This is a genomic window from Paenibacillus sp. N3.4 (genome assembly GCF_008017805.1).
In the GTDB taxonomy this organism is placed as follows: domain Bacteria; phylum Bacillota; class Bacilli; order Paenibacillales; family NBRC-103111; genus Paenibacillus_E.
The window spans coordinates 1-57,671 of record NZ_VRTT01000040.1; the positions used below are offsets into that span (position 1 = coordinate 1).

The following is a 57,671-nucleotide window of genomic DNA, read 5'->3' on the forward strand; positions in this document are numbered from 1 at the left end:
TTTAATGCTGCAGCTTAGACAAAATAAGTGATGAATGTAGCTGACGTGGAATTTGCCATTCTGGAGTCTTCAGGAAGTTAAGTGTTGTAGAGAAAAAAATGAAAGAAGCAGCGGCCGTCGACGATCCGCCCATAGGTGCGATTCGCTATGAAGGACTTCCGCTGCGCTTATTATGGATGGCAAAGTGCAGGATGATAATTTAGAAAAAATAGGAAAAACCAGATTTTGGCTAAAAAATCAGCTTCAAGCAAAAGGTGTGCGTGACTTTAAAGAAGTGTTTTACTGTTCCATTGATCATCGCGGCAGAATGTTCTTGGATCGGAAGAGGTAAATCTTAAGGAAGGATTCTTTTGCCTTTATCCAAAAGTCTAGTCATATCCTTTACACGGATAAGGCGGAAAAGCGTAATAATGAGTAAATAAATGAAGAATCCAATTAGGCAGGAAGTTACAAAACGGAGCCAGTCTATTGACGTCCAGGGTGTATACATCACCAGGTAGCTGCAAAGTCCGGAAAGCACCATAGCAGCTCCGATTTTACCAAAATCGCTGCCCTCCATGCGGAATTTCAACAGACGTACCACACTATTCCAATGCAGCAGCGTTACCAGAACTATGTTCACATTAATCGCAAAAACGGCGCCATGAATACCCATTTCCGGCTTGCTGGCCAGCCAATAGATGAGAATTAACTTGACCGAAGAGCCAATCAATGTGTTGACTAATGCCGCACCTGGCTTATTCAACGCTTGCAGGGTAGATTGCAGCGGCGCCTGAAAATAAATGAATATGGCTATGGGAGCCATCATTTTCAACATAATGGCTACGTCAGGTTGATTGTACATATATGTGCAAATCGGTTCTGCCAGAACGAACATAAGAACTGTAAACGGTGCCCCGGTAACTAAGGCTAGCTTTAACGATTGGTGTAGGCGCATATGAATCGTTTTGGTATCTTTTCTTGTGGCAGCTTCACTTAAAGATGGGATAAGAGAAACCGATAAGGACATGGTCAGTGCGCTAGGGAGAAGAATGATCGGAATGATCATTCCTTGCAAAGCTCCGTATTGTGCTGTCGCCAATGAAGTGGAAATGCCTGCAATAGCCAAGCTTTGTGCAATCAGAATGGACTCGAAAAGATAAGAACTTGCTCCAATCAATTTGCTTCCGGTAATGGGAACCGATATTTTCAAAATTTGGCGTAAATGAGATAATCGACCGATGACTTGATTCGAATTCATAGGTGCGATGGGTAAAGACTGAGAGGATTTCTTGTCATATCTAAAATGAATGGCCAGCACAACAAGTCCTGCAATTTCTCCAGCAAGCACACCTATCATAGCTCCGGCAGCGGCATATTCGATACCGTAGGGGATCATGACATAGGAACATACAAGAACCATCACTATGCGAATAAGTGTCTCCATGATTTGCGAAGTTGCGGTTGGAATCATGTTCTGCCTGCCTTGGAAATACCCGCGATACACGGCAGATACGCCGATGACTGGAATCATAGGGCTCATGCAAAGAAATGTATAATAAACACGCGAATCGGTTAACAGATGAGACGTAATCCAGGAAGCTCCCGCCAAACAAATAAACGTAAAAATGACGCTGAGACCAATGGTTAAAAAGAGCGATATTCGGAGAATGCTGCGAATTCGCAATTCATTGCGCTCAGCTTCGGCTTCCGCAATGAGCTTGGCGATGGCTATGGGAATGCCGCCCGTAATAATTGTTAATATGACTGACAGGAAGGGCCAACCCATGTGATAGATCCCAATGCCTTCTGCACCAATGACACGCGGCAAAGTAATTCTGGGTATGAAACCGAGAATACGGTTTAAGATACCTGCAGCTAGCAGGATCATCGTACCTCTAATAAATGACTGCTTGGTCAATGCCATTCCCTCTTCCGCTACTTGTCATATCCTATGAATATGCGGGGGTTGGCCAAGCTCATGCTAACAATTTGTGGACAGGGTATATTTAGGCAGGAAAATGGGGGAGGGATAGCGAATAATGAGTGAAAATACAAATTAGCCTTAGGAGGAATCTCCCTATGAACGGAGAAGACAACGATCCAGTGCATCATAATCCTGAGGACAGGGATGTCAAACAAGGCGAGCAAACAGAGACGGTATTCATAGAAATGGATGATGATGATGATGAAGTTGTTCTTTCTGATTTAGAGCTTAATGAGGTTATTGAAAGTTTATGTTTGAGCAAAGTCGAAGAATTCATTATGCTGGGCTACGAACATGTGAGTGGCAAAGATATATGGGATTGCGTTAGTGATAAGTATCGAAAATCAGGCGTCCCTTCTCTACATCAAATCGTCAATGATATCTTGTCGCTCAAAACGACGAAGTTTATGAACTGGATGACGCTTAGTGTCTACAAGGGAGCCCAATTCTAAGAAGTGGGCTTATTTTTTTACCACATCAGAAAGTATAAGTTTTCGGCTCCCGAAAACCGCTTTCTGATTGGCGATAAAACCAACCTCTAAACGCGGTCGCTCATCATTGAATGGCCTCGATAGAGGTTTTCTCATTTTTTATGTAAGGAAGTTAAATTGACTCGTTTTTCAGACCTGAGTATAATAGGCATATTGAGTATGGAAGGGAGACAAGCCAGAGATGCTGGATTGGAAAAGAATCTCGTTCTTTTTTCTAACGGTTGTTGTTGTACTCGGAGCAATTGCGGCAACAAGCCCTAGTCTTGTAGAACGAATTAAGCTTGGATTGGATTTAAAAGGCGGGTTTGAAATTTTGTACACCGCAGAGCCATTGAGTTCTGGGCAACCTTTGACAAATGAAACGCTTACACAGGCAGCGCAAAGTCTTGCAAAGCGCGCTGACACTCTTGGTGTGGCTGAACCTGAGGTTAATCCGGAAGGAACAGACCGTATTCGTGTTCGTTTAGCAGGGGTAGAAAATGAAGAAGAAGTTAGAACGTTGATGTCTAAGCCTTCCGTGCTTACCTTCCGAGGTCCGGATGGAACGATTTATATGAACGGAACCGATTTTGTTGAGAACGCGGCGAAGTTAAGCTACGATCAAAATACGAAACAACCGATTGTTGAAATCAAGATGAAAAGCAGAGAGAAATTCAAAGAAGTAACGACCAAATTGGTTGGCAGCACATTGTCTATTTATCTGGATGATCAATTGCAATCAACAGCCTCTGTGAATTTTCCCATTGACAGTGATTCGGCAATCATTACACAAACAAGTGTAACGGAAGCGACGAAAGTAGCTAAAATGATTAATTTAGGCGCTATGCCTTTGAAATTAACAGAGAAATATATTCAACGTGTTGATGCTACGTTGGGTAAAGCATCCTTGCATCAAACAGCTAGAGCGGGACTGATTGCTTCCATCCTAATTTTCATTTTTATGGTTGCTTATTACCGCGCTCCGGGTCTTGTGGCTGCATTTACTCTTATTACATACGTATGGCTGCTGTTAGCTATATTTGATTTTATGAACGCTACCCTCACGTTGCCTGGTATTGCGGCTCTCGTTTTGGGAGCGGGTATGGCGGTCGACGCCAATATTATAACCTATGAACGGATTCGTGAAGAGATTCGGGCGGGCAAGAGCATTCTTTCTTCCTTGAAAGCAGGCTCCAAACATTCGTTCCGTACCATCATGGATGCTAACGTAACGAATTTAATTGCTGGTATTGTACTCTACTATGTCGGAAACGGAGCCATTCGCGGATTTGCCGTCATTACGATGTTGAGTATTATTATCAGTATCTTAACGAACGTCGTATTCTCAAGATGGCTGCTGCATCTTATCATACGAGGCAACTTGCTGAAAAAGCCAAGTTATTTTGGTGTGAAGGAGGCAGACATTCGTGGGCTTTAAGAAACAGTTTGATTTTGTAAAAAACCGCAACAAGTTTTTCATTATTTCGATTGCCATCTTGCTTGTGGGCTTAACCGTTATGCTGGTTTCTGGCATGAATTTTGGCGTCGATTTTAAAGCGGGAACGAATATTGATCTCGTTGTCGGTAAGCAGCTGAATAGTGTCAAAGTGGAAGAAATACTTCACAAGCTTACCGCGGATGGGGACGTGAAGTCCCGCTATGCTGACCCAACAATCGGTGGCAACAACAGTGATCGTGTCTCTATTCGTTTCGATGACGTACTGAACGATGATACGGTTAATAAAATCCAAAAGGCTTTTGCCACAGCTTACAGCGCAGAAGTTTCCAAGGAGATTAATACCGTAGACCCTCAGTTAGCCAAAGAATTGCTGCTTAAAGCCGTATATGCGATCGCAATTTCTAGTGTACTAATATGCGTGTATGTCAGCATCCGGTTTGAATGGCGTTTCGCTATTGCAGCGATTATCGCTATTCTACACGATGCATTTATGGTTATCGCAGTGTTTGCTATTTTCAGATTAGAAGTAAACCTGCCATTCCTAGCAGCTGTACTGACGACGATCGGTTACTCCATTAACGATAAAATTGTTATTTTTGACCGTATTCGTGAAAACTTGAGATTCGCTAAGCTAAAAACGGATGTAGATGTCGCGGCGCTCGTTAATGACAGTATTTGGCAGACGATGGCGCGAAATATTAATACGGTTTTGGTGGTCTTATTGGCCGCAGGGTGTTTGTACATTTTCGGAAGTGAATCCATTAAGCTTTTCGCTCTTGCGAAATTAATTGGGTTGACAAGCGGTGCTTACTCTTCCGTCTTTATTGCTTGTTCCCTGTGGTTCTTATTGAAAAGAAAATCTGTATCCAGTGCTAAAAAGAAAGCAGCAGCGTAATAAGCATACGAACTGGCCGCGTGAATGTTGCGCGGCCTTTGTATCCGTTCAGGAGGGAATGGCAACGTGGATGACGAGCGTTTTGAAAAAACTGAACTCGCTGTCTGGGCCGACACTGCAGTTACTATGATCCTTGCGATTATTACAGGGGCTATTGGCTTAATGGCACAGAGTAAAGCACTGCTCGCCGATTCGGCTCATTCAATTTCTGTTGCTGTGAGTTCTGTTGTTGGTTTAATCAAACGTAAGACTAATAGGATATCGACAGATAGAGTGTACACAGAGGTCCTAAACAGAAGTCGTCGATATCGACGATAATCCTATCCCTAATTCTTTCGGTTATTGGCGCAGAGATAGGGTTGTCGGCAATCAAATCGATAGCGCACGGGGCAAATGAGCCTCCACAAATGTATGCCTTTGCTACAGTAGGTATCTCACTGATTATTAAAGAATTGATGCATCAATATGCGAGCAAGCAAGGGAAGAAAGTGGAGTCTTCAACCTACATGTCCCGGGCGCGCAATCGATCCTATGCGTACTCTTCGCTATTAGCTTTAGTAGGTATTGCTGGATCTCTAACGGGTAAATATGTAAATATGCCTGCTCTTTATTACCTTGATCCATGCGCAAGCTTAGTGATTTCTCTCCTTGTTTTGAGGATGAGCTATAGGGCTGCCATGGAGATTATTCCGAAACCTGTCATACAAATGGAGCAGGAGGATTCAACTGAATTGATTGCTGCTGTGCAAAACGTTAATGGCGTAATAACGGTAGATAGCTTGAAGGCGTTCGAACAAGGGCATTACGTTAGTGTGGATATCGAAGTAAGCGTCAATCCCAGTGTCTCGGTTTGGGAAGGGCATGAAATTGCGAAAAGAGTGAAGCGGCAATTAATGAAACGATTTCATCATGTTTCGGAAGTGACCGTTCTTGTCCATCCTTATGATGTAGGGTATCCCTATAAAAATACCGAGCTTGAACACGGGGATTACCCGTCTGTTATTCATTAATTGCTTGCTTACGAAGAACGTTATTCAGAGTTAAACGCTAAGGAGGACACACCAAGTGCTAGCACCCAAGGCAAGATGGAGCATAGGCAATGCGGATGAAGAGCTTATAGAGACATTCGTTCGCGATTTACAATTGAACCCGCTCGTCGCCAGAATGCTTGTTCTCCGAAATATACGCACTTTACAAGAAGCTGAACAGTTTATGCACGGCAGTCTTCATGATTACCATGATCCATTTCTGCTGGATGGTATGCATGCTGCTGTAGAGCGAATTCGGAAAGCCATAACTCAGGCTGAGCTTATTCGTATTTACGGGGATTACGACGCTGATGGTGTGAGCAGCACTTCACTAATGATCCATTTGCTGAAAGGGATGGGTGCTCGGTTCGATAGCTATATCCCGCATCGCATTCGGGAAGGATATGGACTGAATCGCTCAGCTATTGAATTAGCTCAAGATCAAGGAGTATCCTTGTTCATTACGGTGGATACGGGAATTAGCGCCGCATCAGAGGTTGCTTATATACAAGAGTTAGGCATGGATGTTATCGTAACTGATCATCATGAACCTCCTGCTGTCTTACCGCAAGCGTTGGCCGTGATCAATCCAAAGAAACCGGGCTGTGCTTATCCCTACAAGCATCTGGCAGGTGTCGGCGTGGCGTTTAAGCTTGCGCACGCTTTGCTTGGTCGAATACCCGAGGAGTTGCTGGAATTCGCCGCTTTGGGCACAGTCGCTGATTTGATGCCGCTAACCGGAGAGAATCGACTCATTGTAAAAATGGGACTGTCGCGTATGCAAGCTTCTACGTATGCAGGCTTTCGTTCACTAATCCAAGTATCCGGCATAGAGCGTAAAGAAGTGACAGCCTCGCACATCGGTTTCTCCCTTGCGCCTAGGATTAATGCAAGCGGACGTCTGGAAGCAGCAGATACAGCCGTTAGGCTGCTCACAACGACGGATGAGCAAGAAGCGGAGCAAATCGCCTTTGATCTGGATTTGCTCAATAAAGAACGTCAACGAATCGTGGAAGAGATGGTCAGTGAAGCTTTCGAATTGGCCGAACAGCAGCGTGCTCAGGGCTTTGATAAAGTGATTGTTGTTGCGAAGGAAGAATGGAACGTGGGTGTTGTTGGGATCGTGGCATCCAAGATTGTTGATAAATTTTATCGGCCAACGCTTGTGTTAAGCATTGATCCACTTACTGGGATAGCCAAGGGCTCAGCACGATCCATAGCAGGCTTTGATTTGCATCACGCATTAACAGCTTGCGAGGAGTGGCTTGATCATTATGGTGGCCATCAAGCAGCTGCGGGAATGTCTCTAAATAGCATCCATCTAGATGTTTTCAGGAAGAAGCTGAATGAACTTGCAGAAGAATCGCTTACGGAAGAGGATTTCATTCCGCTTCTGCATGCTGATGCCGTGTGCAGTTTGCCTGATGTACCTATTGGAAGCATTGAGCAGCTCGAGAAACTGGCGCCATTCGGCATGGGAAATCCTGCTCCAAGGTTCATGTTCAGTGATCTCTCTCTTGATGAGATTCGCACGATGGGGAAAGAAAAGCAGCATCTGAAGTTAGCGCTTTCGCAAGTTTCGGATGAGGTGAGCTGCTCGGTTGAGGCTGTTGGCTTTGGGAAGGGCAGCCTTGCAGGATTAATCACACCTAGCGCTAAGCTCGATGTGTTGGGTGAGCTGTCCATAAACGAATGGAATGGTGTTCGCAAGCCACAAATTCTCATGCAGGATCTACGAATTATTCATATGCAGCTATTCGATTGGCGCGGAGTGGGTCAGCTGGATAAAAAAATAGCTGAGCTTAAACATTTGGCTTCTTCAGCAAGCGGCCAAGCTGCATGTACGCCAGCTATCGTATTATTCGACGAAGCGGATGTTTCATTATTTGCTTCTACGGCTTTTCAAATTGGTGAATCAGTCCCCTATTGGATACTAAAAGATTCGGATGAATTGCTTCCCGGTAACGAGCTGGCAAGCAGGCTTGATTTTGCAAGCGTGCAGGACATCATTTTTTACACGATACCGCGCAGTTTAGCCAGTTTGCAAAGCCTCCTTCAACAGGCAAAAGGAATGATGCGATGTTACGCTGTTTTTGCAGAGCTAAGGCCCAACACAGGAAGTACCCTGCCATCTCGAGAAATGTTTAAGACGATCTACGCAACTTTGCAAAAAGAAGGTTCAATCCCAGTGCAGGATACTCGCCTACTAACAGGCATTAGCAAGCGTTCTGGGCTTTCTACTCCGATGATTCAATTTATTTTATCTGTGTTTGAAGAACTGAATTTTACAGAAAGACAAGGGGCCTTCGTTAAATTGCAAGCCTCACCAGCTAAGAAAGATCTCACAGCATCCCGTTTGTATCAACATAGATTGCATCGCCAAGAAGTTGAATCGATTGTTATGTACTCCTCTGCCAAAGAGTTGGAACGATGGATTGCAGAGAAAACTCAAAAAGTAAACCACATAATGGAGGAAATCATATGAATTTCAAAGATTACATTCGCGTCATCCCGGACTATCCACAGCCAGGTATCCGTTTCAAAGACATTACGACATTGCTTCAAAATGGGCCTGTATATAGAGAAGCTATTGATCAGCTGAGACAACTGATTAAAGAGAAGGAAATCGATGTGATTGCAGGGCCGGAAGCGCGCGGATTTGTTATTGGCGCTCCGCTTGCTTACGCACTTGGCGTGGGCTTTATTCCAATTCGCAAAAGCGGCAAACTGCCAGGTGATACCATTGAAGCCGATTACGCCCTTGAATACGGCAAGGATAAATTAGCTATGCATACGGATGCCATCAAACCGGGACAAAAGGTTCTTATTGCCGATGATCTTCTGGCAACAGGTGGAACGATTCAAACTTCCATAGACCTGATCAAACAGCTTGGCGGAGAAATAGTTGGAGCTGCTTTCTTAATTGAGCTAACCTATTTGGACGGTAGATCAAAGTTTGATGGGCTTGATGTTGTTTCCTTAGTTCAATATTAAAAAGAGACAAAAGCACCTAATTATTGCCTAGGCAATAATTAGGTGCTTTCCTCACATTGAGGGAATTAAAGAAAATAAGGCGAGAAAATGATGTATTTTGTCGAAAGTACGAAAGCGAACAGTTGACGTGGAGCCTGACTTGCAGGCATAATGAATAAAAATCGATTAAAGGGAATGGGTAGATGCATGGGTATAGAGCAACTGCTGGAAAAGGCCGCCACCTATCTGAAAGAGAATGATTTGCAGAGGATTAGGGAGGCCTATGAATTCGCGGATGAAGCCCATCATGGCCAAGTGCGCAAATCGGGAGAGCCCTATATTCTGCATCCATTAGCTGTAGCGGATATTTTGGTCAACATGCAGATGGATGTTACTTCCATTATAGCGGCATTACTGCATGATGTTGTTGAAGATACAACAGTTTCATTAGAAACTGTTCTTGATAAATTCGGTAAAACATGTGCGATGCTCGTCGATGGCTTGACGAAATTGGAGCGTATCAAGTTTAAGTCCAAAGAAGAGCAGCAGAATGAGAATTACCGTAAAATGTTCGTCGCGATGGCGCAGGATATTCGTGTCATTCTCATTAAACTGGCGGATCGACTGCATAATATGCGGACGCTGAAATATCAATCCGAAGAAAGCCAGCGACGTATTGCTGAGGAAACCTTAGAAATTTTCTGTCCGATTGCGCATCGGCTTGGTATCTCTACGATAAAGTGGGAGATGGAGGATATTGCACTCCGCTATTTAAATCCACAACAGTATTACCGAATCGTTAATCTCATGCAGAAAAAACGGACAGAGCGTGAGCAATACATCGAAGATGTGATCCACAGCATCAAAGAGAAGTTGGATGAAATGGGGATTCCAGGGGATATATCCGGAAGACCGAAGCATCTTTACAGCATTTACAAAAAAATGAGCTCTCGAGGCAAACAGTTTAATGAGATCTATGATCTCATGGCGCTTCGTGTTATTGTTGACGGCATCAAGGACTGCTATGCCTCTTTAGGCATCATTCACACCCTATGGAAGCCGATGCCGGGGCGGTTCAAGGATTATATTGCTATGCCGAAGCCCAATATGTATCAGTCTTTGCATACGACTGTAATTGGTCCTAAAGGCGAGCCTTTGGAAGTACAAATTCGTACATGGGAAATGCATAAAACGTCTGAATTCGGTATAGCAGCGCATTGGGCCTATAAAGAAGGCGGATCTGTGGGTCCATCTGGTACATTTGAGGATAAAATGAGTTGGTTCCGCGAGATTTTGGAACTGCAGCATGAAACAAGCGATGCTTCTGAATTCATGGAATCTATGAAGATGGATTTCTTTTCAGATCTCGTTTTCGTCTTTACGCCCAAAGGAGAGGTCATCGAGCTTCCTGCCGGTTCTGTACCGCTTGATTTTGCTTATCGGATTCATACTGAAGTGGGTAATCGCACGATTGGCGCCAAGGTGAATTCTCGCATTGTGCCGCTGGACCATAAACTCAAAACCGGTGATATCATTGAGATTTTAACCTCTAAGCATTCTTATGGACCTAGTCAGGACTGGATTAAAATCGCCCAATCCTCACATGCTCGCAGTAAAATTAAGCAGTGGTTCAAAAAAGAGAAACGCGAAGAGAATGTGGAAAAAGGGAAAGACATGATTGAGCGTGAGCTCAAGCGTTTGGCCATTGATCCGCCAACGCTGATGAGTGACGATAAAATGCTGGAAGCAGCAAGAAAATTTAATTTTAATGATATTGAAGATATGCTGTCTGCCGTCGGTTTTGGTGGCATTACTGCTGCACAAATATGTACCAAATTAACGGAGAAGCTGCGTAAAGAAGCTGAAGAGGCGCAAGCCTTGCAGCTTACCAGCGAGGTTAAAGAAGTTAAATCGCAGCAGGCTGAGAAAAAGGGCCGCCCAACCAATGGAGTTCGTGTCAAAGGTGTGGACAACTTGCTCGTACGTTTTGCTCGCTGCTGTAATCCGGTGCCTGGTGATGCTATTATTGGCTATATTACACGTGGTCGCGGCGTATCGGTTCATCGGTCGGATTGCACGAATATTCCTGTCGGCACGGGCGAAGAGGAACGTGTCATTGAGGTGGATTGGGCAGAAGCGGTTGAGTCTAATTTCAATGTTGAAATTGAAATTACAGGTCATGACCGTCGCGGCTTCCTGAATGAGGTTCTACAGGCTGTTTCAGAAAGCAAAACTATGATTTCTGCGGTATCCGGCCGTTCGGACAAAAATAAAATGGCTACCATTCATATGACGATATTAATAAAAAATATTGATCATTTACAATCGGTAGTTGAGAAAATTAAGCGTGTCAAAGACGTGTACTCCGTGCAACGTATCATGCAAAGCTAGGAGATTTTGTGAGCGATGAGAGTAGTCATTCAACGGTGTAAACGAGCCGAAGTAACCGTAAACGATGTTTCAATTGGCCGTATTGAGCAGGGGCTGATGCTGTTAGTGGGGATTACGCATGAGGATACGGAGCAGGATGCCAAGTATGTGGCTAATAAAATAGCAGGGCTGCGTATTTTCGAGGATGAAACAGGAAAGATGAACCTTTCTGTCTTAGAGACAGGCGGACAAATTTTATCCGTTTCACAGTTTACTCTTTATGGAGATTGTCGAAATGGGAAGCGTCCGAATTTCATGTCCGCGGCAAGACCCGAACATGCACAGCCGCTTTATGACTTATTTAATGAGCTTTTGCGCTCATTAGGCTTACAAGTGGAAACAGGCGCTTTTGGTGAAATGATGGATGTATCCTTCACTAACTGGGGACCTGTGACATTGATTATTGATAGTAAATAAGTAGTTTTCGTTGCTCATTAAGGATATTAGACTTTCCGTCTGGCTATACTACAAGTGTATAAACTTGCAGTTAGGAGCATCCAGATGCGGCAATCGATTAAACACAAAGCCATGACGGCTCCGGAGCAGCAGTTGCTCCATGCTTCTTACGTTGAGCGGATGAGTCAAGCGCCTGCACTTGCTGATGTTGAAATAAGCGCTGAATTTACATCTGAGCAAGAAAAAGGTAAGAACACCCCAAAGAAATCATATCGATAAACGTAAAGCTGCACGTACTGGTTTACCAGTTCTGTGTGGCTTTATTTGTGTTCGTACATACGCACAATTTCTCTCCATCTTGAAAGTGTGGTAAACTAACAGTTGGTCATTTTACTTGAAAATAAAGATTAAAAATAGGGGATAAGGTGGGTGTTTTTGTAAGAATGGGAAATTCCAGAAGAGACAGTTCTTCTTCCAAAGGATGGCTTTGGTTGATGGCAGCCTTAATTTTACTTGCTGTGCTTGGCGCGGCAGCATCACTGTATTATCAGTATAAGCATCTTTCACATGGTGGACATAGCTCGGCAAAGCAAGAGCTTGAAGAAGTGAAATCGGTTAAGAAAGCCAAAGAAGCTTATGACGTCATTGTCGTCGGTACAGATCCCGAAGGCGTTGCTGCAGCTGTATCAGCAGCTCGCAACGGCTTGTCTACTTTGCTTGTTGATGGCCGGAATCGTGAGATTCTTGGCGGACTTATGACATTGGGATGGATTAACTCGCTGGATATGAATTATTCTTCCAGTAAAAACATATTTGGTAAAGACGATGTGTTCAATAAAGGATTTTTCTCAGAATGGTATGCCAAAATCGAAGGGGATTCTTTCGATGTCAATACAGCCGCGAATGCTTTTTACGATCTTGTTAAAAATGAGAAAAACATTGATATTTTGCTGAAAACTAAAAAAGTAGATCCGCTTATTTCAAAGGATCAAAATGCGGTGCAAGGAGCTACACTCACCCTTGAGAATGGGACTACGCAAGTAGTTAAAGCACATTCAGTTATCGATGCCACACAAGATGGCGATTTTGCGGCCGCTGCCGGCGTACCGTTCACGATCGGACATGAGGACATTGGAGACCCCAAATCCAAGATGGCTGTTACACTTGCATTCCGCCTAAAGAACGTCACCCCTGAAGTGTGGAATCTGATGGCAAAGAGATTAAATAGCAGTAACGATGGAAGTTCTGGTGTGACGGATGTAAGTGTGTACGGGTATAAAGAAATGAGCAGCTATCCTCCTCTTAACAAAGAAAGAGCGAAGATGAGAGGGCTCAATATGGGAAGACAGAATGACAATACGGTACTGATCAATGCCTTGCAAATTTTTGGTGTGGATACCTTTGATCCTAAATCTGTGCAAGAAGCTTTCGATATTGGTAAAAAAGAGTTGCCTAACGTGGTTGCTTATATGCAAAAAACGTTTCCTGAGTTCGCGAGTCTAGAGCTGGATGCTACAGCACCTGAGCTCTATGTTAGGGAAACCCGCCATATGCAAGGAGAATACCGACTTAATATCGTGGACGTCTGTACGAACAATGATCAATGGGATCGTATTGGTTTCGGCTCCTATCCGGTGGATATTCAACGGATCACGCCAACGGATTCAGGGAACGTTGTATGTAAACCGAAGCAATATGCGATTCCTTTCCGCAGTATAGTTCCACAGAAAGTCGATGGGCTTCTTGTCGTAGGTCGAGCGGCTAGCTATGATACGCTTCCTCATGGAAGCGCACGCGTAATGCCTACGGGAATGGCCGAAGGAGAGGCAGCTGGTGCCGCAGCAAAGCTTGCCCAGCAAGAGAATTTGACGTTCCGTCAGATGTCTGCGTCCAAGGACGTGATTGCGAAGCTTCAGACACAGCTGAATAAGCAAGGCATGGAGATCTCGCCTATGACCTTGAAAGCTCAACCGTTCATGGAACACAAAGAATTTGAAGGTTTGAAATCCGCTCTCATGCTTGGCTTGGCATCTGGCGCCTATGACAATAATTTTCATCTGGATGATCCATCGAATCCGAAACGAATGACCAATCTGGTGAATGGCGCGAAAAAAATGAAGCCGGATGCCTTCAAAGGTGATCCTACGGCTGCTATCGCAAAAATGGACAATTCCGATAAAGCAGCGTTAACGCTTGAACAAGCAGCTTACACCATAACGCAAGCCTTAGGATTGAAAACAGCGGCAGCCGAAGCCCCAGCTGAACTTACTAAAGCTAATCTGCTAACAGACGCTTCGTTAAAATTAATTGCAGACAAGATGAAATTAACGAATGCCGACACCTATATGATGATTAAAGATTTGAAGGTCGGATTAACAGGAAATCCTTAAAATAACGAATAAGAGCCATACTACCGTCTGAACACAGTAGTATGGCTCTTAACTTTGATGGGGGTGACTACGCTTACATTTAATCGATGTTGGCGTCATCCTCTTCGGCTTCAGCGGATTCTTCGGCAGATTCTTCCGCTTCATCTTCGGCTGCCTCTTCCTCGGCATCATCCGCTTCCTCAGCTTCTACTTCAGCTTCTGCATCCCCATCATCAGCTGCTTCTTCTTCCGCTTCCTCAGCATCATCTGATTGTTCAATGGCCTCTTCTTCGGCTGATTCTTCAGATACTTCTTCTGCAACTTCCTCTTCGGATTCTTCAGAGAAGAGCACCAGTAGGTCTTGTCGTTCCTCTTGAAACTCATTTTGTGTTGTCATTGTATCCAGCCTCCTGATTGTATAGTCAAGGCCATTTGCCTTGTTGTACATGTATATGTGAAAGTAGGCTGAATATACGAGGACAATGTCTTGAAAATGATTGTAAATTTTGAGGACAAGCTGTAATCAAATTGTAATTTAATTTTCATCTCCCTTTAATCATCCTTGGTTATACTTATTAACGACCCCCTTTAAAATATATATTTATTTGAGGCCTGCTGACATTGTGCTGCAGGCTATTTTCTTTGTTCGCAACGAAAAAGCCGCTCAGCCATATTAGGCGGAGCGGCTTTCAGCATGCTTTTACAAAAGAGCGTCGATCGAGTAGTCACCGGCACCGATAAGTGCCACACCAAGGGCAATTGCAAGTAAAATCAAGTTATACTCAATCCCATTGGAAGTAACCCAAAAGCCATTCTTCCCGTGAACTTTAATCATAGCAACTAACATCGTCAATACGATAAGCGCGGCACCTACTGAAGTCCAGAGACCAGCGGCGAAAAGCAAGCCGCCAACAATTTCAGCTAAACCTGCAAGCACCGCCATGAGTACACCAGGTTTAATGCCAATGGATTCGAAAAAGCCCCCGGTACCTTTTGGGCCATATCCACCAAACCAACCAAATACTTTCTGTGTGCCATGTGCAGCCATGGTGACCCCGATGACTAAGCGAATAATAAGTAAACCTAATGCCATTACTAACAACTCCTCTTTTAATATATTTTGTTTAACAACTTACTTTATGTTAGTATATTATTACGAAGTACTTACTTTTGTCAAGCGACTATGCTAAAATTGTTTTAAGGAGATGATTTATATGGAAGACTATCAACTGTGCCCAAAATTCGAGCATGCATTTGAACTTCTGGGTAAGCGATGGACGGGACTGATTGTTCATGTCTTGCTGACCGGACCGAAGCGTTTTAAAGATATATCTATACTCATCCCGAGTATGAGTGATCGTATGCTTTCGGAGAGATTCAAGGAGCTTGAGGCTGCAGAGATCATCATCCGTCATGTATACCCTGAGACGCCGGTTCGGATTGAGTATGAACTAACCCCAAAGGGAAAAGGGCTCAAACCAGTGATGGACGAGTTGCAAAAATGGGCCGATCAACACTAGGTTTGCTGACTTGACTTTGTGACAACCAATGATTACAATTAATTATAATGTAATTGGATATTTTTTATGATTCGTTGAAGGGAAAAAGTAAGTCGCCCCCACATACGCAGAGAAGGAAGTCTAGGCTGCAAACTTCCTAATGATGAGCGAACGAAAGACCTCCCCGAGAACAGGCTGGGAAATGCATATCGATGATTGTCGAAATGCGGAGTAGCAGTTTTGCGTATTACGGGCGTTAACCGTTTAAGCAGAACGATATTTTCGTTAACCTTTAGGTCGATGATAATTGGATTCTGGAATGTGGGTGGTACCACGGGTGAATTTGGTTATTCAAATCTCTCGTCCCTGACGAAAGTCGGGGGTGGGGGATTTTTTTGTTGTGAATGAGTGAATTCCATGTTGGGGAACAGATCAAAGGAGGTTGCACCCATGAGCATTCAAAAGCCAAAAGGTACACAGGATCTCTTGCCCGGTGAGGTGGAGAAGTGGCAGTACCTAGAGAGCAAAGCGAGAGACTTGTGCCAACGATTTAATTACAAAGAAATTCGTTCTCCGATTTTCGAGCACACCGAACTGTTTTCCAGAGGCGTCGGTGAAACAACAGATATCGTAGAAAAGGAAATGTACACCTTTCTTGATAAAGGGGATCGCAGCATCTCCCTGCGTCCGGAAGGCACAGCCGGTGTTGTTAGGGCTTATGTGGAAAACAAGCTTTACGGCATACCTGATCTTACGAAGCTGTACTATGTAGGATCTATGTTCCGCTATGAACAACCGCAGGCTGGGCGTTACCGTCAGTTCCACCAGTTTGGTATTGAAGCATTTGGATCCGTGGATCCAAGCATCGATGCGGAAGTGGTTGCACTAGGCTATACATTCTACAAAGAAATTGGGCTGCGAGATGTCACGGTAGAGATTAATTCCGTTGGGACACCAGCTGTGAGAACCGTATACCGCGAGAAGCTTCAGGCGTTTTTTGCCCCTGTGAAAGATAAGCTTTGCAAAGATTGCCAATCCCGTTATGACCGCAATCCGATGCGCATACTCGATTGCAAAATCGACCAAAAGTATGGAGAAGGCGCACCAGATATCCTGCAATATTTGGATGAAGAGTGCACGACTCACTTCTCACTTGTTCAAGAACACTTAACAGGTATGGGCATTCCTTTCAAAGTCAATCCGCGTCTGGTTCGTGGTCTGGATTACTATACGCATACAGCTTTCGAGTACAAAGCGGCAGGTATTGGCGCGATTGATACGATTGGTGGCGGCGGGCGCTATAATGGCCTCGTTGAGCAGATAGGCGGTCATGGCACCGATCAACCTGGGGTTGGACTTGGTTTAGGCCTTGAGCGTATATTGCTTGTGCTGCAAGCGCAAGGGGTAGAAATTCCGAAGCCGGAGCCGCTCGATGTATATCTGATTGGTTTAGGCGAGGCTGCTGAAAAAGAAATAACGAAGCTCCTGTATCAGCTTAGAACGCAGGGGATTAAGGCCGAAAAGGATTACCAAGGCCGCAAGATGAAGGCACAGATGAAATCAGCCGACCGCTTTCAAGCGACCTATGTCGCCATCCTTGGGGATGATGAATTAGAGCGAGGCGACATTACGCTGAAGAAAATGGATACCGGTACTCAATTAACGGTAGGTTTAGTGGATCTTGCATCAAACGCAGCAAAGACACTATTCGAATAGAACTTTGAATTTTACAACCAAAAGGAGAGACTTTGAGCTCAACTCAAAGCTCCCTATACAAAGGAGAGACTTTGAGTTCCACTCAAAGATCCCTATATTAGGAGGAAAAATAATTATGATGCTCAAAACACATCACTGTGGGCAGCTTACCAAAGCCCATGTAGGACAGACTGTAATTTTAAACGGGTGGGTACAAAGAAGACGTGACTTAGGTGGCGTTCTATTCATCGATTTACGTGATCGCAGCGGGCTTGTACAAACGGTTTTTAACCCGGATTTCTCAGGCGATGCTTTGGCTATCGCTGATCGTGCGCGCAACGAATACGTATTGGCTATTAAAGGGATCGTAGTTGAGCGTGATGCGGAAACTGTGAACAAAAATATTTCCACAGGTGAAATTGAAATCCAGGTTACTGAAATCGAAATTATGAACGCAGCCAAAACACCTCCGTTCTTCATCGAAGACGGCGTGGATGTGGATGAATCCGTTCGTTTGAAATATCGTTATTTGGACCTGCGTCGTCCTGAAATGCAAAAAACATTGATGCTTCGCTCCAAAGCGTCTAAAGTGTTCCGCAATTTCTTGGACGATCAAGGCTTTATTGAAGTAGAAACGCCGATCTTGACGAAAAGCACACCGGAAGGCGCTCGCGATTACTTAGTGCCAAGCCGTGTCCACGCGGGAGAGTTTTTCGCATTGCCGCAATCGCCGCAAATCTTTAAACAATTGCTGATGGTTGGTGGCTTAGAGCGTTATTACCAAATTGCCCGCTGCTTCCGTGATGAAGATCTTCGTGCTGACCGTCAACCGGAATTTACGCAAGTCGACATTGAGACTTCCTTCTTGTCCCAAGATCAATTGCTGGATATTTTGGAAGAGCTCGTGGTCAAATTAATGCAAGAAACAGCACAAGTGGAAATTCCTCGTCCATTCCAACGGATCACTTACGCGGATGCGATGAACAAATACGGTTCAGATAAACCGGATCTGCGTTTTGGACTTGAACTGGAAGATGTTTCTGATATCGTTCAAACCTCTGGCGTACAAGTATTCGCTAATGTGGTTAAAGGCGGCGGTCAAGTGAAGGCTCTTAACGCGAAAGGCTGTGGAACATGGAGTCGTAAAGAAATCGACGACCTCCTACCTTTTGCGGCGCGTTACGGAGCCAAAGGCTTGGCTTGGATTCAAGTCAAAGACGGCGAATTCAAAGGACCTATCGTGAAGTTTTTCAACGAAGCTGAAATCGCAGCATTAACAGAGCGTCTGGGTGTCGAAGAAGGGGATTTGCTGCTCTTCTCTGCGGATAAGAAGAAAGTCGTTGCCGATGTATTGGGTAACCTTCGTTTGAAAATCGGTCGTCAGCTTGGACTTATTGATGACTCCAAATTCAAATACGCGTGGGTTGTAGATTTCCCGCTTCTCGGATATGACGAAGAAGAGAAACGCTACGTAGCCGAACATCACCCATTCACACGTCCGAACGAAGATGATGTTCATTTCTTCGATACAGATCCGGGCCAAATTCGTGCGCAAGCTTACGATTTGGTATTGAACGGCTATGAAGTTGGCGGCGGTTCGATGCGTATTTACCAACGTGAAGTACAAGAGAAAATGTTCGGCGCTCTAGGCTTCTCCAAAGAAGAAGCTAACGAGAAGTTTGGCTTCTTGCTTGAAGCTTTTGAATATGGTACACCTCCGCATGGTGGTTTCGCTTTTGGTTTCGACCGTTTGGTGATGCTGATTACAGGCCGTACCAACCTGAGAGAAACGATTGCATTCCCGAAAACAGCGAGCGCAACAGATTTGTTGACGGATGCACCTGGAACGGTAGATGACAAGCAGCTGGAACAGCTGTCGATTCGCTTAGCGCTGAAGCAGCCTGCTGCTAAAGCCTAAGATACATTGAAAGAGGAAGTGTTTCTATGCTTCATCAATTTTCACGAACAGAATTAGCGATCGGACCTGAAGGTCTAGAAATTATGAAGAACAGCACGGTGGTTGTTTTAGGCATCGGCGGTGTTGGTGCTATTGCAGCCGAAGCTTTGGCTCGTACAGGGGTTGGTCGTCTGATTCTCATCGATAAAGATGTTGTAGACATTACAAACATTAATCGTCAGATTCATGCCCTTACAACAACTGTGGGGCAGCCCAAAGCAGATCTCATGCGTGATCGGATTAAGCTTATTAATCCGGAGTGCGATGTGATCGCCCTGCGAATGTTCTACACGGAAGAAACGTATGAAGAGATTTTTGCTTATCCGATTGATTATGTATTGGATGCAAGCGATACGATTTCTTACAAAATTCATCTGATCAAGCAATGCTTAGAGCGGAAAATACCTATCATCTCCAGCATGGGGGCCGCGAACAAAATGGACCCTTCCTTGTTCCAAGTCGCTGACATTTCGAAAACGAGCATGGACCCCATCGCACGTGTCGTTCGTCAGAAGCTTCGCAAAGAGGGAATCAAAAAAGGCGTGAAAGTTGTTTTTTCGACTGAAGCTCCGATGAAACCACGTGAAGATGTCACGCAGCAAATTGTGCCAGCGAACGCGCCGGAAATTCGCAAGGCGAAGCAACCGCCAGCAAGCAATGCCTTCGTTCCGCCTGTTGCCGGTTTGATCATGGTAAGCGTAGCTGTAAAGGATTTGTTGGAAAGTGGTTTAGCGCAGAAATAACAAGAAGGATGCCCCTGACTAAGCGGGCATCCTTTTTATATGAGGTCTGTCACAGCATGACATGTTTTTGCAGGCAGGTTATAATAAGACATATGCCATTCTATTTGAAGTAAAGGATACGAATTTATGGACTTATTTACATATGCTTCATCACAAGAGCCTACGGGTAAGCTGCTAGCCGACCGGATGAGGCCTACAACACTCGATGAATATATTGGTCAGGAACAGATTGTAGGGAAAGGGAAGCTTTTACGACGGGCGATAGAAGCGGATCAAGTAACGTCCATTCTGCTTTATGGACCACCTGGCACAGGAAAAACGACGTTAGCCAATATCATAGCGAACAGAACGCAAGGCGAATTCATGAAGCTGAACGCTGTTGATGCTTCTGTTAAAGATGTGCGCGAGATTATCGAGCAGGCGAAGACCAATAAAGCCTTATATGGTCGTAAAACGACCTTATTTCTGGACGAGGTGCACCGCTTTAACACCTCGCGGCAGGATGCGCTGCTGCCTGCAGTGGAGCAGGGCATCCTCATCTTCATCGGGGCGACGACAGAGAATCCGTTTCACCATGTGAACGGGGCTCTGCTGTCGCGCTCGACGCTGTTTCAGCTCGAGCCGCTCACGGCGGAGCATGCGCTCATTGCCATGCGAAGAGCGATCGCCGACCCCGTGAAGGGGCTCGGCTTCATGCGCTCGTCGTTGACGAGGAGGCGCTCGAGCATATCGCGCGGATGGCAAATGGCGACATCCGCAGGTCCTTGAATGCGCTGGAGCTGGCAGCGCTCACGACCTCTCCTGAACCCGATGGATCGGTTCAGATTACACGGGAGGTGGCGGAGGAGTCGATCAGGCGCCCCATAGTCAAAGCGGACGAGTCGACGCAGTACGACGTGCTGTCCGCCTTCCACAAGAGCGTGCGCGGCTCCAGTGACGCTGCGCTGTTCTGGTTCCTCTATGCCATCGAGAAGCTCGGCATGGACCCTATGACGTTCCTGAGACGTCTTATCGTCGCCTGCAGCGAGGATATAGGTCTCGCTAACCCACAGGCGATGCTGCAGTCTGTAACGGCCATGGATGCCTATCACAAAATTGGCTGGCCGGAATCCAAATATGTCATTTCTCAGGCAATATTATTCGCCGTGGAAAGTCCCAAGTCGAATTCAATCCCCACAGCGATTGCGCGTGCTATGCAGCTAATGGAACAAGTGAAATCGGCGGATGTTCCACTACACCTCAGAGATACTCACTATCAAGGTGCAGAGAAGCTGGGACACAAAGGGTATATGTATCCACATAATTATCCCGGTCATTTTGTGAAACAGCAGTATTTGCCGGACGAGATCAAGAATGAGTCTATTTTCATAGCTAGTGAACAGGGAACCGAAGAGAAGATGAAACAAAATCAGCATAAAAGAAGAGGGACGCCTACAGGCTTATAGAAGTAGTAAGTTCCCTCTTTTTTCTTGCTCCATTAATATCGTAAATACTTGTTGGGTAACAGGATGATAACGTATGGATACAATTAACGGGAATTCATGGCCGTCTTTTCTAACCCAGAAGCGAAATTGCTGCTGGACAACTCCAGGAGCAACATCAGATCGGCCTAGATACTTATAATCCAGCAGCGTATATACCTTGCCTGCTTCCTTAAAAGCGAGACGGCTCCATTTGGCATATTCAGGATCAATCTCCACGACATTCATGTTCTCACCATGCGCAGCTTCACTAGCTTTACTGATTGTTTCGAGATTTACAGACCAACACACACAAACAACGATAATGATGGCAGAGGGCTTATACATTCACTCACACCTTTCGTCATTATCGTTTGCGTAGAGGGTGGTTGGCATACTTAACAAATAAACGGTAAATTTCAACAATAGGAATCCGTAGATACGAATGAAGTGGACAAAAAAAGGAGTCCCGTAAGACTTTCAGGACTTCCTTTCGCTTGCGAGATAAGAATTTATGTGTTTGGTTTGGGTTAAGCGGAAGCTTAAACAGCAACTTAACCCATTTTTTTGTTGGAAATGTGGAGTCAAACCTACTTAAGATGATGATTTGCAATGAACATAAATCTTGGCTAGTTACTCTTTTCATGGATAATCTCGGGTGTCGAGAAAGTCTCGGCATCCTGCGATTATCCTGTTTATGATGCGAGGAGATGGCTAGCTTATGAGCGCATCTCCGAACGAGCTTTTGGCGTTGGATACAGCTTTCAACATATTTAGAGCCTTTTTTTTGACCCGGACGGCTACGAACTCAGCAAGCCTTATTTGATAAAATGACAAAGATTTATCGTTTTAAAGAACTCCAGACGCGTTATTGCAAGTAAAAGTGCATCACTCAGCTCATTATTGACTTCATAACGTCGTTTCAGTTCGTTAGAAGAATGGACAGGCTCATTTCTCGTCGCTAACAACTCTATGATTCGTTAGCGTAGAAACAACACAAGTAGGAGTTGCTTCATTGTTCGAATGGCTCCTGTTGTGGATCCTTAACCAAGCGACAGTTTCATATTATTCGTTAATGCGCAGGGGATGGATTGTTATGCAGAAAATGAGCGCGATCTGTGTCTTATCTAACGGTGTGAGGCGATATTAGCGGGAATAGGCACATCTAATTTGCTCATTTTCCCCTCAGCACAAAATAGAAGAGAACCTAGCCTTAGGCTAGGTTCTCTTGAAGGTTTAAAGCTTAAAAATCTTAGTCAGGTAAGCACCGGCTGCCTCGCTGTACCGCTCTTTCAATAAATCTCGAAATAACTGTTTCGCCTCTGGCGTTGGCGCTAGCTGAGCTTGTACCCGGTGTAACTCCATCCAATGCGAAGCGGTCATATAACAGGTACTGTTCCAACCGCTTTTGAGTCCGTTTGCGTTCAAGCGTTCGCTGATGCCTGCAATGACAATGTCAGCTTTGCTTTGTAGTTCAACCAAGGAACGATCGAATTCACTTTTGGAGTCCTTGGCTTTCATGCCGGTTACGGCCCTGAGTTCTTTAGCATCAATGCCCTCATTACCTGCTACAGCCTGATAAATTTCCACGGCGGATTTAGCAAGTTGACCTTCCTCATACCGTTCTTCGACCGTGTAGGGATCTTCCAGCAGGTTCTTCACCAGTGGAAAGACTTCGGCTGAAATCAATAAAGGTTTTTTGTCAAAAAAACGTCCATAAGCGGCAACCCCTTCACCCGGCAGACGATCCCGCCACAACCATGGATCCGTTTCTAACCCTGTATGCCATTGGTTGTGCTCTGTGATGGATTCAAGCGAAGGATGATCCGGTATGAAAGAAGAAAGTGGGAAAATACCAACTTCTTTGACGATGTTTACCACGTCTTCATACATCCGGGCTCTTAATACAATCCCATTTTCTTTAACCATTTAAAGGTTCACTCCTGTCATTATGATCATCCTTACACTCTTTTACCTATTTATGCACTTTATCGATAACGCCTCCGCCGAGACAAACCTCATTGGCATAAAATACAACTGATTGTCCAGGTGTCACAGCTTTTTGCAGCTTGTCGAAAACGACCTCACAGGTTCCATCCTCCGCAAAAGTAAGGACGACACCTTGGTCAGGCTGCCGATAGCGGAATTTCGCCGTACAAGCAAAGGGACCTTCAGGTTTATGGTTTGAAATCCAGTTGACATCTGTTGCCGTTAAGCCTTTAGAATACAAATCAGGGTGCTGTTCGCCTTGAACAACTAGCAACTGATTGCTTTCCAAGTCTTTATCCACAACGAACCAAGGCTCGCCGGTACCCGATCCGCCGATGCCCAGACCCTGTCTCTGCCCCAGCGTGTAGTACATTAGACCATCGTGCCGGCCTTTCACTTCGCCGCTGCGGATGTCTACCATATTGCCTGGCTTTGCGGGTAAGTATTGGCTAAGAAACTCTTTGAAATCTCGTTCACCGATAAAACAGATACCTGTGCTATCTTTTTTCTTCGCTGTAGCAAGACCAGCAGCCTCAGCAATTTCCCGGACCTTTGGTTTCGGAAGATGCCCGATCGGAAACATGGCTTTGGACAATTGTTGTTGATTAAGTACGTTAAGGAAATAGGTTTGGTCTTTATTAGAATCGTTGCCTCGCAGCAGGACGTATTCACCGTCTTGCTCTTTGACTTGAGCATAGTGACCTGTAGCAATGTAGTCGCCGCCCAAGTCGAGTACCTTTTGCAAGAGCTCTCCGAATTTAATCTCACGATTGCACATGACATCGGGGTTTGGTGTCCGGCCCTTTGTGTACTCGTCTAAGAAATAAGCAAATACTTTGTCGTAATATTGCTTTTCGAAATTTACTGTATAGAAAGGGATGTCGAGCTGGTCACAAACTCTTCTGACATCCTCTGCATCGTCTTCTGCTGTGCAATGACCGAACTCATCGGTATCGTCCCAATTTTCATGAAATACCAATAACCTCGTAGCCCTGTTCTTTAAGCAACAGCGCAGCCACCGAGGAATCGACCCCGCCGGACATTCCCAGAATGACCCGTGTTTTTTTATTCATAGCTGTGAACCTCTTTTCTATCTGCAAGACTTTTATAAAACTCTACCTATTATACATCTCAAATCGCCAAAATTAAAATATTTCATGAGAATGTCATTGTTTTCCCCCACAGAATAAGGGTTTTATGATAACATATATACGATACATGGGTGTTTAGGAATGTTTTCACGAAAATTGGAAACGCTGTTTATCAAGATGGAACCACCATGGAGTCTGAAACGATACAAAAAATAGATAAGTATGCAACTAAGAAGCTCCGTCGATCAGAGTCCTTTATGGCATATAATGTTGAATGAGGTGTTATTTTGAAAATTTCTACAAAAGGCCGCTATGGTTTAACGATCATGATGGAACTGGCCAACCGATTTGGTGAAGGGCCAACTTCACTTAAAAGCATTGCAGAAAAGCATCAACTATCCGAGCATTATTTGGAGCAATTGGTAGCACCGTTGCGTAATGCAGGTTTAGTCAAAAGTATTCGCGGGGCTTACGGTGGTTATATTCTCTCAAAATCAGCCGAGCTCGTAACAGCAGGCGAAGTGATTCGTGTATTGGAAGGGCCTATCAGCCCTGTCGATTTCACGGAGGAAGATGATCCAGCTAAACGCGATTTGTGGGTCCGCATTCGTGACAGCATCGCTGAAGTGTTAGATTCTACAACTCTAGCGAACCTGATCTCTTTTGAGGATGTAGGCAAAAACGACAACTACATGTTTTACATTTAGGGTGTTATGATGAATGCCATTTATTTAGATCACGCGGCGACGACGCCTGTGCATCCCGACGTATTGGAAGCTATGCTTCCTTTTTATACAGCTAATTTTGGAAATCCATCGAGTACACATAGTTTCGGAAGAGGGGCACGAACAGCGCTTAACCGATTCCGTGACTTTATGGCGAAGTCGTTAGGCTGCTTGCCAGCGGAGCTTATTTTTACCAGCGGTGGGACCGAGAGCAACAATATGGCGATCTTTGGGGTACTGAATGCTAACAAAGACGGTAAAAAACATATCATAACCACACAAATTGAACATCATGCAGTTTTGCATCCTTGTGAGCGATTGGAGAGCCTCGGTTACGAGGTGACCTATCTGCCAGTAGATCCGACCGGTCTTATTCAAATTGAAGATGTAGAAGCAGCAATCCGTCCGGATACCGTTCTAATTTCTATCATGTATGTGAACAACGAAGTGGGGACCATTCAGCCGATTGAGCAAGTAGGCAAACTAGCGCGAAGTCGGAAAATCCCTTTTCATGTAGATGCTGTGCAGGCACTAGGTAAATTACCGCTTAACCTAGCGGAACTTCCCGTTGATTTAATGAGCTTGTCCGCTCATAAGATTTATGGGCCCAAAGGTGTCGGAGCCTTATATGTTTCCAAAAACACAAGGTTACTCCCTCATAGCTATGGGGGCTCCCAAGAAAGAAAACGCCGCGCAGGAACCGAGAACATAGCAGGAATCGCCGGGTTTGCCAAAGCTTTAGAAACCAGTCTTTCGGCAATGGAAAGCTTAGTGCAAGACGTCATGGAATATCGTGGGCTTATGGTAAGCATCTTGGAACAGCAATTGGGCTGTGATTCTTTTGTAATTAATGGTCACATGGAACAGTCGATCCCACACATTCTGAACATCAGTTTCCCAGGTACATCCACAGAAACACTGCTTATGAACCTCGATATCGAAGATATGGCTGCCGCTAGCGGTTCTGCTTGTACATCAGGTTCGCTTGAAGTCTCACATGTATTGAAAGCAATGAAGCTCCCAGAAAATGTTACGGCCTCCGCCGTTCGATTTAGCTTTGGAATGGGGAATTCTATAGAGCAAATCGAAACAGCTGCCCAGAAACTTGCAACCATTGTCAAAAGGCTGCGTAGTAACTAGTACCGGGTAGTTCTAGGAGGAATCAAACTTGCGCAAAGCGCATGATCTAATCGGACTTCCCGTACTTACGGTAGATTCCGGTAAGCAAATAGGTCAAGTTAAAGATTTAATGATCGACCCTGAGTGGAACATATGCGGCATCGTACTCGAGGTCAAACATTGGTTCTCTACCCTGCGATACATTTCGTGGGAAGAAATCTTGGCAGCCGGAGAAGATGCTGTTACCATACCGAACAACAATGTCATTCACGAGTTCGAACATGTCGAACATTGCCATGCTCTGCTCGAAGGAAGCCGCAAGCTTAAAGGACTTCCCGTCATTACGGTGGGAGGGCACAAATTAGGCATGGTAGACGATGTTTATTTAGACCAAAATTGGGGTAAACAAATAGTAGGTTATGAATTGTCCGAAGGGTTTGTTTCTGATTTAAAAGAAGGGCATAGATGGCTTCCCATGCCGGACTCGGCAATTAAAGGGGAGGACGCGATCATCGTGCCTGTACATTGCGCTCAGGAAGTAGAAGAACTCTTTGTATCCAAAGAAGAATAGGGTGAGCATGATGCGTTGTCCAAACTGTAATTCCAAAGATATTGGAAAAATCGGTTCCCACCAATTTTATTGCTGGGGTTGCTTTATTGAACTAAGTGTAAACGGAGATAAAATGTCCGTGTATCAAGTGGAAGAAGACGGTACGTTAAGTTCGCTTGATGATTTGTTTTTTGAGGAAGAAATTGCTCACATTCATGAACATGCCAATTAAGGAATTGTAGATGTTTAACGTCATTTGGAGTGCTGCTTGCAGCACTCCAAATGACGTTTTTTATTTTGCCGAAGTAAAAGTTTCGAAGGTTATTCCATTAGCTCGCGGGTTAATTTAGGGAGGTTGTACATATACTGTATTAGCGAAAGCTTATACCTGGTTCCCGAGGTGAAACAAATGGAGCGTTTTTGGAAAAATAAATGGTTCATTGGTCTAATCTACACATTGCTTGCTCTTCTGTGTTTGTACATGCTGATACAGATTAAGCCGATTATTTTAAGTGTATTTACTTTTCTCAAGGCCATTCTGATGCCTTTCTTTATTGCTGTCATTATTTCGTATTTGTTGAACCCGGTTGTGACCATCCTTAATCAGCGTAAAGTGCCGAGAACGATTGCTGTATTGCTCATTTATAGTGTATTCATCTCAAGTCTTACCGTGGTCATTATGAATGTAACACCGATGTTTATGGAGCAGTTTGCTGAATTGAACGAGCATATGCCCCAGATGGCTATGCGTGCTCAATCGCTTGTAGACGGTTTTAATCAAAATCAGCTACTGCCGGATAGTGTGCGTTCCGGGTTCAATCATTCATTAGTGAAGTTGGAAAACAACATTTCGATGGCGATTTCGAATTATATGAATCAAATCGGCAATACGATTAATTTGTTGTTTATTGCCTTTATCGTACCGTTTGTTGCCTTTTATATATTGAAGGATTTTCAAATTATTGAAAAGACTGCGTTAGCTGTCGTTCCCAAGGAACACCGAAAGAAGACAATTAAGCTGCTTATTGATATTGATACGGCACTTGGCAATTATATTAGAGGTCAATTGCTTGTTTGTGTGATTATCGGTATTCTCGCCTATATCGGGTATTGGGCTATAGGTATGCCTTATGCGCTTTTGCTTGCCAGCGTCGTGGCGGTATTTAATATTATCCCCTATCTAGGCCCTTTCTTTGGCGCAGCTCCTGCAATTATTATGGCCTCAACGATTTCATTGAAAATGGTGCTGCTTGTGGCAATGATCAATCTCACCGTGCAAATTCTTGAGGGAAATGTGATTTCTCCCCAGGTGGTGGGGAGAACCTTGCATATGCACCCGCTGTTTATTATTTTTGCGCTGCTTGTAGGTGGCGAAATAGCAGGTATTGCGGGGCTGATCCTGGCTGTTCCCTTCTTTGCGGTCATGAAGGTTATTATTCAACATATCTTTCTTCATTATGTTCATCGGCCAACGACCTAAGTATGATGTTCCATTTAGACACACATAGACGCACAAAACCCTCTGTGCCATGACTTGCGGGATCATGGTACAAAGGGGTTTTGCACGAGGGTTGAGGATATAACAGGAGTGGCAATACGTAAACCATCGAATGGGCTACGGAAATAGTTTGTTGAGTAAATATGTCTTCCATTCGATAATGAAAATCATTATCAATAAACTTAGTATACTTTCATTGAGAACCATTGTCAACTAGGTTTTATTGATTTCTTGAAATTTTTATTCTTATCGTCTCCTTGATCATCGTCTTCTTCTTTTTGCTCTTTTTGTTCTTGGAATTCGATTCTCGTTTGCCCTGTAACATAGTCGAATGGATTGTATCGGCTATCGGGGATCTCTTTTTTTATGAGTGTTTTCGTCATAATGTAGATGACTAACACAAAAACGGGTGCAATGAAGCCGAGTAGGGTAAGTGTTGATAAATCCATTGAATCAACCTCCTGAGAAAATGGTCAACATATTTTTATATTCATACGATTTCCTTCAAAGAATGGTTTCATGAATATTGACACCGCACATGCATAAAGTTATAATTTGCCTTATCTAGATTTAATGCGAAAACGTTGATGAAACTTTAGTAAGCCATAGTCCATCGTCAGAGATAAGGTTCCGGTGAAAAGCACTCGATTGCGTTCAACGGCTGAAAGAACCTTTCGGTGCTAGGATGGCCCAACGCTCGTTTCGGAGTGTGGACGAACTCCACCGGTTGGACCCGTTAGCAATCCGCACAAGGAGATTGGGCTTGTTTGCTCTTACCAATGGTAGGATAAGGCGAACGCAATAACCAGGGTGGTACCGCGATGATTCGTCCCTGTAGGCTACAGGGGCGTTTTTTGTTTTTTTTGAAATAATTGATAATAATGGGGGCTTGAGACAGATGAAAGCAAGTGAAATTCGTTCCAAGTGGTTGCAGTTTTTTGCGAGTAAGGGACACAAGGTTGAGCCAAGCTCGTCCCTTGTTCCACACAACGATCCGTCTCTGCTATGGATTAATGCCGGGATAGCGCCATTGAAACCGTATTTGGATGGACGCGAAATTCCTGAAAATCCACGAATCACGAATGCTCAAAAATGTATTCGTACCAATGATATTGAGAATGTAGGCAAAACACGCCGTCATCACACTTTTTTCGAAATGCTCGGCAATTTCTCCATAGGCGATTATTTCAAGAAAGAAGTCATTCCTTGGGCATGGGAGTTCTTGACGGATCAACAATGGATCGGCTTTGATCCGAATCGGATATCGGTAACAGTGCATGAGGATGACGAGGAAGCTTTCGAAATTTGGCATAACCAAATTGGGATTCCGGAAGAGCGCATTTACAAGCTGAAAGAGGATAATTTCTGGGATATTGGTGAAGGCCCATGTGGTCCTTGTACGGAAATTTTCTATGATCGCGGCGATAAATATGGAGATTTATCAGATCCGGAATGCTGGCCGGGCGGGGAAAATGAGCGTTTCCTCGAAGTATGGAACCTCGTGTTTACGCAGTTTAATCATAACAAGGACGGCAGCTACACGCCGCTTCCTAACAAAAATATTGATACAGGCGCAGGGCTGGAGCGTTTTGCCTCTATCCTTCAAGATGTGGATTCTAACTTCGACACGGATTTATTTAAACCGATCATTGATAAAACCTGCGAGCTTACCGGTGTCAGCTATCATGTAAACGAAGAACACGATATTGCGCTTAAAGTTATTGCTGACCATATACGTACGGTGGCTTTCTCGGTTGGCGATGGCGTGCTTCCTTCTAATGAAGGACGTGGATACGTTATTCGTCGCTTGCTTCGCCGCGCTGTTCGTTACGGAAAGGTACTCGGTTTGGATAAACCGTTTCTTCATAAGCTTGTGCCTACTGTTGGAGAAATTATGGGCGTTTACTACACCGAAGTTGTGGATAAACGTGAGTTTATTGAGAAAGTGATCCGTACGGAAGAAGAACGTTTCCATGAAACATTAAGCGACGGTTTGATTATTCTTGCCGAGATGGTAGAAAAGACTCGCCAAGCAGGCAGTCAGCAAATCAGCGGCCCCGATGCATTCAAGCTCTATGATACGTATGGCTTCCCATTTGATTTGACCGAGGACTTCGCTTCTGAGAAGGGCTTGACCGTTGATCGGGCAGGATTCGATGCCTCTATGCAGGAGCAGCGCGATCGTGCCAGAGCCGCCAGCCACAAGGAAGGCGGAATGAAAGTGCAAGGCGGACCGCTGTCCGAATTAACGATTAAAAGCGAATTTGTTGGATATAATGAGTTGGTAGTTACTGCTAAAATTGAAGCCATCGTACATGAAAATGACTTTGTAGATTTTGTCGGTGTCGGTGAAACCTGTCAGGTCATATTGGATCGCACGCCTTTCTATGCAGAAAGTGGTGGTCAAGTAAGTGATTATGGTACGATGCGCAATGATCAGGTTGCTTTAAAGGTAGAAGATGTGAGCAAAGCGCCTCATGGGCAGCACGTTCATAAGGTAATCGTGGAATCAGGCGTGCTCCGCAAAGGGGATACGGTAGAAGCGATTGTCGCTTCATCTCAGCGCGGAGATACAATAAAGAATCATACCGCCACACATCTACTGCATAAGGCGTTAAAAGAGGTGCTTGGCACGCATGTTAACCAAGCGGGCTCACTCGTTGAACCAGATCGTTTGCGATTTGACTTCTCGCATTTCGGCAGCATCACGCCTGAAGAACTGCAGGATGTGGAACTGCGCGTGAATCGTCAAATTTGGAAGAATACGAACGTAGATATTTCCTTGAAAGCTATTGCTGATGCAAAAGCGATGGGTGCTATGGCTTTGTTTGGCGAGAAGTATGGGGATATCGTACGTGTCGTGCAAGTAGGCGACTACAGTTTGGAACTGTGCGGTGGCTGCCATGTGCAAAACACAGGCCAAATCGGATTATTCAAAATTGTTAGCGAATCGGGTATCGGTTCCGGTGTACGAAGGATTGAAGCCGTATCAGGACGCAGCGCATATGAGTTCCTAGACCAGCAATTGCAATTGCTGAAAGAATCGGCTAGCTTGCTGAAATCGAATGTTCAAGATGTTCCTAAGCGTGTGGAAGCGACACTTTTGCAAGTGAAAGAACTTTCTCGTGAGAACGAGTCGCTGCGCAGCAAGCTTGGACGTATTGAAGCGGGATCACTGACGGATCAAGTGAAACAAATTGCCGGTGTTTCCTTACTTGCGGCTCAAGTGAATGCAGCAGATATAGACTCCCTTCGTAACATCGTGGATGAAATGAAGGTGAAGTTAGGATCTGCGGTGATTGTACTTGGTGCTGTGGCCGATGATAAAGTTAATCTTGTTGCGGCAGTTACACCCGATCTTGTTTCCAAAGGTTTCCATGCGGGTAAAATTATTAAAGAGGTTGCTGTAGGCGTGGGAGGAAGCGGTGGCGGACGTCCGGATATGGCGCAGGCAGGAGGCAAGGATGCAGCTAAGCTTCAAGCTGCACTAGCCGGAGTAGAAGGACTTCTTTCTCAATTCGTATAATTATTTTTCAGAGGGACAGGAATTTTTAATCCCATAGAGAATATATCCAGTATACACAGAACATTTTTATTACTTAACAAGGTATCACAAGGAAAGCGGGGTGCTCCTGATGAGTTCCATGGATAAAACGATGAAGTTCAATGTGAAGGCAGAAGAAATCGAGACATCTCCCAAAGACGTGTTATTAGCGGTATATGATGCTCTTCAGGAAAAAGGATATAATCCGATCAATCAGATTGTCGGGTACTTGCTTTCCGGAGATCCTGCTTACATTCCACGTCATAACAACGCACGCAGCCTTATTCGCAAGCGGGAACGCGACGAATTGATTGAGGAGCTTGTACGCGCTTATCTAGGCCAACACAAATAGACGGAAAAGAGAACTGGCATGAGATGGTTAGGCTTGGATTACGGGGATAAGACAATTGGTGTAGCGATGAGTGACGAGCTTGGATGGACGGCTCAAGGGCTGGAAGTCATTCACCGTCGTAAGCCAGGAGAAGACATCGAGAGGCTGGATGCTATTGTTAAACAGTACGGTGTGACTGATATTATTGTGGGTTTACCCAAAAATATGAACAATACCATAGGTCCTCGCGGCGAAATTGCAGTCGCATTTTCAGAAGAAATAGCACAAAAACTCAATGTACCTGTACATTTGTGGGATGAGCGTTTAACGACCGTTGCTGCGACACGCACGCTGCTTGAAGCGGATGTGAGTCGCAAAAAACGTAAGCAAGTCATTGATAAAATGGCTGCTCAGCTTATTCTGCAAGGATACATGGATGCTAATATGAAGAGGTGAATGAACATGTCCAAAGAAGAATTGCGTGAAGAAGAACCAGAAATCATTTACATCCCGGATGACGAAGGCAACGAAGAAGAGTTCGAGGTTATCATGAAATTCGAAGTGGACGGTTCAGATAACAAGTACATGATGGTTGTGCCAACGGAGAGCGATGACGAGGAAACCGATGAGGTGTATGCGTTTCGCTACGAAGAAGATGATGACGGCGAAGATTTGAAGCTGTTCACGATCGAAGATGAAGAAGAATGGAATATCGTTGAAGAAACCTTTAATACGTTGATGGCAGAATTTGACGAGGAAGAAGAAGCATGAGTACAACACCTTCAGACATATTGCGTAAAGCTTATGGTGATGATATTATCTTGTTTGATGAGCAAAATGAATCAACCGTGTATCATCTTCTTAAGGAATTCGTTTATGGCAATCATACGTATGCCGTTCTGCAGTCCGATGAGCTAAAGAAGGAAGACGATGTTGCTGTTTTTCGAGTGATATTAGGCGCTGACGAGCAGTATGAACTAGAAACCATCGAAGATGACGAGGAATGGGAAACCGTTTCTGAGCTCTATGACGAGATGGTATTTCCCGAACAGGATGACTTGTAAGAAGTAGACAACCGAGCGGAGATCATCCGCTCGGTTTTGCATGCCAAGGCATAAATTTTCACTAACGATGCGCGATTTGCTAAAATCAAGACGTTTAGGAGGATTTTAGAGTGGAAGAAAGATTGGAGCAAGAAAGTGAAGGGAATAAGCCTAAACGCAGCAAGCTTAAAGTCACACTTCTTATCTTAGGCATATTGCTGCTTCTAATTATCGGCACTGCAGGCGGAGTTGGACTCTATGTAGCCAATGCGCTCCAACCTGTTTCAGCCACTGATCAAGAAGTCAGAGTTTCCATCCCTCAGGGGGCAAGTTCTTTGCAAATCGCCAAGGAGCTGGAGACGAAGGGACTCATTAAGAACTCATCCATTTTTACGTATTATTTGAAAGCAAAGAAGCAAGGATCCAAACTCCAAGCAGGGGAATATAACATGAAGCCCGGCATGTCGTTCGAGGCCATGATCGATAAGATGAACAAAGGTGAAACTGTCAAAGAAGAAATGATCCGTGTCACGATTCCTGAGGGCTATACGATTGAGCAGATCGCAGCAAAGCTTGTTGAACAGACGTCTTGGAGCAGCAGCGTTTTCCTTCAACTGGTGGATACGGCAAATGGGCTTCAGGGGGAAGCCATTGCCACGATCCCTGATAGTAAAAATATAAAGCACCATTTAGAAGGCTACTTATTTCCTGAGACCTATGAATTCAAAAAGGGCTCAACCGAACAAGATTTTGTTGAAAGAACACTTCAACAGTTGGATAAGAAGCTTGCTACGCTTCCGGCTGATTGGAAGGACAAGCTGAAAGAGAGAGGTCTAAGTGTCCATCAAATGCTTACGATTGCCTCGTTAATTGAGCGTGAAGTCGTCGTAGATGAAGAGCGCGCACTCGTATCGGGTGTCATCAATAACCGTTTGAAAAAAAATATGCCGCTGCAAATCGATGCAACGGTACAATATTTGTTCGATAAGCCTAAAGAAAGGCTTTTCGAAAAAGATTTGCAAATACAAAGTCCTTATAATACTTATTTGAATACTGGATTACCTCCAGGTCCTATTGCTAGCCCTAGCCTAGCTTCTATAAAAGCAGCTATATATCCGGAAGAGACGAAATATTTGTTCTATGTGACAAAAAAGGACGGCACCAAGGGGCATTTGTTTGCGGAAACCTTTGAGGAGCATAAGAAAAATATTGCGGCAAGTAAAAAGACTACGAATTAACACCAACCTAGGAAGTGTGCAGAAGGAAGGGAAAGCAAGTGAAAAAACCAGAGTTAGTTGTAAGTTGCAGCTCAGTATCAGAATTAAAAAGTATGATCGCCGCAGGTGCAGATGCTGTCATTATTGGAGAAGAACACTACGGCTTGCGATTGCCTGGAAACGTGAAACTTACGGAGATCCAGGAAGCTGTAAGTTGGGCTCATTCGCGGAATGCTAGGGTGTATGTGGCTGTTAACAACATTTTTGATAACGAGTCACTCGATGATTTAACTTATTATTTGACACAAGTACAGCAATTCGGCGTGGATGCCGTTATTTTTGGTGATCCTGCTGTATTGATGGCCTCTCGCAGCTTGCCAAGTCCTTTGAAGCTTCATTGGAATGCAGAGATGACTTCAACCAATTATGCGACAGCGAATTATTGGGGGAAACAAGGTGCGGCTCGTGTGGTGCTGGCGAGAGAACTGAATATGGATCAAGTTTTGGCTTTTAAAGAACATGCAGAGTTGGAAGTTGAAGTGCAGGTTCACGGGATTACAAATATTTATCATTCTAAGCGTGAGCTGGTAAAAAATTACATGGAGCATCAAGGGAATGACGCGGCATCCCAAGATCGTTCTATGCAGCGCGGGCTATTCTTGATCGAGCATGAACGTCGCGATCAGCGTTATCCCGTGTATGAGGATAGAAATGGGACTCACATCATGAGTTCAGAAGATATGTGTATGCTGGAGAATTTGCCCGAACTTATGGATGGCAACATCGACAGTTTGAAAATTGAGGGTTTATTGAAATCCTCCGACTATAATGAGCGTGTTGTCAGAAGTTATCGTGCGGTTATCGATGCCTATGCGGCTGATCCGGAAAACTATGCATTCAAGCAAGAATGGTTGGATACGATTACGGAAGTACAGGATCCAGAACGTGAGTTATCGTACGGCTTTTTCTATAAAGAACAGGTATATTGATGGATAAAGGAAAGAGGTGCTCTCCGAGATGAAGACAGCATTAGAAGCACGTGCGAGAGGAAAGCGTGTCAGGCTGCATAAACCTGAATTGCTTGCTCCGGCTGGCAGTTTGGAAAAACTGAAATTTGCGATCCATTATGGAGCGGATGCCGTTTACATTGGTGGACAGAAATACGGTTTGAGATCCAATGCCGATAATTTTACATTAGAAGAAATGCGTGAGGGCGTTGAGTTTGCCAATCGATATGGCGCGAAGGTGTTCGTAGCGACGAACATTTATGCCCATAACGAAGATATTGAAGGCCTGGATGAATATTTACGTGGGCTTCAAGAGGTAGGGATATCTGCGATTATCGCGGCTGATCCAATTATTATGGAAACATGCAGACGCGTGGCACCTAAGCTGGAAGTGCATCTGAGCACTCAGCAGTCTACAATGAACTGGCAAACAGTGAAGTTTTGGAAAGAGCAAGGCATCGAGCGTGTTGTTCTTGCACGCGAAGTAAGCATGAAGGAAATTGATGAAATCAAGGCGCATGTGCATGTCGAAATCGAAGCTTTCATTCACGGGGCTATGTGCAGTTCGTATTCAGGTAGATGCGTGCTTTCCAATCATTTCACCGATCGGGATTCAAACCGTGGAGGGTGCTCGCAATCCTGCCGATGGAAATATGATTTGTTTGCTAAAGATCAGCCGTTATCAGCCCCTTTGGCAACAGATTTACCAATGTTTAGTGACGAAGATGATGCTTTTACGATGGGCTCCAAAGATCTCAGTATGATTGAGCATATGGCTGAAATGATTGAATCGGGTGTAGACAGCTTTAAAATTGAAGGTCGGATGAAGAGCATCCACTATGTGGCCACGGTTGTTAATGCCTACCGCCAGGCTATTGACGCCTATTTTGCCAATCCGGACGAGTATGAGTTAAATCCTGTCTGGCAGGATGAAATTTATAAAGCAGCAAACAGGCCTTTAAATTCAGGCTTTTTCTATGAGGCTCCCGGACATGAGGATCATATTTTTGAACCGGAGGATAAAGTGGTCGGGTTTGATTTCGTTGGCTTGGTGATGGATTACGATGCGGAGACAGGCATAGCTACAATTCAGCAAAGAAATCATTTTAAGCCAGGGCAAGAAATTGAATTTTTTGGACCTGAAGGAACTCATTTCAAGCAGTTCGTCGACACCATCTGGCAAGAAGATGGTAAAGAATTGGACGCAGCGAGGCATCCACTTCAGCTTGTTAAGCTGAAAACTAGCCATCCGGTTAAGGTTTGGGATATGTTACGTAAAAAAACAGGAAAATAGTACCATGGAAGCTTTCTCCAGACTAAGGTATATTGGAAAAAGTTTCTCTTTTTTTATTTTTAGTGATCAAATATTAAAGGATATTGTTACAGAATGTCGAAATTATTAACGGGAAGTAATTGTAACCCCTTTCATTTTAGTTCAAAAGTATTATGTCCCAATTAAGTAGAAACTAATGGCGGTGAACCAGATGAAAAATGGACTCCAAAGAATGATCGTATCTGTAAACAAAGCTTTCAAATCTTTTGTACAAGCTATTCGGAATGTGGCATGGGGTCGAATTGCAGGTGCCGCTAGCAGCAAATCTAAGCAAGTGGGTGTGGTCGCATTTAAAGAATTGAAGCAAGCCAAGCTTGAGAATCCTGTAAAATCCGTGGGTATGAAGCTGTTTTTAATGTTTTTTGTTAGCATTCTTTTCTTTGTTCTTATTGCGGGTATGATTTCCTATTATGTCTCCAAAAGCGTGATTAAAGACAAAGTATCCGAGTCTAGTCTTCAAACCGTAACGCAAGCGGGTCAAAAGCTGGATTTTCTTTATCAGACTTTCGATGACACGACTTTACAAATTATGTTGAACAAAGAACTACAGGATTTATTGGAAAAGGTTCCCAATCTGGCGCCATCTTCTTATGAATCGTTGGACGTTATTCGTCAATTGACCGATAAGTTGAATGTTGTTGCTTTTTCTAATAAATCAATTAAAACACTTCATCTCTACAGACCGGATGGCAAGTTGATTGTGATAACGGGTGCTGGCGGAAGTACCTTGGCTGAAAGTGTAAACAACACGGATTGGTTTCAGAAGACCGTCGATGGTGGAGGGAAAGTTGTCTGGCTGGACAGTAAGAGTAAAGGATACTCTACTTCATCCAACAATACTTTCGCGATTGGCCGAGTGATGAGAAACACAATGAGCAATAGCACAACAGCGATTTTATTAATCGAGCTTAGTACGGATATCCTGAAAAAAGAGATTAGTGGAATATCACTTGGTGATGACAGTAAAGTCTTTATAACAAATGCGGAAAACAAAAATGTAGGTGTGATCGATCCTGCTCTGATTGAGAAGGATGCAGAAGTGACGTTAACGAAGGAACAACAGCAAGAAGCTATGGGGTCCTTCACAACAAAGGATGATCATTTAGTTGCTTATTACAAATCAACGGTATCCGGTTGGAATCTTGTAGGCGATATGCCTGTTAGCTCTCTAGTTAAGGACGCTAAGAAAATCTTTAACTATACGCTGCTTATTGCCTTATTCGCTGCTTTTGCGGCAATATTAATCGGTATGTTTGTAGCTAGAATGATTGGACGCCCACTAATAAATCTTCGCAACCTTATGCAGCAAGGAGCAATGGGGAAATTAACGGTGCGAGCGAATTACACGTCGCAAGATGAAATTGGTCAATTAGGCGGAAGCTTCGACGCGATGATGCAGCAAATCACTACGCTTGTTCAACAAACGAGTACTTCGGCACAAGCGGTTTTCGAAACTGCTCAAGAATTAACAAACTCCTCCAAGGTAACGGCAACAGCTGCAAGGGAAATTGCTATAGCAACGGATGAAATTTCGAATGGGGCCGGTGGCTTGGCGACAGAATCAGAGCGCGGAAACGAATTGACCCATCACATTGGTATGCAAATGAAAAATGTGATTGAAGCCAACCTTGAGATGGGAACATCAGCAGCAGACGTCCAAAGTTCCAGTGAACAAGGTACAAAGTATATGTCTGAGCTTATCTCCAAGACGAACCTGACAGAAGAAATGATTCGTTCAATGGTTGATAAAGTAGATAACTTGAAAGAAAGTACGCGATCTATTCGTAAAATTCTGGATTTACTTAACAATATGACGAAGCAAACCAATATTTTATCTTTGAATGCGACAATTGAAGCAGCACGTGCAGGAGCAGCCGGCAAAGGCTTCATGGTCGTTGCGGATGAAATTAGGAAACTGGCGGATCAATCCCGACAATCCATTGATGTTGTTGGTCAAATTACGGAAACCATTCAGAAGGAAATTGATGAGACCGTTAAAGTGCTCTCTAATGCCACACCAATTTTCCAAGAACAAATTAAAGCGGTGAAAGAAGCCGATACCATCTTCAAACAAGTAACGACTCACATGGGTGGATTTATTGAGCAGCTTAGTACGGTAAGCGATTCGATATCCACGCTGGAGCAATCTCAAGTTGTTTTGTCTGACGCGATGACGAATGTTAGCGCCGTAGCCGAGGAGTCCTTGGCTACCTCAGAGGAAGTTGCTTCCCTAAGCTCTGAACAGCTGAGTATTAGTGATGGCTTAGTTAAGCTGTCTGACAAGCTAGATTCACTATCAAAATCTTTGAACGAGACGCTTTCCAAATTCGAAGTATAGCCTTACCATGTAAGCCACTCTACCGTTGATAATACAACAACGGCAGAGTGGTTTTTTTGCAATTGAATAAGGAATAACGGGAATATGGTTTGCTTCTTCCCCCTTGTGACCATACTGAAAGCAAAAGCAGTGATCGTCTCAACAAAAGGGGTTTAACGTATGGAAATAAGCCAGATGTCGACAAGAGAGAAACGTAGAATCGTTCTTGTATTATTTTCTATATTGTTCTTATTTATAGGAATAGCCGGCAAGCTATTTTGGATTCAAATAGCGGCAACGGAGCATTATTCATCAAGAAGCATAAATTTGCTCAAAAATTCAGTGGTCCAACGGCAGCGGGCGTTAGTTTTAGAAAGTGGCCGAGGCGAAATTCTGGATCGGCACATGAAGCCAATGACAGGGCAATTCATTAAAGCACTCGTCGTTTTCCCTGTTAATAGCGAATATCTGGGTGAGCCCAAGCAAATGAACCAATTAGCGTACATTTTAAATACAACTTCAGCGCAGTGGCTTGCCTTTAGCCAACACTTGAAAGAACCCAAGGTATGGCATTCTGCTGATGATGAAAAGCCAATAGCGCTTAGTAAGAATCAAGAATCGCAAATAAATAGGTTAGGCTTATCTTATTTAAAAGTAGTTGACATGGAAGATCGTTATCCTTCTGGCATGACAGCGCGTCAGCTCATAGGATTCATCGGTCAAAATCCCGATAGAATCATGAGCATATATGGCACTGAACTTGAAAAAGGAAAGCTCGCCCTTACGTCCAAGATCGGTGGAGCCGGTCTTGAAAAAACATTCGATACCTGGCTGCGCGGTATCGGCGAGACTTCAATCTCTTACTTCACGGATGCAGGAAAAAGGCCATTACTCGGTCTGGATGCTCGCATGATTGCGCCTGATAATGCCTTTTATCCGGTGAAGCTGGTTACGACGCTAGATTTAAGCTTGCAGCAGCGAATTGAAGAGCTTATGGATAAGTTACATATTCGCGAAGGCGCAGCTGTTGTGCAGGATGTAGCACAAGCCGATATCGTAGCTATGGCGAGCAGGCCTAATTATGACCCAATGAAGGTTGATCTGGTCAGCAATAATTGGAGCAACTATGCGCTTAAGGCAACGGCACCTGGTTCTATTTTCAAAACAGTAGTTGCAGCTGCTGCGCTGGACGAGGGTGTGGTTGATCCTAACGAAACGTTCACTTGCCAAGGTTCACTTGGTAAGTATGGTTTTACATGCTGGAGAAAGGAAGGCCATGGGCCTTTAACCTTAGAGCAGGGTTTTGCTCAATCTTGTAATATTGTATTTGCTAAAGTAATGCAGCGATTGACTGCGAAGCAATTAGAAAGCTATGCACATAAGCTTGGCGTCCTGAGCGAGGTAGGTTGGACCGGCAAAACAAGTATGAATCAAGTTCTTCATCAGCTTGATACAGAGGAAAGCGGTCAATTATTTGGAGCAAATACACCACATGATGATGAGGGCGTCTTGATGCAAACGGCCATTGGTCAAAGAGATGTCATGATGACACCTTTACAAGCATCGAATATGATTGTAACTTTGCTGCACGATGGGAAACGATTTGAACCAAGGGTTGTCCAGGATATCCAGTTTCAGACGGGACGAAGTATGGAGAAGTTTCCCACTCAGTATCTAGAAAAAGGGGGGAAACAGGTGTCAGCGGCTACAAGCCGAACATTACTAAGCTGGATGGGCGAAGTCGTTTCCGAAGGAACAGGACAGGGGTTAAAAGGCGCGAAATGGAAATTAGCAGGAAAGTCAGGAACCGCTCAAATACAAAATGGCAAGCAGGAGAAAATCAATCAATGGTTTATTGGATATGGTCCTGTGGTTTCTCCGAAATACGCCGTATCTGTTGTCATTAAAAACACAGATCCGTCCGAGAGCAACAAAGCCATTCCTTTATTTAAAGGGATTATGGATATACTGGCAGATGATTCAAGCAACAGGTAAGGAAATGGTGAAACAAGTACCTTTATCGGGATGACTTGTCACCTCGATGTCTCCTCCAAAATTTTTGATAATTCGGTAAGAGACCATCATTCCAAGTCCTGTCCCTTTTTCTTTCGTGGAATAAAAGGGAGTGCCAAGACGATCAATTTGCTCCGCGGTCATGCCGATGCCGTTATCCTTGATTTGTAAAATAATTTTAGATCTTTGTTTATACCCGCTAATTTCTAAGATCCCACCTCCGTGCATCGCTTCAATGCCATTTTTAGTTAAGTTGACCAGGCATTGAATCATCTTCTCGTTGTTGGCTTTGATAAAAAGAGAAGGTTCCATATGGATACTAATTTCAATACCTCTTAGGGAGGCATAAGGGTTAAGGAGGTTCGAGAGCCTCTGTGATAAGGAGGATACGTCTAATTGTTCGAGTTTTTCTGCTTGCGGCTTGGCGAAGGATAAATAGTCGCTGATGATGTTCTGAGCACGGTCAATTTCTTCGATGACCATCGTGGTGTAGATGCGTTTTTTTTCTTCAGAAACTTCGGACTGGCTCAAAATTTGCATAAAACCACGAGCTACAGTCATCGGATTACGAATTTCATGAGCAACAGACGCGGCTAGTTCACTTAATACATTTAGCTTTTCGGAGCGTTGTACTTCTTGTCGCATAATCATATTTTCACGAATTCGTTCAATTAAAAAGGTTAAGAGCCACATGGACAACATGTGAACAAGGCAAAATAATGAGCCATAGAAAAGAAACCCGGTATCGATCGAAACATCAGAGCCAATCCGATAAACAGTTGTTAAACAGAATGTGGCAAGAGCACTCATGAAGGCTAACAAACTGGGAAACATGACTTTGGGGGCCAGGTGCTTCCAATTGCTAAGAGCAATGAAAGCTAAAATGAAGGGAATGAGTAAAGCAGTCGAGGCAAGGCTCCAAATAAAATCGGTACTGTTTAGGTAATAGCTGTAGGTTACTGCCACTGCAGATGTCATCAGTCCCGTATAAATGCCGCTATATAAAAATGCAGCAAGCACAGGGATGATCCGTAAATCAAAATCATTGCCTGGCATGGTGAAGAAAGGATGAGACATGCAGAATATAACGGCTAATGAACAAATGAAACCATTGAAAATGCGACCTGTCCAATTCAATGGAACAGACCGGGGGCTTTCCAGTAAAAAAATATGATATAGCAAAATGGGAACCGTTAATACAAGCATATTGAGCAGCAAGTTGTCTAGTACATTCAATGATCTCGCCTACTTAATCGAAATTTTGGGGTTCTCGTTAGTATTTCGACAGGAACTAAGAAATTCCTCTGATTACTTTTTCAATATATGGATGTTTTTTGGGAGATTTTGACGGATATTAGGGGGACCTTATTGCGACTGATGTTCGAATCGCTTACAATGCTGTACATAGAATGAAATACAAGATGTAGGAGAAAACAATGACAACGCTACAACTTCCTTCCCAGATGGTCGTTCTTGACCGTTCAAGAATAGCTGATCAACAAGAGATTTTATACGCATTTGCTTTGGAAGAACTATTATGCCGAGTCATAGGCAAAGGGGCGCCTCCGATTTTGCATATTTGGAGACACCCGCGGGCTTTCGTCATGGGGCTCAGAGATAGTCGTCTGCCTAAGGCCGCTCACGCAAATGCATGGCTCCGAGGTCAAGGGTTTGAAACAGCAGTTCGCAATTCTGGGGGAGCAGCAGTACCTCTTGATAGCGGCGTAGTGAACGTTTCCCTATTGCTGCCCAAAGAAGGCGGGGATATGGAACATCGCAAGGATTTTGAACTCATGGTAACATGCATAAGAGAAGTCATGAATAAGATGACAAGCGCCATTGACCAAGGAGAGGTGATGGGTTCCTTTTGCCCTGGCGAGTTTGATTTGAGTGTCGGCGGGCAGAAGTTTTGCGGGATTGCCCAGCGCAGACAACAGTATGCAATAGCCGTACAAGCGTTCATCATCGTAGAAGGCCAAGGGGAGTCAAAAGCGGCGATTGCTAAAGAATTTTATAGTCGAGCAGCCGATTTGGCCGCTCCGAATGACTACCCGCATGTCGCTTCGGGCAGCATGGCTAGCTTAGCTGAATCCTTGGAAATACCTCTAACGGCTGAAGCTTTTATCCAGAATTTATTAGCAGTCATGTGTGAAAAGGGGATAGAGGTCAGAGATCGGCACAATATTGAGATGTATCCAAAAGAAGAAGAAATAGTTAAGATGATTGATTTGCTTAAAAACCGTTATCATATTAAATCATAGAACTAAAAGCCCTAACTTGATTGTTTCTCATCAAGATGGGCTTTTTAGTAGATAAGAAAGTATAAGTTTTATACTTTTGCTTCGCATCTACCTTGACAAACGCGTTCGTCCCTGAAGGACGACGGAGTCGTTTATCCTTGCCGTAGTCTCATCCCAGAAAGTAATGCAATGCCTCACTAAGCTCCACCTGCCAAAATCCCCATAAGTGCTTGCCAGGCTTCTCTACATAATGCAGTACGGCCTTCTTGCTCTCCAGAACTTCCTTGGTCAAACGGTTTTCTCTAATAAAATCGAAGGTGCCACGCTCCGTTTTCACTTCGTTTTCGTCCAAACCAATCAACATATACAACTCAAGCCACGACAAATCATCTCCAATAGCCAGACGTTCTCTGGTAATGTCGAAAAATGCGCCCGATAAGGATATTACGCGGCAAAAAAGGTCAGGATAATCTAAGGCAAGATGCAAGGAAACGGTTCCCCCAAGGGAATCGCCGGCAACAATGCGCTCATTCCGTTCGTTTCGAATCGGATATCGGCTTTCTACATAGGGGATGAGTTCTTCTGCAAAAAAACGACAGTAGGCATCATGGAGTTCTCCCTCAGGTGCATACTCGGAAGTTCGATTGGCGTTATTCACGTCGACTCCCACAACAATAGCTGGCTCTAATCCCTCATCTAATATGCCCCGAGTGATTGTTGTAGCAATTCGGCCGAAATTAAAAAACTGCTCGCCATCTTGGCAATATATGACCGGATAGGAGAGGAGCTCATTGTAGCCTGGAGGAAGATAGATCCGTAAGGAGCGGTTTTCCTTGAGAATGGATGAGGTAAGTTCATCTTTCACAATTGTTCTTTGATAAAAGCGAGAGTCATCCGACATGGTTGTCCTCCTTCGATTTAGGGTAAGGTGTATTATAGCAGTTGTAAATTTTTCATTAACTGTATTATACATTTTCTGAAACTGTACTATTCGTTTGCGGGAAAAAAGGTCATATAGCTAAAGGAAACTGGTGTACAATTCACAAAAACAGGTTTATAATAATACTATAACAGAAGAGAAGCTAGCAGGCATTAAAATCATATACGAGGTGAAATGGTATGAGTAAGCCACTTGTCAGCCAAGCAAATTATGAAGTGACCACAGAGAAGGTTGAGCCTTTACAGGTTCTTGCTCCAGACGGCACAATTGTCAATCCTGACAAAATGCCAAAACTTAGCGACGATCAATTAAAAGAATTAATGAGAAGATTGGTATTCACTCGCGTTTGGGACGAGAGAGCAGTTAATCTCGGTCGTCAAGGACGTCTTGGTTTCTACGCTCCGGTATCCGGACAAGAAGCAGCCATGATCGGTAGTGAATTTGCGCTTAATAAAGATGATTTCATTTGCCCAGGTTATCGCGATATGCCGCAGCTCGTGTGGCATGGACTTCCGCTTTATCAAGCATTTTTATATTCCCGCGGCCATCAACACGGTGGACAAATTCCGCAAGATGTACACGTACTTATGCCGCAAATTATTATTGGCGCACAAGTTCTGCATGCTACAGGTGTAGCTATGGCATTTAAGAAGCGCAACCAGCCGCGTGTAGCGATTACGTACACTGGCGACGGAGGAAGCTCCGAAGGCGATTTCTATGAAGGTATGAACTTTGCAGGAGCATTCAAGCTGCCTGTCATTTATTTTGTGCAAAATAACGGTTATGCGATTACGACACCTTATGCGAAACAAACAGCTGCTCAATCCGTGGCTCACAAAGCTCTTGCTGCTGGTATCAAAGGCGTTCAAGTGGACGGCATGGACGTTTTGGCGGTTTACCAAGCTGTTACGGAAGCTGCTGAAAGAGGACGCAAAGGCGAAGGCGCTACGCTGATCGAAGCATTAACCTACCGTTATCGTCCGCATTCCATGGCTGATGATACGACAAAATACCGAACTAAAGACGAAGAAACCGAGTGGGAGCCGAAAGATCCGCTTACACGTATGCGTTTATTCCTTACCAAAAAAGGTCTTTGGAGCGAAGAAGAAGAAGCACGCGTGAAAGAAGAAGCAAAAGCGACTGTTGCTGAACATATCAAAAAAGCGGAAGAAACTGAGAAAATGACAGTAGCCGGCTTAATTGATTCCATGTTCGAAGTTACACCAGCGCATCTTGAAGAACAGAAGCAAGCTTTTAAATAGGACTAAGCTTACGAAGCAAGTTTTCATCCGAAAACTATTAGGAGGCACGGAGAAGTCATGGCACAAATGACGATGATTCAAGCGATAAAAGACGCAATGCGCGTTGAACTGGAAAGAGATCCTAACGTAATTTTGTTCGGAGAAGACGTTGGCCATGTTGGTGGCGTATTCCGTGCTACAGAAGGTTTGCAAAAAGAATTCGGCGAAGAGCGCGTATTTGATACGCCTCTTGCAGAGTCGGCTATTGGCGGACTTGCCGTAGGTCTTGGTATTCAAGGCTTTCGTCCGATCGCTGAAATTCAATTCGTAGGCTTCATTTATGAAGCGCTCGATCAAATTTGCGTACAAGCTGCTCGTATGCGTTACCGTTCCGGCGGCCGTTATAACGCGCCAATCGTTTTCCGTACACCTTTTGGCGGCGGAGTTAAAGCGGCTGAACTTCATACAGATGCACTTGAAGGCTTGCTTGTTCAAACACCTGGTATTAAAGTAGTTGTTCCTTCCAACCCTTATGATGCAAAGGGACTGCTCATTTCCGCGATTCGCGATAATGACCCTGTCTTCTTTATGGAGCATCTGAATTTATATCGCGCGTTCCGCGCAGAAGTACCAGAAGGCGAATACACGATTGAGCTAGGTAAAGCGAATGTTGTTCGTGAAGGCTCTGACGTGACAATCATTACTTACGGTGCAATGGTTCATACATCCGTGAAAGCGGCCGAAGAGATCGAGAAAACACAAGGCGTTAAAGTTGAAGTTATCGATCTTCGAACATTGATTCCACTTGATATCGAAACGATCGTGGCTTCGATTAAGAAAACGAATCGTGCAATCATCGTACAAGAAGCGCAAAAAACATCAGGTGTAGCTGCTGAGGTTATTGCACAAATTAATGAAAAAGCGATTTTGCACCTGGAAGCTCCAGTTCTGCGTATTGCTCCGCCGGATACAATTTACCCATTCGCACAAATTGAAGACGCTTGGTTGCCTAGTCCAGCAAGTGTCATAGCAGGCATCAATCAAGTTCTCGAATTCTAATCACAGTCGAAGGTAATAGGAGGTAGTGCACGTGGCATTGTTTGAATACAAGTTTCCAGAGCTTGGTGAAGGTATACATGAAGGCGAGATCGTGAAGCTGTTGGTAAAAGCGGGTGACACCGTTACCGATGAAACGATTTTGATGGAAGTTCAAAACGATAAAGCCGTTGTTGAGGTTCCGTGCCCCGTTGATGGCAAAGTTGTGGCTGTGTCTGTGAAAGAAGGGCAAGTTTGCAACATCGGCGAGCTCGTGATGACGATTGAAGTAACAGGCGAAATTCCTGCTGCCTCCATTCACGGCGCTTCCAGCCACGCCGCGCCTGCGGATGCGGCGCCAGCTGCTGCCCCTGCAGCGGCAGCACCGGCTCCTGCACCTGCGCCTGCGGCAAGCAGCGCAGGCAAAGAAGTGCTTGCGACGCCTAGCGTGCGCAAGCTGGCAAGAGAAAAAGGCATCACACTCGCAGAGGTGACGCCTACAGGGAAGCACGGCCGCGTAACACGCGAGGACGTGCTTGGCTTTAACGGAGCAGCCGCTAGCGCAGCTCCGGAAGCGACAGAACCAGCTGCTGCAACAGCAGCTGGAGCGGCGGCACCTGCAGCGACTCCGCAGCAGGTTGTCGTGGGCGATCGCGTTGAAGAACGGATTCCATTCAAAGGAATCCGCAAAATCATCGCGAACGCAATGGTCAAATCCGTGTACACAGCTCCGCATGTGACATTGATGGACGAAATCGACGTAACGGCACTTGTCGCTCTGCGTGAGCGCACGAAGCCTTTCGCCGAGAAAAAAGGCGTGAAATTGACGTATCTGCCTTTCATCGTGAAAGCACTGATTGCGGCTTGCCGTCAATTCCCAGTGATGAACGCGATGATCGACGAAGAGAAGCAAGAAATCGTCTACAAAAAGTACTACAACATCGGTATCGCGACAGATACAGACAACGGCTTGCTCGTTCCTGTTATCCATGACGCAGACCGTAAAAACGTATGGTCAATCGCTTCGTCGATTAAAGATTTGGCTGTTCGCGGACGTGAAGGCAAATTGTCTCCGAACGAGCTTAAAGGCAGCACGATCTCCATCACGAATATTGGTTCCGTAGGCGGCATGTTCTTTACACCCGTTATCAACTTCCCTGAAGTTGCCATTCTGGGCGCAGGCCGTATTACAGAAAAACCTGTTGTGAAAAATGGTCAAATCGTAGCCGCTTCGGTTATGGCGCTTTCCCTGAGCTTCGACCACCGTATTGTGGATGGAGCGACAGCGCAAAGCTTCCTGAACTACATCAAGCAGCTTCTGGCTGATCCTGAGCTTCTTGTCCTGGAGGTGTAAAAGCATGGTAGTAGGAGATGCTTCTTTAGATATTGACTTGTTGGTCATTGGCGCAGGTCCCGGTGGTTATGTAGCGGCCATCCGGGCTGCTCAGCTTGGTCAAAATGTTCTTATTGTAGATAAATCGGAATGGGGCGGCGTGTGCTTGAACCGCGGCTGTATCCCTTCCAAAGCGTTAATCTCTGCTGCACACACGTACGAGCATGCCCAACATGCGGATAGCATGGGGATCTCCGTGGAAAACGTGAAGGTTGACTTCGCGAAAGTGCAAGCGTGGAAAAACGGTATCGTAGCTAAACAAACGGGTGGCGTTAGCGCGCTGCTCAAAGGCAACAAGATCCAAACGTTCCAAGGCGAAGTGATGTTCATCAATGAACACGAAGCACGTGTGTTTAACGATCAAGAGGCACCTCGTTACCGCTTTAAGCACTGTATCATCGCGACGGGTTCCCGTCCGATTGAACTGAAAGCATTCCCTTTCGGCGGAAGAATTATTTCTTCCACAGAAGCGTTGAACCTGCCTGAAATTCCGAAAAGCATGGTCGTTATCGGCGGTGGCTACATCGGAATCGAGCTTGGTCAAACGTATGCGAAATTCGGAACGAAAGTAACTGTGCTAGAAGGATCAGATGCTGTGCTTCCTGGCTTCGAGAAAGAATTAACGAAGCTTGTGGCACGCAACTTGGAAAAAGTCGGCGTAGAGGTTCATACCGAAGCATTGGCTCAATCCTGCACGAAGAACGAAAACGATGTTACCGTTACGTTTACCGTTAAAGGCGAAGAGAAGCAAGTTACTGCGGACTATGTATTAGTAACCGTTGGCCGTCGTCCGAACACAGATGGCGAGCTTGGTTTGGATCTCATCAACCTGAAATTGACTGATCGTGGTTTGATCGAAGTTGATAATCAAGGTAGAACGAGCATCCCGCACATCTTTGCTATCGGTGATGTTGTTCCTGGTCTTTCCTTGGCACATAAAGCTTCTTACGAAGCGAAAGTGGCTGCTGAAGCAATTGCAGGTCATTCCAGCATCGTAGATTACAAAGCTATGCCTGCTGTTGTATTCTCCGATCCGGAAATTGCCGGAGTCGGTTTGAGTGAGACGGAAGCCAAAGCACAAGGAATCAATGTCACAATTGGTAAATTCCCTTATGCAGCTAACGGCCGCGCTAACTCTTTGAATGCAGGCCAAGGCTTTGTTAAGCTTGTCGGCGACAAAGAAACGGGGCAATTGCTTGGTGGACAAATCGTTGGACCCGAAGCATCCAACCTCATTGGCGAGCTAGCGCTTGCGATTGAGATGGGCGCTAACTTGGAAGACATTGCACTTACCATCCATGCACATCCAACATTGACTGAAATGATTATGGATGCAGCGGAAGGCGCGCTTGGACACCCGATTCACCAACTGGGTAAATAAAAAGCGTTGATATTGGTTTCTCATACCTTTAGATAAAAAGTCCCGAGAGTTTGGCTTTTATGCCGCTCTACGGGACTCTTTTTTTAGAGATAAGAAAATTAACGTGGAGTTAAACTTACTTAAGCAGTTGTAAAAAATCATAAGGAACATATACGGCCAAATGTTCTCAACGAACTACGGAAATTCTGAGGATGGAATCCATAGAACGGCTTTAAACTTTTAGTCTGTGAAGGTTGTCATGACCTACGAAGAGTCCCACAAGGAAATGTCTGTCTCCGCAAATGGTATGTTTGGAATTGCAACACTGTTTTTCAGTGTTACAGCGGTCAGTCAAAGCAACAACTCCACTATAACGCTGAAAACCGTGCTTACAGATAGAAAAGTAGATCAAAAGTGACATGTTTGGAATTCCAACACTGTTTTGCAGTGTTACAGCAGTCAGTTCAAACAACAACTCCACTATAACGCTGAAAACCGTGCTTACAGATAGGATCGTCTGGATTTTCTTGCGATTTTTCTCGTCTGCTGGGGTCGTTGTTTTTATTCTTTCACCATTGGATTTTTGATTCCCCGCGCTAGTTTGTCTACGGTCTTTGTCACCCGCCCATTGCGGGTTTCTTCGCGTTTGGCCTCCGTTATCCAGCGCACGTATTCCTTCCGGTTCGTGTAAGACAGTGTTTCATAAAAAGACTGTGCTGCTGCATTCGTCAGGAACGCTCCCGCTAGATCGTCAGGAACGATCACAGTTTTATCAGCGATTGCAGGAGATGCATTTGCTGTATGCTCTGCTCGGTCAGCTACTCTTTCGCTTCGCTGCGACTTTACTAAACCGACAGGGCGAAAACGCATGGCGGACCATGTTTCATCAATAGAAACGAGAGACACACCTTCGAATTGCAGGTCAGTGACCGTTTGCCAACCGGAATCACGATGGATGTCCGTCTTGATTTTGCTTGTTCCCTTAGGGTAATTGATCCAAAGCATTCCCTCAGGTTTGACAGCCCTAATCGCATCTGGAGCCAGGTGCTGCACTTCAGCGAGATTATGAACGAAAACCTGCACAAAATCGTAAACTTGTTCGCTTTCCTTTTGCTCTGTGACAAGGACCCCCTCCGGTAGGGGATTCAACTTTTCTGCATATCCTTCTGGAGCGTTCATAATGAGCGCCCGCTTGCAGCCTGCCAGGCGCAGTTTTTTAATTAGATCGTTACTCACTGGGAGTTACCTCACTTTAGATAGTTGATGTCTTTTATTGTAAAAGGAGAAGATCCGTTTTGTCAAAAAAGTCAGGCTTCCAAACCTCTTTTTTCAAGCTGTATGGGTTTCAACTCCCCATCAATTCCTTTCATGACAGGCGCGAAATAGGCTGCTGCTGCAGTAATGATAGGAATGCTGCCAGCAACCGCAAGCAAGACAGGAAGTCCGAATACACTAGCTACGATTCCACCCATGTAACTTCCAACTGGTTGTAAGGAGCCTCCCACTATTAGCCGAGCAGACATGACGCGGCCCCTTAATTCACTAGGAACCAATTGAGCGTATAGGGAAGAACTGAATGTGCCGAAGAAAGGACCACAAGCGCCAAGCATGAGGATCCAGCATAACGCCAAAATAAACGAATGTGTTTGACTTAGAACGATATAAAGCATTCCATGAGCGAAAATACTCCCAAGCATCGGAATACGACGCCGTTTGAAATTGTTAATCAAAGAAACCAGTAAGGATCCTAGGCAAATGCCTGCTGCCATTACTGAGCTCAGCAGCCCAATTTGAGAGGGGTTTGCATGAAGATTGTGAGTTGCGAAGGGAATCATCATCCCGCCAACAGCAACCGAGCACATATTTTTAAGCGCGACACAGCACATGATTCCCAGTAAGGCAGGCGCTTTTTTGAAAAATGTAATGCCGTCCCAAAGCTCGCGAACATAGAGCCCAGATGTTGGTGAGTTGTTGGATTTGTTATTCATCAATTTTGTCGGAATCAGATAAATGAATAAGGCGGATAGAGCAAAACTAACGGCATCTATAGCCATTGCAGAAGGGGCACCTAATGTCGAGATAACAACTCCTGCAATAGCAGGACCTAGAATGACAGCCGCATATTGGGAGGAGTCAAAGAGCGAATAGCCGCGGACCAAAGATTGATTTGGAATAAAAGAAGGGAGAACAGCCATGCTAGCAGGCTGAAAAAGCGCAGAGGCAGCCGCGTTGATGATGGTCATTGTAAACAGAAGCCAGAGATGGGCCATGCCAAACACGCTTAGTGCAACTGTAATGCCAATCGCTGTAAATCGAATAAAATCAAGAAGAGCCATTAAGCGCAAGCGATGAACACGATCTATTAAAGGTGCTCCCATAAAGCGGATAAGCAATTCGGTGATTCCAGCTGCCATAGCGAGCGTACCCATAACCACCAAGGAACCTGTTGTTGTATAAACGAGCCATTGCAATGCGAATAGGCCGAAACAGTCACCTATGGTACTTATAATTTGTGCTGCAAACAACTTCCAGAAAGCCCCATTTTTCAATAATATCACTCCTCGTTGATGTAATCTATAAGCTTTCCTGTCATTTGAAAAAGCGTCTCATCACGAAGCGAATACGTGACATGACTCGTTCCTTCGGCTGTGACTCGAACGAGACCGGAAGCTCTGAGCGCAACAAGATGATGATGAACCGTGCTCTTAGCCAATCCGCTGAATTGAACAAGCTCAGTAAAATTTCTTGATTGTTTGCTCATAAATTTGAGCATCGCTAGTCGATTAGGATCAGCGAGACTGCTTAACAATCGATTTAGAGCTGGAGGCGGTTGCTGTGAGGGAGCTCTGCTAACATCGCAAGCATATAAGCAAACAATCATATTCTTGTAATGGCTGGATGTGTTCGTTGGATGCAGGTGATACTGCGGGACAAGACGAATTAGCTCCAGCTCTGGCGTAGGTAGCTGCCGGATGCCATTCGTTGCTTCTTCGAACAAGTCCTCAGGTGTCATGGCAGAGAGCCATGTTCGCTTTGTTTCGGCATCTTGCATCAGGCTCTCCATGATTTCTGCCTCAACCTTGGAGAAATATTCTTGGTCCCACCGACGGAGTAAGTGGACGGCTCGACTTTTTCTGTCCAAAATATTTGAGGGCAGGGACTCCAATTGTGGAGAGAGCAAGTGAAACAATTCAGCGGGCTGTAACTGATCTAACCAATTCAGAAACGAGCTTGTTGTAGCTTTTTGACTGTCAGGACATGAGCCGATTAACAAATCAATTCCTGTGAAATCGTCGAGTAAGGCAGCGTCAAGCTCTTGGGATAGAGAAGCGGATAGGCCGCTTTTGACTGATCTTCTCCAATCAGAGCCTAATGCTATGCCTTTAGTGATATTTTTCTTGCTGTACGCAAACAAACTGATGACTAATTCATAGGCGGGATTACAATCGATTTCAATACGGTAGCTCATATTTGTTCTACTCCAATCGAACATATTATAATTCTATTTTAATGAAACTCCAATAAAAGTCAAATGAAAAATAGCTACCCCTGAGAGCGGCTGCTCTTAAGGCTAGCTATTTAGGTTTTGCTATTTTAGGATGAAACCGGATTGATTACCTGTTTCTTCTGGAAAAATCAATCATAAAATCAGCAAGCGCTTGGCAAGCCTCAACAGGAACCCCGTTATAGGCAGACGCGCGGAGGCCGCCAACGCTTCGGTGTCCGGCTAATCCTTCAAAGCCGCGAGAATCCGATTCCTTAACGAAACGGCGTTCAGTCTCTTCATCGGCCATCCGCCAAGTGATGTTCATATCAGAACGATCCTTGTGATCAATAATACCTTTATAGAAGCCCTCGCTAGCATCAATAACATCGTAAATAAGCTGTGCTTTTGCGGCATTTTGCTGTTCCAAATAGGCGACGCCGCCTTGCAGCAAGGTCCATTTCAGAACGAGATTCATCATGTAAATGGCGTGAACGGGCGGAGTGTTATAAAGGGATTTATTTGTGGCGAAGTATCATAACGTAAAATTTCCGGTATATTCTTCGAGGCTTGCTTGAGCCAATCCTCTCGGATGATAACAACCGTAACGCCAGCTGGCCCCAGATTTTTCTGAGCGCCCGCATAGATCATGGCAAATTGCCTCATGTCGAGCTTCCTGCTTAACAGATCACTGGTCAGATCGGCAACCAGCGGGATGCTTCCAACAGTGGGAATATCATTATAGCGCGAGCCTTCTATCGTATTGTTGAGTGTGACATGCACATAAGCGGAATTGGGAGCAAGGTTAGTTTCATTGAATGCGGGAATGCAATGCCAGTTCTGTTCTTTCGAGCTTGCAGCCACATGAGTCTGCCCTACATAAGAGGCTTCTTTGTAAGCTTTTTCGGCAAAGCTTCCGGTTAGCGCGTAATTTGCCGTCTGATTGTCTGACAAAAAGTTAAGCGGCAATAGTGCAAACTGTGTGCTGGCACCGCCACCCATGAAGAGAACCTCGTATCCGCTCGGTAGGTCCAGCAGCTCTAAAAGAAGCTGTTGTGTCTCCTGATTGAGCTCCTCAACGGTTTGGCTCCGATGGGACATCTCCAGAAGTGAAATGCCTTTGCCTCGGTAATCCACGAGTTCCTCTTGCGCTTGTCGGAGTACTTCCAATGGTAATGCGGCTGGTCCGGCGTTGAAATTGTACAGTCTTTTGGTCATTTCTAAATCCTCCCGTATGTGGTTTAACGAACAAAAAACGCCCTCATCCGATTGGGACGAGGAGCGTTTTGCTCGCGGTGCCACCCAATTTAAGAAACGTTCGTGTGAACGCTTCTCCACTTGGTTCCGCTGTAACGGGCGGTGCCGGTTAACTTAGACATGACCTTGTTCCTGCTTGTAGGGTCAATCTTGGCGATAACGCCTCCGAGTTGGATTCTCTTCATAGGCACGATCAGGATATGTTGATTTGTTAGCAGTATATGCTCATTTAAATAATAAATCAAGGCTTTTCGTTAGAATCAGTGCTCGATTTTAAATAATCAGGTAAGAAGGGCGCCTGTGAATTAGGATCGAACCTTTTCGACAGCAATTGTGGAACGATTGGAAGGCAAGCGGACACAGGAGCAGTTATTTGTCATTTATTCCTTGCCATTTACCAGTTTGCGGACGCAGGTTCCGTTAAGGGCAGTGAAGTCGTAGGCATCGGCCCCATATCGCTCGTATAAGGGCGCTGATGTCCGCTAAGCTCCCAAATCGGTATCCAAAACTAAAATAACGGCTCCACTGTCCGTTTATCGCTCCGAGTCTCTATCTTCTCGCCTTGCGCCAAATTCAATAGCTATTTTTCTGATATGCTGAGGGTAAATGTGAGGTGGGAGTAAGAGGTAAGAACGGTTAAGGTTCCCTAGTCACTCATCAAATAGACCATAAGCGCTTTCTGAACATGAAGACGATTATCCGCTTGTTGATAAATAACAGAGTGTTCGGATTCAACAAGCTCTTCGGCGATTTCGAATCCAGGATGAATGGGCATGTCATGCATAATATAAGGTGTGAAGGCCCCGAGTGAGCTGCGATTTAGTTGATAGGGGAGCATAATCTCCATTCTCCGCTGCTTCTCCGTTTGATAATCGGGATGATGATAAAACTCCATATCCACCCAGGTGTCAGTGTACACAAATTGTGAGCGACTCACAGCTTCCTCGAGTGTCGGAATGTTATGTACATAGCCGCTAGCATAAGCCTCCTGCATAAGCGATTCGTCCCAGGAAGCATCATTTATGATAGGCGTAACTAATAGTAATTGAATGCCTAGTCGCATACATCCTGCTACCAAGGAATTCGTTACATTGTTATGAATACCGACATACGTTAGCGTAACTTGTTCAAAGCTGCCATTAACTTCATAGATGGTCATGAGATCAGCTAGAGCTTGACAAGGATGATAGCGATCACAACAGCCGTTAATAACAGGTACGGTGGAACTTTGCGCCAGTTGGAGCAAGTCCTCATGTTTTCGCAAACGAGCCATGATCATATCGGTGTTTCTGGAGACATATTTAGCTTCATATTGGATAGGCGATAAACTGAAGTTGCTTTTATCCCAATCCATAACTGTCGGATAGCCACCCAATTGCTGAATACCGTTATGAAAGGAGAGGTAGGTGCGAGTAGACGTTTTTTGAAATAGGAGAAGGAGACTTTTTCTTGAACATGAATCCGCGTAAGCTTCGGAATTTCTTTTCATCTCAAGTCCGGAGATTACAATCTCACGAATCTGGCTGCCGCTTAATTCTTTTAAGGATAATAAGTGTTTCATCCGAATACCTCACTCACTTATGAATAATTATACAATTAATTGTATATAAATACATTTCGAAAAGCAAGCTTTTCCCTGTCAAGAATAACTTTGAACTTTGGTGTACTTCGAAACGAAAAAAGAAAAAAGGCTACGCGTTTACTAAACGCATAGCCCCTTTGTGTTATTTCACTGTTTTATTATAAGCAGCAATCTTCTCAGTGATGCTTTTTGCAGCGGCGTCAAGCGCGTCTTTTGGTGATTTCTTACCTGTTAATGCTTCTTCGATGGCCGTTTCAACGAGTTGACGAGCTTCTGGGAATACGCCCATAACGGCACCTTGCGTCGCTTTGTTAGCCTTCGTTTTGTGCAATTGATCAATCGCTGTTTGGAATTGCGGGTATTTAGCAAGGTTGTCTTTCACAAGCTGTTCGTCATATGCTTTTTTGGTAATCGGGAAGTAGCCTGTATTTACATGCCACCATGCTTGTGTTTGTGGATTTGTCAGGAACTTAATGAATTCCCATGCTCCTTTTTGCTCGGCTTCGGATTTATTATTTAAGATGTAAAGACTTGCCCCACCTACAACAACGCCGCCTTCTTTGGCATCAGCAGGTTTTGGCAGGGTACTTGTTCCAACTTGGAATTTTCCTTCCGCACCGCTTACAATACCGCGAAGTGAAGCTGTGGAATCTAAAGTCATTGCGACTTGACCTGCTAAGAATGCTTTCTTCGTATCATCTGTTTTGCGTCCAAGGTTGGAGGAAGTTTTGTTGTCGACCATCTCTTTCCACCACGTCAATGTTTTTACGCCAGCTTCATTGTTGACCAATGATTCTGTTGCAGCAGCGGTACGACCATTCCCGTTATTGAGGTATTCAACGCCTTGATTCGCAAAGAATTGCTCCATAAACCAGCCGTAAATCGCAAAGGAAGAACCGGATTTGCCATCTTTGCTCAGCGCTTGCGCGGCTTTGGTAATTTCTTCATACGTTGTCGGTGGTTTTTCAGGATCAAGACCGGCAGCTTTAAACATATCTTTGTTGTAGTAAAGAATTGGATTCGAGGTATTGAAAGGCATCGAATACAATTTGTCATCGAATTTATAGTAATTTAAAATGTTGTCTTCAAGCTGGGTCAGATCAAATTTGTCGGCATCTACAAACTTTTGTACAGGTGTAATGGCCTTGGAGTCGATCATGAAACGGGAACCGATTTCGTATACTTGAATGAGGGATGGACCACTTTTCGTATCCATGGAAGCTTTCATTTTGTTCAAGCTTTCATCGTATGTGCCCTGGAAAACAGCTTCTACCTGAACATCCTTATGGGAAGAATTGAAATCTGCTACGAGTTTGTCGACCGCTTTACCGAGCTCTCCACTCATGGAGTGCCACCAGATTACTTTAACAGGGTCGGCTGTTTTTTTCACATCTGCGGCAGTTGGGCTGGCGGATGGAGAAGACTTGCTATCTGCTGTACTTCCTGGTGTAGTCGTTTCAGACTTGCCGCACGCGCTAGTCAGCAATACCATAAGTGCTGTCAAAGCAATGACGGAGCTTCTCGTTTTCAATGTTTTCATTTCTTTGATTCTCTCCCTTAATGGTTCTTTTTTTATGGTGATCTGTCGCGAATTGTATCGAGACAGAGGATCCAACCGGATGATTGCGTTAACCTTTTACAGCACCTGCAGTAAGTCCGCGAACGAGTTGCTTTAGTCCCAGAACTAGCAGCAGAAGGGATGGAAGCAAGACGATCGTAACCCCTGCCAGAACCAAATTCCATACGGTTAATTCTTCGAATTGCAGCATGGCTATGCCGATTTGTACGGTACGCATGCCTACGCTATTCGTAATCAGAAGGGGCCATAAATACATATTCCATGAGCTTAAGAAGGCGTAGACGGCTAAAGTGGCAATCGCAGGGCGCGCGAGGGGCAGGACGATGCGGATAAAGCAGCGAATGTGTCCGCATCCGTCGATCCTTGCCGCTTCAAACAATTCCTTGGGCAGCTGTAGAAAAAATTGACGTAAAAGGAAGGTGCCAAATGCAGTAGCCAGAAAC

Annotated in this window: 50 protein-coding genes and 6 pseudogenes (1 of these 56 running past the window's edge); 39 read left to right on the top strand and 17 right to left on the bottom strand. The window is 44.7% G+C overall.

Features of this window, described 5'->3' with window-relative positions; all coding sequences use genetic code 11:
• Window positions 1–331: pseudogene (locus FU659_RS38920) on the top strand (DUF421 domain-containing protein); the annotation flags it as partial.
• Window positions 332–334: 3 nt separating this feature from the next.
• Here the strand turns inward: FU659_RS38920 and spoVB are convergent.
• Entirely contained in the window at window positions 335–1,900 is a 1,566-nt protein-coding gene (gene spoVB / locus FU659_RS19735) for a stage V sporulation protein B (RefSeq protein WP_147949146.1), read from the bottom strand.
• 161 nt (window positions 1,901–2,061) lie between these two features.
• Between spoVB and FU659_RS19740 the strand changes: the two genes are divergently transcribed.
• The 11 genes from FU659_RS19740 (at window position 2,062) to FU659_RS19785 (ending at window position 14,007) form a co-directional block, all read left to right on the top strand.
• Window positions 2,062–2,418, top strand: coding sequence for a post-transcriptional regulator (locus tag FU659_RS19740; protein WP_315971338.1), 357 nt, complete (start codon window positions 2,062–2,064; stop codon window positions 2,416–2,418).
• A 223-nt stretch (window positions 2,419–2,641) separates the two neighbouring features.
• A complete protein-coding gene (gene secD, locus FU659_RS19745) occupies window positions 2,642–3,874 on the top strand; it encodes a protein translocase subunit SecD (protein WP_147949189.1) in 1,233 nt (410 codons plus the stop codon).
• On the top strand, window positions 3,864–4,790 hold the full coding sequence (secF, locus tag FU659_RS19750) for a protein translocase subunit SecF (protein WP_147949147.1): 927 nt from the start codon (window positions 3,864–3,866) through the stop codon (window positions 4,788–4,790). Before secD ends, secF begins: the two co-directional genes overlap by 11 nt.
• A 66-nt stretch (window positions 4,791–4,856) precedes the next feature.
• The gene (locus FU659_RS19755; RefSeq protein WP_187274275.1) at window positions 4,857–5,108 is read left to right on the top strand and encodes a cation efflux transmembrane domain-containing protein; all 252 of its coding nucleotides are present in this window, start codon (window positions 4,857–4,859) and stop codon (window positions 5,106–5,108) included.
• A 41-nt stretch (window positions 5,109–5,149) separates the two neighbouring features.
• Window positions 5,150–5,800, top strand: coding sequence for a cation diffusion facilitator family transporter (locus tag FU659_RS19760; protein ID WP_261807932.1), 651 nt, complete (start codon window positions 5,150–5,152; stop codon window positions 5,798–5,800).
• Window positions 5,801–5,855: 55 nt separating this feature from the next.
• Window positions 5,856–8,303, top strand: coding sequence for a single-stranded-DNA-specific exonuclease RecJ (gene recJ, locus FU659_RS19765; RefSeq protein WP_147949150.1), 2,448 nt, complete (start codon window positions 5,856–5,858; stop codon window positions 8,301–8,303).
• Entirely contained in the window at window positions 8,300–8,812 is a 513-nt protein-coding gene (locus tag FU659_RS19770) for an adenine phosphoribosyltransferase (protein WP_147949151.1), read from the top strand. Before recJ ends, FU659_RS19770 begins: the two co-directional genes overlap by 4 nt.
• A 186-nt stretch (window positions 8,813–8,998) precedes the next feature.
• Window positions 8,999–11,182: a RelA/SpoT family protein gene (locus FU659_RS19775; protein ID WP_147949152.1), complete on the top strand. Its 2,184-nt coding sequence runs from the start codon at window positions 8,999–9,001 to the stop codon at window positions 11,180–11,182.
• A gap of 15 nt (window positions 11,183–11,197) precedes the next feature.
• Window positions 11,198–11,638 carry a D-aminoacyl-tRNA deacylase gene (gene dtd, locus FU659_RS19780; protein ID WP_147949153.1) on the top strand — a complete coding sequence of 147 codons (441 nt, stop codon included), beginning with the start codon at window positions 11,198–11,200 and terminating at the stop codon, window positions 11,636–11,638.
• 84 nt (window positions 11,639–11,722) lie between these two features.
• Window positions 11,723–11,896, top strand: a complete 174-nt coding sequence (locus FU659_RS35665; RefSeq protein ID WP_187274276.1) for a hypothetical protein — start codon at window positions 11,723–11,725, stop codon at window positions 11,894–11,896.
• 215 nt (window positions 11,897–12,111) lie between these two features.
• Window positions 12,112–14,007: an FAD-dependent oxidoreductase gene (locus FU659_RS19785; protein WP_261807933.1), complete on the top strand. Its 1,896-nt coding sequence runs from the start codon at window positions 12,112–12,114 to the stop codon at window positions 14,005–14,007.
• Window positions 14,008–14,086: 79 nt separating this feature from the next.
• Here FU659_RS19785 and FU659_RS19790 read toward each other — a convergent pair whose 3' ends face one another.
• Window positions 14,087–14,383 carry a hypothetical protein gene (locus tag FU659_RS19790; RefSeq protein WP_147949155.1) on the bottom strand — a complete coding sequence of 99 codons (297 nt, stop codon included), beginning with the start codon at window positions 14,381–14,383 and terminating at the stop codon, window positions 14,087–14,089.
• A 303-nt stretch (window positions 14,384–14,686) separates the two neighbouring features.
• Window positions 14,687–15,079, bottom strand: a complete 393-nt coding sequence (locus FU659_RS19795) for a DoxX family protein (RefSeq protein ID WP_147949156.1) — start codon at window positions 15,077–15,079, stop codon at window positions 14,687–14,689.
• A 121-nt stretch (window positions 15,080–15,200) separates the two neighbouring features.
• Between FU659_RS19795 and FU659_RS19800 the strand changes: the two genes are divergently transcribed.
• The 5 genes and pseudogenes from FU659_RS19800 to FU659_RS19820 all read left to right on the top strand — a co-directional run bounded on the left by FU659_RS19800 (window position 15,201) and on the right by FU659_RS19820 (window position 21,325).
• Window positions 15,201–15,506 carry a winged helix-turn-helix transcriptional regulator gene (locus FU659_RS19800; RefSeq protein WP_147949157.1) on the top strand — a complete coding sequence of 102 codons (306 nt, stop codon included), beginning with the start codon at window positions 15,201–15,203 and terminating at the stop codon, window positions 15,504–15,506.
• A 429-nt stretch (window positions 15,507–15,935) separates the two neighbouring features.
• Window positions 15,936–17,201 carry a histidine--tRNA ligase gene (hisS, locus tag FU659_RS19805; RefSeq protein WP_147949158.1) on the top strand — a complete coding sequence of 422 codons (1,266 nt, stop codon included), beginning with the start codon at window positions 15,936–15,938 and terminating at the stop codon, window positions 17,199–17,201.
• A gap of 115 nt (window positions 17,202–17,316) precedes the next feature.
• Entirely contained in the window at window positions 17,317–19,098 is a 1,782-nt protein-coding gene (gene aspS, locus FU659_RS19810) for an aspartate--tRNA ligase (protein ID WP_147949159.1), read from the top strand.
• A 26-nt stretch (window positions 19,099–19,124) separates the two neighbouring features.
• Window positions 19,125–19,880: a tRNA threonylcarbamoyladenosine dehydratase gene (locus tag FU659_RS19815; RefSeq protein WP_147949160.1), complete on the top strand. Its 756-nt coding sequence runs from the start codon at window positions 19,125–19,127 to the stop codon at window positions 19,878–19,880.
• Between the two features lie 126 nt (window positions 19,881–20,006).
• Window positions 20,007–21,325, top strand: a pseudogene (locus FU659_RS19820) (replication-associated recombination protein A).
• Here the strand turns inward: FU659_RS19820 and FU659_RS19825 are convergent.
• The 3 genes and pseudogenes from FU659_RS19825 to mnmA form a co-directional block, all read right to left on the bottom strand.
• Window positions 21,320–21,688: a DUF3889 domain-containing protein gene (locus FU659_RS19825; RefSeq protein ID WP_147949161.1), complete on the bottom strand. Its 369-nt coding sequence runs from the start codon at window positions 21,686–21,688 to the stop codon at window positions 21,320–21,322. The pseudogene FU659_RS19820 and the gene FU659_RS19825 sit on opposite strands and share 6 nt — an antisense overlap.
• Window positions 21,689–22,576: 888 nt before the next feature.
• Window positions 22,577–23,269 carry an AlkZ-related protein gene (locus FU659_RS19830; RefSeq protein ID WP_147949162.1) on the bottom strand — a complete coding sequence of 231 codons (693 nt, stop codon included), beginning with the start codon at window positions 23,267–23,269 and terminating at the stop codon, window positions 22,577–22,579.
• A 46-nt stretch (window positions 23,270–23,315) separates the two neighbouring features.
• Window positions 23,316–24,402 (bottom strand): annotated as a pseudogene (gene mnmA, locus FU659_RS19835) (tRNA 2-thiouridine(34) synthase MnmA).
• Between the two features lie 305 nt (window positions 24,403–24,707).
• On the opposite strand from mnmA, the gene cymR reads away from it, so the two are divergent.
• The 5 genes from cymR to FU659_RS19860 all read left to right on the top strand — a co-directional run bounded on the left by cymR (window position 24,708) and on the right by FU659_RS19860 (window position 28,294).
• Window positions 24,708–25,127, top strand: coding sequence for a cysteine metabolism transcriptional regulator CymR (cymR, locus tag FU659_RS19840; protein ID WP_147949163.1), 420 nt, complete (start codon window positions 24,708–24,710; stop codon window positions 25,125–25,127).
• Window positions 25,128–25,136: 9 nt separating this feature from the next.
• Window positions 25,137–26,285, top strand: coding sequence for a cysteine desulfurase family protein (locus FU659_RS19845; RefSeq protein ID WP_147949190.1), 1,149 nt, complete (start codon window positions 25,137–25,139; stop codon window positions 26,283–26,285).
• A gap of 28 nt (window positions 26,286–26,313) precedes the next feature.
• The gene (locus tag FU659_RS19850; protein WP_147949164.1) at window positions 26,314–26,835 is read left to right on the top strand and encodes a PRC-barrel domain-containing protein; all 522 of its coding nucleotides are present in this window, start codon (window positions 26,314–26,316) and stop codon (window positions 26,833–26,835) included.
• A gap of 7 nt (window positions 26,836–26,842) precedes the next feature.
• Window positions 26,843–27,046, top strand: coding sequence for a hypothetical protein (locus tag FU659_RS19855; protein ID WP_147949165.1), 204 nt, complete (start codon window positions 26,843–26,845; stop codon window positions 27,044–27,046).
• Between the two features lie 177 nt (window positions 27,047–27,223).
• Complete coding sequence (locus FU659_RS19860) at window positions 27,224–28,294, top strand: AI-2E family transporter (protein WP_147949166.1); 1,071 nt, start codon at window positions 27,224–27,226, stop codon at window positions 28,292–28,294.
• 227 nt (window positions 28,295–28,521) lie between these two features.
• On the opposite strand, the gene FU659_RS19865 is transcribed toward FU659_RS19860, so the two are convergent.
• The gene (locus FU659_RS19865) at window positions 28,522–28,761 is read right to left on the bottom strand and encodes a DUF3951 domain-containing protein (RefSeq protein WP_147949167.1); all 240 of its coding nucleotides are present in this window, start codon (window positions 28,759–28,761) and stop codon (window positions 28,522–28,524) included.
• A 449-nt stretch (window positions 28,762–29,210) separates the two neighbouring features.
• Between FU659_RS19865 and alaS the strand changes: the two genes are divergently transcribed.
• The 10 genes from alaS (at window position 29,211) to FU659_RS19915 (ending at window position 41,099) form a co-directional block, all read left to right on the top strand.
• The gene (gene alaS / locus FU659_RS19870) at window positions 29,211–31,838 is read left to right on the top strand and encodes an alanine--tRNA ligase (protein WP_147949168.1); all 2,628 of its coding nucleotides are present in this window, start codon (window positions 29,211–29,213) and stop codon (window positions 31,836–31,838) included.
• A 109-nt stretch (window positions 31,839–31,947) separates the two neighbouring features.
• Window positions 31,948–32,208 (top strand): IreB family regulatory phosphoprotein, encoded by a 261-nt coding sequence (locus tag FU659_RS19875; RefSeq protein ID WP_028555746.1) that lies wholly within the window; start codon window positions 31,948–31,950, stop codon window positions 32,206–32,208.
• A gap of 18 nt (window positions 32,209–32,226) precedes the next feature.
• On the top strand, window positions 32,227–32,643 hold the full coding sequence (gene ruvX, locus FU659_RS19880; protein WP_147949169.1) for a Holliday junction resolvase RuvX: 417 nt from the start codon (window positions 32,227–32,229) through the stop codon (window positions 32,641–32,643).
• Window positions 32,644–32,649: 6 nt separating this feature from the next.
• Window positions 32,650–32,958 (top strand): DUF1292 domain-containing protein, encoded by a 309-nt coding sequence (locus FU659_RS19885; protein WP_147949170.1) that lies wholly within the window; start codon window positions 32,650–32,652, stop codon window positions 32,956–32,958.
• Entirely contained in the window at window positions 32,955–33,251 is a 297-nt protein-coding gene (locus tag FU659_RS19890; RefSeq protein WP_147949171.1) for a DUF1292 domain-containing protein, read from the top strand. The genes FU659_RS19885 and FU659_RS19890 overlap by 4 nt, the downstream gene beginning before the upstream one ends.
• A 110-nt stretch (window positions 33,252–33,361) precedes the next feature.
• Entirely contained in the window at window positions 33,362–34,468 is a 1,107-nt protein-coding gene (mltG, locus tag FU659_RS19895) for an endolytic transglycosylase MltG (protein ID WP_261807934.1), read from the top strand.
• Between the two features lie 38 nt (window positions 34,469–34,506).
• A complete protein-coding gene (locus FU659_RS19900; RefSeq protein ID WP_261807935.1) occupies window positions 34,507–35,436 on the top strand; it encodes a peptidase U32 family protein in 930 nt (309 codons plus the stop codon).
• 28 nt (window positions 35,437–35,464) lie between these two features.
• On the top strand, window positions 35,465–36,748 hold the full coding sequence (locus FU659_RS19905) for a peptidase U32 family protein (RefSeq protein ID WP_147949172.1): 1,284 nt from the start codon (window positions 35,465–35,467) through the stop codon (window positions 36,746–36,748).
• A gap of 190 nt (window positions 36,749–36,938) precedes the next feature.
• Window positions 36,939–39,125, top strand: coding sequence for a methyl-accepting chemotaxis protein (locus tag FU659_RS19910; RefSeq protein WP_261807936.1), 2,187 nt, complete (start codon window positions 36,939–36,941; stop codon window positions 39,123–39,125).
• A gap of 159 nt (window positions 39,126–39,284) precedes the next feature.
• The gene (locus tag FU659_RS19915) at window positions 39,285–41,099 is read left to right on the top strand and encodes a peptidoglycan D,D-transpeptidase FtsI family protein (RefSeq protein WP_147949173.1); all 1,815 of its coding nucleotides are present in this window, start codon (window positions 39,285–39,287) and stop codon (window positions 41,097–41,099) included.
• Here FU659_RS19915 and FU659_RS19920 read toward each other — a convergent pair.
• Window positions 41,085–42,353 (bottom strand): ATP-binding protein, encoded by a 1,269-nt coding sequence (locus FU659_RS19920; protein WP_147949174.1) that lies wholly within the window; start codon window positions 42,351–42,353, stop codon window positions 41,085–41,087. The genes FU659_RS19915 and FU659_RS19920 overlap by 15 nt on opposite strands.
• A 200-nt stretch (window positions 42,354–42,553) precedes the next feature.
• Between FU659_RS19920 and FU659_RS19925 the strand changes: the two genes are divergently transcribed.
• Window positions 42,554–43,378: a lipoate--protein ligase family protein gene (locus FU659_RS19925; RefSeq protein ID WP_147949175.1), complete on the top strand. Its 825-nt coding sequence runs from the start codon at window positions 42,554–42,556 to the stop codon at window positions 43,376–43,378.
• 148 nt (window positions 43,379–43,526) lie between these two features.
• Here FU659_RS19925 and FU659_RS19930 read toward each other — a convergent pair whose 3' ends face one another.
• Complete coding sequence (locus FU659_RS19930) at window positions 43,527–44,258, bottom strand: alpha/beta hydrolase (protein ID WP_147949176.1); 732 nt, start codon at window positions 44,256–44,258, stop codon at window positions 43,527–43,529.
• A gap of 218 nt (window positions 44,259–44,476) precedes the next feature.
• Here FU659_RS19930 and pdhA point away from each other — a divergent pair, with 218 nt between their 5' ends.
• From pdhA to FU659_RS35670, 6 genes and pseudogenes are all read left to right on the top strand, one after another.
• Window positions 44,477–45,559, top strand: a complete 1,083-nt coding sequence (gene pdhA / locus FU659_RS19935; RefSeq protein WP_147949177.1) for a pyruvate dehydrogenase (acetyl-transferring) E1 component subunit alpha — start codon at window positions 44,477–44,479, stop codon at window positions 45,557–45,559.
• Window positions 45,560–45,616: 57 nt separating this feature from the next.
• Entirely contained in the window at window positions 45,617–46,597 is a 981-nt protein-coding gene (locus FU659_RS19940; protein ID WP_147949178.1) for an alpha-ketoacid dehydrogenase subunit beta, read from the top strand.
• Window positions 46,598–46,628: 31 nt separating this feature from the next.
• Window positions 46,629–47,927, top strand: coding sequence for a dihydrolipoamide acetyltransferase family protein (locus tag FU659_RS19945; protein WP_147949179.1), 1,299 nt, complete (start codon window positions 46,629–46,631; stop codon window positions 47,925–47,927).
• Window positions 47,928–47,931: 4 nt separating this feature from the next.
• On the top strand, window positions 47,932–49,347 hold the full coding sequence (lpdA, locus tag FU659_RS19950; protein WP_147949180.1) for a dihydrolipoyl dehydrogenase: 1,416 nt from the start codon (window positions 47,932–47,934) through the stop codon (window positions 49,345–49,347).
• Window positions 49,348–49,476: 129 nt separating this feature from the next.
• A pseudogene (locus tag FU659_RS39360) lies at window positions 49,477–49,620 on the top strand (IS91 family transposase); the annotation flags it as partial.
• Window positions 49,574–49,744: a hypothetical protein gene (locus FU659_RS35670; RefSeq protein WP_187274278.1), complete on the top strand. Its 171-nt coding sequence runs from the start codon at window positions 49,574–49,576 to the stop codon at window positions 49,742–49,744. The pseudogene FU659_RS39360 and the gene FU659_RS35670, both read left to right, overlap by 47 nt.
• A gap of 143 nt (window positions 49,745–49,887) precedes the next feature.
• Here the strand turns inward: FU659_RS35670 and FU659_RS19955 are convergent, their stop codons facing one another.
• The 8 genes and pseudogenes from FU659_RS19955 to FU659_RS19985 all read right to left on the bottom strand — a co-directional run.
• Entirely contained in the window at window positions 49,888–50,562 is a 675-nt protein-coding gene (locus tag FU659_RS19955) for a YdeI/OmpD-associated family protein (RefSeq protein ID WP_147949181.1), read from the bottom strand.
• A gap of 71 nt (window positions 50,563–50,633) precedes the next feature.
• Window positions 50,634–51,875 (bottom strand): MFS transporter, encoded by a 1,242-nt coding sequence (locus FU659_RS19960; RefSeq protein WP_187274279.1) that lies wholly within the window; start codon window positions 51,873–51,875, stop codon window positions 50,634–50,636.
• A gap of 5 nt (window positions 51,876–51,880) precedes the next feature.
• A complete protein-coding gene (locus FU659_RS19965; protein ID WP_187274280.1) occupies window positions 51,881–52,795 on the bottom strand; it encodes an ArsR/SmtB family transcription factor in 915 nt (304 codons plus the stop codon).
• A gap of 145 nt (window positions 52,796–52,940) precedes the next feature.
• A pseudogene (serC, locus tag FU659_RS19970) lies at window positions 52,941–54,028 on the bottom strand (3-phosphoserine/phosphohydroxythreonine transaminase).
• An 89-nt stretch (window positions 54,029–54,117) separates the two neighbouring features.
• A complete protein-coding gene (locus FU659_RS37385) occupies window positions 54,118–54,252 on the bottom strand; it encodes a hypothetical protein (RefSeq protein ID WP_261807937.1) in 135 nt (44 codons plus the stop codon).
• Window positions 54,253–54,713: 461 nt separating this feature from the next.
• Window positions 54,714–55,628 carry a Rossmann-fold NAD(P)-binding domain-containing protein gene (locus FU659_RS19975; RefSeq protein WP_147949184.1) on the bottom strand — a complete coding sequence of 305 codons (915 nt, stop codon included), beginning with the start codon at window positions 55,626–55,628 and terminating at the stop codon, window positions 54,714–54,716.
• Window positions 55,629–55,791: 163 nt separating this feature from the next.
• Window positions 55,792–57,189, bottom strand: coding sequence for an ABC transporter substrate-binding protein (locus FU659_RS19980; protein ID WP_147949185.1), 1,398 nt, complete (start codon window positions 57,187–57,189; stop codon window positions 55,792–55,794).
• Between the two features lie 88 nt (window positions 57,190–57,277).
• Window positions 57,278–57,671: pseudogene (locus tag FU659_RS19985) on the bottom strand (carbohydrate ABC transporter permease); it runs 427 nt beyond the window's last position.

Coding starts and splice junctions, on each gene's coding strand:
- lpdA (WP_147949180.1), top strand. CDS start 47,932: ATGGTAGTAGGAGATGCTTCTTTAGATATTGACTTGTTGGTCATTGGC.
- FU659_RS19855 (WP_147949165.1), top strand. CDS start 26,843: ATGATGCGTTGTCCAAACTGTAATTCCAAAGATATTGGAAAAATCGGT.
- FU659_RS19925 (WP_147949175.1), top strand. CDS start 42,554: ATGACAACGCTACAACTTCCTTCCCAGATGGTCGTTCTTGACCGTTCA.
- FU659_RS19770 (WP_147949151.1), top strand. CDS start 8,300: ATGAATTTCAAAGATTACATTCGCGTCATCCCGGACTATCCACAGCCA.
- FU659_RS19785 (WP_261807933.1), top strand. CDS start 12,112: ATGGCAGCCTTAATTTTACTTGCTGTGCTTGGCGCGGCAGCATCACTG.
- FU659_RS19845 (WP_147949190.1), top strand. CDS start 25,137: ATGAATGCCATTTATTTAGATCACGCGGCGACGACGCCTGTGCATCCC.
- ruvX (WP_147949169.1), top strand. CDS start 32,227: ATGAGATGGTTAGGCTTGGATTACGGGGATAAGACAATTGGTGTAGCG.
- aspS (WP_147949159.1), top strand. CDS start 17,317: ATGATGCTCAAAACACATCACTGTGGGCAGCTTACCAAAGCCCATGTA.
- FU659_RS19930 (WP_147949176.1), bottom strand. CDS start 44,258: ATGTCGGATGACTCTCGCTTTTATCAAAGAACAATTGTGAAAGATGAA.
- FU659_RS19800 (WP_147949157.1), top strand. CDS start 15,201: ATGGAAGACTATCAACTGTGCCCAAAATTCGAGCATGCATTTGAACTT.
- FU659_RS19905 (WP_147949172.1), top strand. CDS start 35,465: ATGAAGACAGCATTAGAAGCACGTGCGAGAGGAAAGCGTGTCAGGCTG.
- FU659_RS19890 (WP_147949171.1), top strand. CDS start 32,955: ATGAGTACAACACCTTCAGACATATTGCGTAAAGCTTATGGTGATGAT.
- FU659_RS35665 (WP_187274276.1), top strand. CDS start 11,723: ATGCGGCAATCGATTAAACACAAAGCCATGACGGCTCCGGAGCAGCAG.
- FU659_RS19885 (WP_147949170.1), top strand. CDS start 32,650: ATGTCCAAAGAAGAATTGCGTGAAGAAGAACCAGAAATCATTTACATC.
- FU659_RS19965 (WP_187274280.1), bottom strand. CDS start 52,795: ATGAGCTACCGTATTGAAATCGATTGTAATCCCGCCTATGAATTAGTC.
- FU659_RS19865 (WP_147949167.1), bottom strand. CDS start 28,761: ATGGATTTATCAACACTTACCCTACTCGGCTTCATTGCACCCGTTTTT.
- pdhA (WP_147949177.1), top strand. CDS start 44,477: ATGAGTAAGCCACTTGTCAGCCAAGCAAATTATGAAGTGACCACAGAG.
- FU659_RS19910 (WP_261807936.1), top strand. CDS start 36,939: ATGAAAAATGGACTCCAAAGAATGATCGTATCTGTAAACAAAGCTTTC.
- FU659_RS19860 (WP_147949166.1), top strand. CDS start 27,224: ATGGAGCGTTTTTGGAAAAATAAATGGTTCATTGGTCTAATCTACACA.
- dtd (WP_147949153.1), top strand. CDS start 11,198: ATGAGAGTAGTCATTCAACGGTGTAAACGAGCCGAAGTAACCGTAAAC.
- FU659_RS19915 (WP_147949173.1), top strand. CDS start 39,285: ATGGAAATAAGCCAGATGTCGACAAGAGAGAAACGTAGAATCGTTCTT.
- FU659_RS37385 (WP_261807937.1), bottom strand. CDS start 54,252: ATGAAGAGAATCCAACTCGGAGGCGTTATCGCCAAGATTGACCCTACA.
- hisS (WP_147949158.1), top strand. CDS start 15,936: ATGAGCATTCAAAAGCCAAAAGGTACACAGGATCTCTTGCCCGGTGAG.
- FU659_RS19795 (WP_147949156.1), bottom strand. CDS start 15,079: ATGGCATTAGGTTTACTTATTATTCGCTTAGTCATCGGGGTCACCATG.
- FU659_RS19875 (WP_028555746.1), top strand. CDS start 31,948: ATGAGTTCCATGGATAAAACGATGAAGTTCAATGTGAAGGCAGAAGAA.
- FU659_RS19825 (WP_147949161.1), bottom strand. CDS start 21,688: ATGTATAAGCCCTCTGCCATCATTATCGTTGTTTGTGTGTGTTGGTCT.
- FU659_RS19775 (WP_147949152.1), top strand. CDS start 8,999: ATGGGTATAGAGCAACTGCTGGAAAAGGCCGCCACCTATCTGAAAGAG.
- FU659_RS19980 (WP_147949185.1), bottom strand. CDS start 57,189: ATGAAAACATTGAAAACGAGAAGCTCCGTCATTGCTTTGACAGCACTT.
- FU659_RS19815 (WP_147949160.1), top strand. CDS start 19,125: ATGCTTCATCAATTTTCACGAACAGAATTAGCGATCGGACCTGAAGGT.
- alaS (WP_147949168.1), top strand. CDS start 29,211: ATGAAAGCAAGTGAAATTCGTTCCAAGTGGTTGCAGTTTTTTGCGAGT.
- FU659_RS19940 (WP_147949178.1), top strand. CDS start 45,617: ATGGCACAAATGACGATGATTCAAGCGATAAAAGACGCAATGCGCGTT.
- FU659_RS19975 (WP_147949184.1), bottom strand. CDS start 55,628: ATGAAACACTTATTATCCTTAAAAGAATTAAGCGGCAGCCAGATTCGT.
- FU659_RS19830 (WP_147949162.1), bottom strand. CDS start 23,269: ATGGTTAAAGAAAATGGGATTGTATTAAGAGCCCGGATGTATGAAGAC.
- FU659_RS19740 (WP_315971338.1), top strand. CDS start 2,062: ATGAACGGAGAAGACAACGATCCAGTGCATCATAATCCTGAGGACAGG.
- FU659_RS19790 (WP_147949155.1), bottom strand. CDS start 14,383: ATGACAACACAAAATGAGTTTCAAGAGGAACGACAAGACCTACTGGTG.